The organism is Acidovorax sp. GW821-FHT11A03 (genome assembly GCF_058809075.1).
The window spans coordinates 503,862-559,525 of record NZ_JBXASG010000005.1; the positions used below are offsets into that span (position 1 = coordinate 503,862).

Sequence of the window (55,664 nt, forward strand, 5' to 3'; positions counted from 1 at the left end):
TCACCGCCGGCTGGCTCGATCTGTTGACCAGCGGGCTGTTCTTGATCGCGCTGGCCAGCCGCGTGCTGCTCACGTCCACGAACATCCACTGCCGCGGCGCCAGCGCGTAGCCCACGCGCAGGCCGGCCTGCAGGTTCACGGCGGAGCTGCCTTCATAGGCCGGGCGGCCTGCGCGGGCCTCCGCGCCTTCCACGCCGTAGTAGTAGTCCACATACTTGTGGTCCTGCCGCTGCACCGACACACGGGGGGTGATGTCCCACGCACCGAGCTGGAAGCGGCGCTCGGCCTTCAGCGTGAACTGGCGCCCCTTGCTGTGGCCGGAGGCATCGGCCAGCAGCTCGGCCGAAAGCTGCAGCGGCCCCGTGTCCCAGCTGGCGGCCGCGCCCAGCCAGAGGCTGCCCTTGCGCTCCTGCATGCCGGTCAGAAAGGGCGAGTCCTTGGCCTCGTAGCCCTCGAAACCGAAGCGCGACCGCAGCCGCAGGCCCACGGGGCCGGCCGGCGGCAGCTTGACATCCACGCCTGGGCCGGCAATGTGGACCCATCGGTTTTCGTAGGTGAGCAGGGGCAGCGGCTGCGCCTTGTCGTCGAAGTCGCGGTAGGGCTTGCGGTCGGCGCTGACGGCCAGGCCCGCGCCCCAGGTGGAGGTGGGGGCATCCTGCTGCGCCCAGGCGGCGGCGGGCGCCAGCGCCGCCAGGGTGGCCGCGATGACCGCCGCGCGGCCCGGCAGGGTGTGGTGGGTGGGGGAGGGCAGGCGAGGGCAGTGCGTCATGGGTTCGGGTTCCAGAAAGAAGAAAAAAAGAAAAGGGGCGGGCCAGGCCGGGCGTGCCTGCGGGCCGCACGCCGCAGGCAGGGGGCCGGTGCACTGTAGGAATGCTTTCTTAGCGCCGGGTTAGCCCTGCGCCGCCCTGGGTGGGCGCCGCGCTCATGGCGGGCTAAGAATTCCGCGCTACGCTGTGCACCGCCCTGAAGGCCCCAAGGAGAACCCTGTTGCGCGCACTGCTGGTGGAAGACGACGACATGATCGGGCGCAGCCTGTCGCATGCGCTCAAGGGGGCGGGCTGGTCCGTGGACTGGGTGCGCAACGGCGAACTGGCCCACAGCGCCCTCGCCGATGGCGACTACAGCTGCGTGCTGCTGGACCTGGGCCTGCCGGGGCTCGACGGCACCGAGGTGCTGCGCCGCGCCCGTGCGCGCGGCGACCTCACGCCGGTGGTGGTGCTTACCGCGCGCGACGGTGTCGAGGACCGCGTGCACGGCCTGGACATCGGTGCCGACGACTACCTGCTCAAACCCTTCGAGGTGGCCGAGCTGCTGGCCCGCATGCGCGCCGTGGTACGCCGGCGCAGCGGCGTGGCCCAGTCGCTGGTGGGCAATGGTGCCCTGCAGCTGGACCTGGCCACGCGCGAGGTGCTGCAGGGCGGCGCCCGCGAGGCCCTCACCGCCCGCGAGTTCGCGCTGCTGCATGCGCTGCTGGAGCGCCCCGGCGCCATCCTGTCGCGCGAGCAGCTGGAAAACCGCATCTACGGCTGGGGCGAGGAGGTCAGCAGCAACGCGGTGGACGTGCTCATCCACGGCATGCGCCGCAAGCTCGGGCCCGACGCCATCCGCAACGTGCGCGGCCTGGGCTGGCGGGTGGCGGCGCCATGACGGGGCCGGTGCGCGAGCACGCGGCCCGCTGGTACCGCCCCCGGTCCCTGCGCGGGCAGATCCTGCTGTGGCTCGCGCCCTGGATCCTGGTGGGCGCCGTGGTGGCGGGCTGCGCGTTCTGGGCGAGCTACAGCGCGCTCATCCACACCTTCATGCAGTACCAGATGGAGGTGTTGGCGCGTTCCCATGCAGCCGGCGGGCAGGGGCCGGCGGGCACCAGCGATGGCGGCGACGGCCGGGACGCTGGCCACGGGGTCGAGCCCCTGCCGCTGCTCAGCGACACCAACATCCTGGACTGGGGCGCCTTTGCCGTGCAGGTGTGGTCGGCCGACGGGCGGCTGCTGGCCACGTCCCGGCCCGACACCGGTGTGCCACTGCAGGCCGCGCCAGGGCACGGTCTGCTGCGCACCCACGATGCCTGGGCGCCTGGGTGGCGCGTCTACACCGCGCCAGCGGCCGGGCCGCACCAGCGCCGCGTGCAGGTGCTGCAAAGCGAGAAATTCCTGCAGGAAGAAGTGGCGGTGCGCACGCTGTACGTCATCGTGCCCATGGCGCTGCTGGTACCGGCGCTGCTGTTCACGCTGTGGCTGGTGGTGGGGCGCGCATCGCGCTCGCTGCGCCTGGTGGCCGATGAAGTGGCCCAGCGCGACGACCGCAGCCTGGGCGCCATCCGCATGGACCGCGTGCCCGAGGAGATCGTGCCCCTGGTGGGTTCCTTCAATGCACTGCTGGCGCGCCTGGGCGAGGCCTTTGCCGCGCAGCGCCGCTTTGTGCAGGACGCCGCCCACGAGCTGCGCACGCCCATGGCCGCGATGGCGCTGCAGCTGGAGAACCTGCGCCCCTTCGTGCCTGCGGGCGATGCGCAGCAGCAGTTCGCGCAACTGGACGCGGGCATGCGCCGGGCGCGGCACCTGGTCGGCCAGTTGCTGCGCCTGTCGCGGCAGGAGGCGCCGGTGTCTGCACAGGCACCCACTGCGCCCGTGGACATCACGGCCCTGCTGCGCGACTGCGTGGGCCAGCTGATGCCCCTGGCGGACCAGCGCCGCATCGAGGTCGGTTTTGCCGGAGACGGGCAGGTGGCGGTCCACGCCGCTGCCAGCGAACTGCGCAGCGTGTTCGACAACCTGCTGGACAACGCTCTGCGCTACACGCCCGAGGGCGGTGCGGTCGAGGTGCGGCTGCACCGTCTGGACAGTGGCGCGGTGGTGGACATCGTCGACAACGGCCCCGGCATTCCGCCAGATCTGCTGGAGCGGGTCTTCGACCGCTTCTTCCGCGTGCCCGGCAACGACGCCGACGGCAGTGGGCTGGGCCTGGCCATCACCCGCGCGGCAGCGCTGCGCCAGGGCTTGCGGGTGGAGCTGCGGGCGCGGGACGACGGCGCCGCGGGCCTGCTGGCGCGGGTGCACCTGCCCCCACCCCAGCCCGCGCCCGCGCCGCTGCTAACACCCGCCTAAGGCGCTGCTAACACGGGGCTCAGACGCAATTTCTAGAGTGGATGGACTTCCATTTCACAGAAAGTTGCCATGTCTCCACGTACTCTCGCCCCCGCCCTGGCTTGGGGTTTGCTCGCGCTGTCGGCCCTGGCCGTCGGCATTGTCTCGTTGCGCTATGCGCTGCCCGGCATGCCCTTCCCGATGGACCTGCCCAGCCTGCAGTCGGCGCCCCGGGCTTTCGTGGTGCATGCGGTCAGCGCATCGCTGGCACTGATGCTGGGCCCGCTGCAATTGATGGCGGCATGGCGCACCCGGTTTCCGGCCCTGCACCGCTGGGTGGGGCTCGGGTATGTGGCGGCGATTGCGGTGGGCTGGCTCTCGTCGTTGCCCCTGGCACTGGATGCGATGACGGGTCCCGTGGCCGTCCTGGGTTTCCTGGCGCTGGGCGTGGCCTGGATCGTGGCGACCGGCATGGGCCTGCTGCGCGCGCTGCAGCGCCGTTTTGCCGAGCACCGGCGCTGGATGGTGCGCAGCTATGCGCTCACGGCGGCAGCCATCACGCTGCGCGTCTACCTGGGGGGCAGCATGGCCCTGGGGGTGGATGAGCAGGTGTCCTACCCCTTCATCGCCTGGCTGTGCTGGGTGCCCAACCTGTTGGGCGCCGAGTGGTACCTGCGGCGACAGGCGCTGCGCGCGGGCCGGCTGCAGCGGTCGCCGCCGCTGGCATCGCTGTGAGCGAACGAGCGGCGGGGCCCGGGAAGGCAACGGCCGGCGCGGCCGTTGCAGTGCTTCAGCGCACCCGCATGCCGGGCGTGGCGCCGGGCCAGGGGTTGAGCACGTAGATGCCGGGGTTGGCCTTCTCGTCGCCATGGCTGGCGGCCAGCACCATGCCTTCGGAGACGCCGAACTTCATCTTGCGCGGCGCGAGGTTGGCCACCATCACCGTGTGCTTGCCGATCAGGTCGGCGGGCTGGTAGGCGCTGGCGATGCCTGAAAAGACATTGCGCGTGCGGCCTTCGCCCACGTCCAGCGTGAGGCGCAGCAGCTTGGTGGAGCCTTCGACCGGCTCGCAATTCACGATCAGCGCGATGCGCAGGTCGATCTTGGTGAAGTCGTCGATGGTGATGGTGGGGGCCAGTTCCTCGCCGCCGGGGGATGCTATTGTTTCAGTAGCTGCTGGCGCTTGTTCTGCCTGCGCTGGAGCCTCAAACAATGCTTCCAGCTGCTCGGGGGTCACGCGCTGCATCAGGTGCTGGTAGGGGGTGATCGCCTGCACGTCGCCCGCCACGTCCCACTGCCGCATGTCCACACCCACAAAGCCTTGCACGGCCTGGGCCAGGCCCGGCAGCACGGGCGCCAGGTAGCGCGTGAGCGCGGCGAAGGTGTTGATGAGCACCGAGCAGACCTGGTGCAGCGCCTCGTTGTTGGCCGCGTCCTTGGCCAGGTCCCAGGGCTTGTTCTGGTCCACATAGGCGTTGACCTTGTCGGCCAGCTGCATGATCTCGCGCGTGGCCTTGCTGTACTCGCGGGTTTCGTACATCTGCGCGATGGCGCCGCTGGCACCGCGCACCTCGGCCAGCAGGGCCACGCCCGTGGCGCCGAAGTCGCTGGTGAGCTTGCCGTCGAAGCGCTTGGTCAGGAATCCCGCAGCGCGGCTGGCAATGTTCACGTACTTGCCGATCAGATCGCTGTTCACGCGCAGCATGAAGTCCTCGGCGTTGAAGTCGATGTCTTCGTTGCGCGCGCTGAGCTTGGCCGCCAGGTAGTAGCGCAGCCATTCGGCGTTCATGTTCAGGCTCAGGTACTTGAGCGGGTCCAGGCCGGTGCCACGGCTCTTGCTCATCTTCTCGCCGTTGTTCACGGTGAGAAAGCCATGCACGAACACGTTGTCGGGCGTCTTGCGGCCGCTGAAGTGCAGCATGGCGGGCCAGAACAGCGTGTGGAAGGTGACGATGTCCTTGCCGATGAAGTGGTACTGCTCGGTGTCGGCAGCGGCCATGTATTCGTCGAACGAGCGGGTGTCGCCGTGTTTTGCCTTGGGGCCGCCCTTGTCGAACCAGTTCTTGAGCGAGGCCAGGTAGCCCACGGGGGCGTCGAGCCACACGTAGAAGTATTTGCCCGGCGCGTCGGGGATCTCGATGCCGAAGTAGGGCGCGTCGCGGCTGATGTCCCAGTCGCCCAGGCCTTCGCTGGTCGTGCCGTCCGGATTGGTGCGCACGGTGAACCATTCCTTGATCTTGTTGGCCACCTCAGGCTGCAGCTTGCCGTCCTGCGTCCACTTCTCCAGGAACTCCACGCAGCGCGGGTCCGAGAGCTTGAAAAAGAAATGCTCGGAGTTCTTCAGCTCGGGCTTGGCGCCGGACAAGGCCGAGAACGGGTTGATCAGGTCGGTGGGCGCGTACACCGTGCCGCACACCTCGCAGTTGTCGCCATACTGGTCCTTGGCATGGCACTTGGGGCATTCGCCCTTGATGTAGCGGTCGGGCAGGAACATGTTCTTCTCGGGGTCGAAGAACTGCTCGATGGTGCGCACCTCGATCAGCGAGCCGTCGGCGCGGTCGCGCAGGTCGCGGTAGATCTGGCGGGCCAGCTCGTGGTTCTCTGGCGCGTCGGTGCTGTGCCAGTTGTCGAAGCTGATGTGAAAGCCGTCCAGGTACTGCTTGCGGCCCGCGGCGATGTTGGCCACGAACTGCTGCGGCGTGACGCCCGCCTTCTCGGCGGCGATCATGATGGGCGCGCCATGCGTGTCGTCGGCGCCCACGAAGTTCACCGCGTGGCCCTGCATGCGCTGGAACCGCACCCAGATGTCGGCCTGGATGTATTCCATGATGTGGCCGATGTGGAAGTTGCCGTTGGCGTAGGGCAGGGCGGTGGTGACGAAGAGTTTGCGTGCGGATGACGTCATGAAAAGCGGCTTTCTCAGGCGGAACCCGCGATTTTAGGCGTTTGGCGCCCTGCCTCGCGGCCGCGGGCGCTCCAGCCCCGCGCGCGGGTCGCGCAGGTGCCAGCGAACGGGCCCCGGGCAGGGTGCGCGGGGGCTCGCCGGGCCCACAATGCCTGGCACCGACCACAACGGAGGAACGCCGATGGCAAAGAAGCTGGTGAGGAGACTGGGATGGAGCGCCGCTGGCGCCGTGCTGGTGCTGGCGGCCTACCTGGCATGGTGGCCCGTGCCCATCCGGCCCGTGGCCTGGAGCGCCCCGCCCGCGCCCGGCTACCAGGGCGTGCATGCGCCCAACACGCGGCTGGCCCAGCTGCAGGTGATCGACCTCCACGGCGAGGTCGGCCCCGAGCACATCGCCGTGGGCAGGGACGGCAAGCTCTACACCACGGTGCTCAGCGGCAACATCCTGCGCATGAACCCCGATGGATCGGGCCAGGAGGTCTTTGCCAATACCGGCGGGCGGGTGCTGGGCTTTGACTTCGACGCGGCGGGCCACCTCATCGCGGCCGATGCGGTCAAGGGCCTGCTGTCCATCGCGCCCGATGGCAAGGTCACCGTGCTGGCCGACAAGGTGGGCAGCGATCCCATCCGCTATGCCGACGGCGTGGTGGTGGCCCAAAGCGGCAAGATGTACCTGAGCGACGCCTCCACGCGTTTTGCCCCCCAGGACTGGGGCGGCACCTTCGAGGCCAGCGTGCTCGACATCCTGGAGCAGGCCAGCACGGGCCGGGTGCTGGAGTACGACCCCGCGACTCGCGCCACGCGCGTGGTGGCCCGGGGCCTGAGCTTCGCCAACGGCGTGGCGCTCAGCCAGGACGAAAAGAGCCTGTTCGTCAACGAAACCGGCAAGTACAGGGTATGGAAGATCGCGGTGGACGCGAACGACCTGGACATCAGCCGGCCCGGAGCCCAGGCCAGCGTGCTGCTCGACAACCTGCCCGGCTACCCCGACAACCTGATGCGCGGGATGGACGGCCGCATCTGGCTGGGCTTTGCCAAGCCGCGCGGCGCGGCCATCGACAACATGGCCGGCAAGCCCTGGCTGCGCAGCCTGACACTGCGCCTGCCGCGTGCGCTGTGGCCCATCCCCCAGCCGTACGGCCACGTGATCGCGTTCACCGACGACGGCAAGGTGGTGGCCGACCTGCAGGACCCGGCGGGCGCCTACCCGGAAACCACGGCCATCACCGAGACGGCGGACCGGCTGTATGTGCAGAGCCTGCACGCGCACGGCCTGGGCTGGCTGCGTAAGGACGTGCTCAAGGCGCGGTAGCGGACGCCGGGGCGGACCGGCGGCCGTTCAGGCGTGCTCGCGGGTCCGAATGTCCGCGCCGCTGTCGGTCCAGCCGAAAAAGCGGCACACCTCGGCGCGCATGGCCAGCGTGTCGGCCCGGCCCAGGGCCATCAGCTCTTGCGTGTAGCCGGATTCGAACAGCAGGTAGCTGGCCAGCGCCGCGCCGCGCACATCCGCCATGTTGGACGTGACGCCCAGCGCCGCCAGCATGGCGCGCACGGGGGCCGGCAGATCGCCCACGTGGCGCGCGGCCACCGCGTCGAGCCGCTGCGAAGGCGCGATCACCAGCAGTTCGATGGGCCGCAGCGCGCTGTGCGCGCGCACGTCGGGGGGGATCAGCGACAGCGTCTGGTTGACCCGCTGCACCCGCTCCACGTCGACCGCCAGCGCGTCCAGAAAGATGTTGGACAGCGCATGCCCCGCGATCTGCGCGAGCGTGGGGTAGCTGGGCGTGGGGTTGGCCGCGGCGTCGCCCCGGGGCTCGTGCATGCGGCCCGCGCCGATCACCAGGATGCGCTCGGCCCCCAGGTGGATGGCGGGCGCGATCGGGGCCGACTGGCGCATGGAGCCATCGCCGAAGTACTCGGTATGGTCGTCGATCGTGATGCCCTTGGCCGGGAAGATGAACGGAATGGCCGAGGACGCGAGCAGGTGCTCGTGCGTGATGCGGTCGCGCGCGGCCTTGCGCTGCGAGCGCACCCAGGGCTGCACCGGCGCGTTGGATTCGAAGAACGTGACGTGCTCGCCCGAGCTGTAGCTCGATGCCGTGACCGCCAGCGCGGTGAGGTGCCCCTTGCGGATGAGCCGGGGCAGGCGCACCAGGGGCACCATTTTCACCAGCAGTTTCTCCAGGGGCGAGTTGTCCAGCAGCGACCGGGGCCGCATGCGGCGCCACCGCGCCAGCGCCCAGCCCATGGACAGCAGCGTGAGCCAGCGCGCCCCGCTGCGCATGACGGACAGCGAATCGGCGCCATACACCTGGCTGGCATGGAACTGGCGCCACACGCGTGCGATGCGGCGCACCGCGCGGTCGAAGTTGTCGGCCCCGCAGGCCAGCGCCGCCGCGTTGATGGCGCCCGCGGAGGTGCCCGTGATGATGGGGAACGGATTGGGCCCGCCGCCCGCGCCACAGGCATTGCGGATGTCGGCGATCGCCTCCAGCACGCCCACCTGGTAGGCGGCGCGGGCACCGCCGCCGGTCAGCAGCAGGCCGGTGGGACGGGCGGGCGGGGCCGCGGGAGCGGGGGCGCAGGCGTCGGTGGGGGGGCTGATCGATGGCATCGTCGAAGGGGTGGGTGATGTGCCAAGTGTGGAGTCCGCCACCGGTCGCTCCATCTGGGAAAACCCGCATGGCGGGCCGGCGGGGCGTGGATCAGCGCCGGCTGCTCAGCAGCAGTGCCGCCACTGCATCGCCCTGCAGCACGGCGATCCCATGGTCGCGGGCATACAGGCGCGCGTTGTCGCTGACCTGCCCCAGGGCCGCCACATAGATGCCCGCCGGAGCGTCGCTGGCCACCATGGCCGCGTGCAGTTCGCGCAGGGGCTCCACGCCATGGGTGGCGGCCTTCCAGCGCTTGGCGCTCACCAGCGTGGTCTTGCCGCTCAGGGTCAGGCGCATGTCGGCCCCGGCGTTGTTGCCGTCGATCCGCTCCACGGTGTAGCCCGCCCGGGTCCAGGCGGATGCCAGGGTGTCGGCAAAGCTGCGCCAGGGCATGCTGCCCACGGCCTCCAGCATGTCGGCCACCTGGGCCGGGTTGGGGGCGCGCAGCTGCTTCCAGGCCGCAATGCAGCCCACCACGAAGATGGGGAAACCCGCGAGCGCTCCCACCACGAAGTACTCCTTGGGCAAGAGGGCGCCCGCCGCCAGGACAATGAGGCCGACCACCACGAAGCTGACCCACCAGGGCGAGCGCAGCAGCATGGCAAACAGGGACTTTTCGGCCATCTTGAATTTCACGGGGGTCCTTTTCTTTCGGTTTTGGGCGCAGGCGGCGGCAACGCGGCGCATTGTCCTTCAGACGCGGAGGGCACGGCGCTTGGATAGACTACCCGCCTCTTCTGGAGATTATTGAATGGCAGTCACCGAACAGGGCCTCTTGGCCGCACTTTCCAGCGTGCTGGACCCCCACACCGGCAAGGATTTCGTCAGCACCCGGGCCCTGCGCAACGTGCAGATCACCGGCGGCGACGTGGCCTTCGACGTGGAACTGGGCTACCCCGCCAAGAGCCTGGTGCCCGAGCTGCGCCGCAGCCTCGTGGCGGCCGCCAAGGGGATTGCCGGGGTGGAGAACGTGTCGGTCAACATCACCACCAAGGTCATCGCGCACGCCGTGCAGCGCGGCGTGCAGCTGTTGCCCCAGGTCAAGAACATCATCGCCGTGGCCTCGGGCAAGGGCGGCGTGGGCAAGAGCACCACGGCCGCCAACCTGGCCCTGGCGCTGGCTGCCGAGGGCGCCAGCGTGGGCGTGCTCGACGCCGACATCTACGGCCCCAGCCAACCCATGATGCTGGGCATCAACCGCCGCCCCGAAAGCGACGACGGCAAGACCATGGAGCCGCTGGAGAACTACGGCGTGCAGGTCATGTCCATCGGCTTCCTGGTGGACCAGGACGAAGCCATGATCTGGCGCGGCCCCATGGCCACCCAGGCGCTGGAGCAGCTGCTGCGCCAGACCAACTGGAAGGACCTGGACTACCTCATCATCGACATGCCGCCCGGTACCGGCGACATCCAGCTCACGCTGAGCCAGCGCGTGCCCATGACCGGCGCCGTGATCGTCACCACGCCGCAGGACATCGCGCTGCTGGACGCCAAGAAGGGCATCAAGATGTTCGAGAAGGTGGGTGTGCCCATCCTGGGCATCGTCGAGAACATGGCCGCCCACGTGTGCAGCAACTGCGGCCATGTGGAGCACATCTTTGGTGCCGATGGCGGCAAGAAGATGGCAGCCGACTACCACATGGACTACCTGGGCGCGCTGCCGCTCGACATGAGCATCCGCCTGCAGGCCGACAGCGGCAAGCCCACCGTGGTGGCCGACCCCGACGGGGACGTGGCCAAGATCTACAAGAAGGTGGCGCGCGACGTGGCGGTGAAAATCGCCCAGCAGGCCAAGGACTTCTCCAACAAGTTCCCCACCATCTCGATCAGCAAGAACACCTGATCTCCGTGGGCTGCCGCACTGCGCCATGAACCTGCTCGCGTCCCTGCGCTACCTCGTGGCGCTGCACGAGCACCGGCACTTCGGCCGGGCGGCGCAGGCCTGCCACATCACGCAACCCGCGCTGTCGAACGCGCTGCGGGCGCTGGAAAAAGAGTTTGGGGTGGTGGTGGTGCGCCGGGGCCGCAGCTTCGAGGGCTTCACGCCCGAGGGGGAGCGTGTGCTGGCCTCGGCCCAGCGCATGCTGCATGAACACCAGGTGCTGCAGCAGGACCTGTTGAGCGATGCCGCCCATCCGCGCGGCACCTTGCGCCTGGGCGCCGTGCCCACGGCCATGCCAATCCTGGCGCGGTTTGCGGCGCAGCTGCAGGCGCGGCACCCCGGCATCGCGCCCGTCGCGCTGTCCATGAGTTCGCAGGCGCTGGAGGCGGGGCTGGAGAGTATTTCCCTGGACCTCGCGCTGGGCTACACCGAGCGCATGCCCGCGCGCGGCGGCCAACTGCGGGCCTGGCCGCAGTACGTGGAGCACTACTTCCTGCTGCGGCGGGCCAGCAGCCCGAAAGGGCACGGCCTGCAGATGGGCGGGCCCGTTGGCTGGGCCGAGGCGGCGCGCCAGCCGCTGTGCCTGCTCACGCCCGAGATGCACAACCGCAGCCTGGTGGATGGCGCCTTCCGCAGCGCGGGGGCCACGGTGCGGCCCGCCATGGAAACCGATTCGGTCCTCACGCTGGCCTTGAGCGTGGTGGCCGGCAACCTGTGCAGCGTGCTGCCGGGCGCGCTGGTGGATGTGGTGCGGGGCCATGACGGGCTGGAGGCGCTGCCCCTCCTGGCGCCCGTGCTCACCACGCCCATCGGCTTCATGTCGCACCGCCAGGTGCAGCCCACCCGCGCGCTCGATGCCGCGCTGGCCTTGGCGCAGGATGCCGACTGGCTGCGCCACGCCGCCGCGCACAGCGGATTGCTGGCGGCGTAGCCGCAGGACTCTAGGGCCTTGCCGGCTGAGCCCGTGCGGCGCTCGGGACGGCCTGCACCGTGGCTGCCCCGGCCGCCACACGGGATGCCAGGTGATGAAAGCAGGCGCTTCGCCAGCTTCAGCAGCGTGAAACTCATGACGGCGAAGCAGGGGCGCCGCAAGCCGGACCAGCGGAACTAGCGGACCGGTGGCGGGGTGGTGAGGTACCCTTCGCGGCGCATCAGGTCGGCCACCGCCTTTGCGGCCTGCGCCAGCGCCGTCTCTGCGGGCTGCTTGCCTGAAATCACCTCGTGGATGCTCTTGCCCAGTATGTCGGTATTGATGGTGTCCCACTCCGGAATGATGGGCCGCCAGTTGGGGTTGGCATCCCCGATGCTGCGCAGGAGCATCTGGAACTCGGGGTATTTCCTCCCCAGGTCGGGGTCGGCCAGGGTGGACAGCCGGTGGGGCACGCCGCCCAGGTGGCAAACCGACTTGTCCTGCTGCTTGGCGGTGAGCCATTGCATCAGCAGGAATGCGCTGTCCGGGTTCTTCGACTGGGCGGGGATGGCCAGTCCCAGGCCTCCGGTCTGGGACGCATAGCGCGCGCCGCGGGGATGGCGCACATAACTAACCTTGCCATTGATCTTCGAGATCTTCTCGTCGCGGACCGCACCGAAGATGAGGGTCGAGTCCAGGTACATGGAGGCCTGCCCTTGCAGGAACGCATTGAGCATCTCCGTCTGGCCCGCCGCCAGCGCGTTGGGAGGGCCGGTGTCGATGATCTTCTTGAGCAGGTTGGCGGCGCGGACTCCGGCCGAATCATGCAGGCGGGGCTGCCAGTTGTTCTCGAACACGCCGCCATTGAGCGGGTTCAGGTGCAACAGCCAGGCATGCACGCACTGGTGGCCTTCCTTGCCGCGCGAGGCCAGCGACCCCATGGCGGTCTTTTCCCGCAGGAGCGGCAGCAGCTGTTCCAGCTGGAAGTACGACTCGGGCGGCTTCAGGTTGAACTTCTCGAAGATGTCGTGCCGGTAGGCCAGCACCGAGGTCTCGGCTCCATAGGGCAGCCCATAGAGCTTGGCGGCCCCGCCGGCCAGGTAGCCTTTCCATCCCCCGACCAGGCCAATGTTCTCCCGGAATCCCGCGATGATGTCGGGCAGGTCGAAGTCCTCGGGGGTGAGCTGCCGGTTGTTCAGGTAGGGCTCGATATCCCGGATGAGGCGCTTCTTGACGTACTCGCCTTTCCACATCACCACATACGACACGAGGTCGAAGTCGCACTGCGGCTTGGCCATCTCCTCCAGCTGCCTCTTTTTCATCTCCGCGATGGGGAGCTGTTCAAACTCGACCTGAATGCCGGTTTCGCTGGTGAACGTGGGGAACAGTTTCGTGGCGGCGTCGTAGTGGTGGTGCCTGGGGATGCTGATCCTGAGCTTCTGGCCCCGGTAGGGGGCATACCTGTTCCGGGCGCGCGATGCCCCCGGGAAGAAGGCGGGGATGGTGGCGGCGCACAGCGATTGGACGAGCAGTCTGCGTTGCATGGGTTTTTTCCTGTCTCGGGGGGAGCGTCGATCAATCCAGGTCCACGGCGTAGATTCCGGACGAGACGAAGGTCTCTCCCACACGCTGGACAAACGCCTTCTTGACCATGATCTTCTGGGTGACCGGATTCAGGATGTGGTACGGCGCGGACCATCCAGAGCCCCTTTGCGTGGCCAGGTCGCGCGAGTTCCTGACGATCGCCACGCCATTCGCGTCGCGCATGTCGATGAGGACCTTTCCGACGTTGGCGGGATTGGCTCCGTGCGCGAGATTGCGGCCGTTGAAGTCGTAGACCGTGATGTACAGGTCCCGGTCCTTGAACGAGGTGCCGTGCGTGAATTCGCGGTAGGCCTTCTCGGCGCCGATGTCGCGGATCAGGTCCACGGCCCTTCGCACCTGCTCTTCGGCTTCGGACGGGCTCCCGTTGAGCGTGAACACGTTCACCGACCCGACGAGGCGCGCGGCCTGCGCCCGCAGTTGCTGCGAGGCGGAGGCTGTCTGCTCCACCAGGGCCGCGTTCTGTTGCGTGGCCTGGTCAATCAGCTCCACGGACTCGATGACCTTGCCCACGCTCTCGCGCTGCATCTGGCTGGAATGGGCGATCTCCGCCATGATTTGTGTCACCCGCTGGATGGCCTCGGTCATGCCGCCCAGCTGCTGGGCGGCCGTCTGCACCAGGGTCGCGCCGGTTTCGATGCGGGCGTTGCCGCGGGTCAGCAGCGCCTTGATGTCCTTGGCCGCGCTGGCGCTGCGCTGCGCCAGCGCGCGCACCTCGCTGGCGACCACGGCAAAGCCCCGGCCCTGCTCGCCGGCGCGTGCCGCCTCGACGGCCGCGTTCAGGGCGAGGATGTTGGTCTGGAACGCGATCCCGTCAATGAGCGCGATGATGTCGAAGGCCCGCGCGGAGTCCGACGCAATTTCCTGCATGGTCTGCTGCACGGACGCGAAGGCACGGTTGCCGTGATCTCCCGCCAGGGCGGTCTGCTGCGCGATGGCGTTGCCCGCATCCGCCTTCTGCCCCACCAGCAGGGCGCTGCTGGCGAACGCCTCCACCGCGTCCGTGGTGTCCTTCAGCGACAGCGCCTGGCGTTCCGTCCGTGCGGACAGATCGGTGTTCGCCTGGGATATCTCGTCGCTGGCCAGGGCCACCTCCTGCGCGCCCGCCCTGACCTTGGTGACGACCCTGGTCAGGGATTCCTGCATTTCGCGCATGGCCGCCATCAAGGGCGAGAACTCGTCGCGCTGCGCGTCGTGAATCAGGCTCGTCAGGTTGCCGATGCGCACATCGTCCGTGAATTTGCGGGCGACGGCGACGCGCGTGCGCAGCGCGCGGCCAATCCACCATGCCAGGGCCAGGCAGCCCCCCGCCACCACGGCGCTGGTCAGGGCCAGTATCCGCAGCGCGGCGGCCGCGCTTTCCACGACGGGATCGGCGTCTGGCAGCGCCGCGCCGAAATGCGAGATCGCCAGCAGGCAGCGCGCGACCTGCCAGGCCCCGAGGAAGAAGCACGCCACCAGCAGGAGCGCGAAGAGGAGCAGCTTCTGCGAAATGCGCAATGTCTGGACGAATCTCATGGGGTGGGGCGGTAAGCGGGGGAATGCAGGCCAGGGTGCGTCCCTAGCCCTTGACGGCGCCTGCCGTGAGCCCGGTGATGATCTGGCGTGCCGCCACGAAGGTGAAGATCAGCGGGGGAATGGCGATGAGGCTGCCCATGGCCATGACCCGCCCCCAGTCCACCCCCATGTCGGTGACGAAAAGCGAGGCCGCCACGGGCAGGGTGCGCGAGTGGCGATCGGTGAGCACCAGCGCCAGGATGAACTCGTTCCAGGCGATGCGGAAGGTGAAGATCGAGGCCGCGGCGAGCCCGGGCGCCATGAGCGGAAGCAGCACCTTGGTGAACACGCGCAGGGGGCCGCAGCCGTCGATGGCGGCTGCCTCTTCCAGCTCCACGGGGACCTGCAGCACGAAGCCATAGAGCAGCCAGATCGTGAATGGCAGGTTGACCGCCACGTACAGCAGGATCAGGCCCCACAGGCTGTTGACCAGGTGCCATTCGTTCCAGATCAGGAAGACCGGTATGGCCATGACCGCCAGCGGCACGGTGCGCAGCAGCAAGGTGGTGTAGGCCAGCGCGCGCCGGCCGGGGAAGCGGAACCGCGCGAGGCCGTAGGCCGCCATGCAGCCCAGCACCAGGGTGGCGGCCGTGGAAATGAGCCCGACAAAAAGGCTGTTGTACAGGTACCGGTCGAACTTGTCTTCCTGCAGGACGGCCCGGTAGTTCTCCAGGGTGGGGGTGAAGATGAAATTCAGCGGCTCGGCGAAGATGTCCACCTGCTGGCGCAGGCTGGTGGCGAAGATGACCGCGATGGGGGCGATGCACAGCACGGCCAGGCCGACCAGCATGGCGTAGTGCGCGGTGGCGAGCAGGGGAGAGCGTTTCATGGGCATCTCGCGTTCCCGGTTACTTCTCGTTGTCCAGAGGGTTCGAGATGCGCAGGGCGATCCATGACAGCACGGCCACCACCACGAGCAGCAGCACGGAGATGGCGGCGGCCACGCCCAGCTGCTGGCCCACGAAGGCCGTCTTGTAGATGTGCAGCGCGAGGATTTCGGTGGAGTCGCCCGGGCCGCCGAATGTCAGCACGTAGATCACTTCGAGAACCCGGAAGGCATCCACCAGCCGCATCATCAGCGTGATGGCGATCACGTGCGCGATCATGGGCAGCTTGACGAGGGTGGTCATCTGCCACCAGTTCGCCCCGTCGATCCGCGAGGCCTCGATGACCGCGCTGTCCACGTTCGCCAGGGCGGCCACCATCATGATGAAGACGAAGGGCGTCCACTGCCAGACGTCCGCGATCACGATGGCGGCGAACGCGAGCGTGGGATCCGCCAGCCAGGTCAGGGGCGCGATCCTGAGCAGGCCGAGCACGGCGTTGATGAGCCCGAACTGCGCGTCGAACATGTAGCGCCAGGCCAGGCCCACGGCAATGGGCGCGATCATCATGGGAAGGATGAACAAGGTGCGAAAGACCGCCGTGCCCCGCACCGGCCGCTCCAGCGCCAGTGCCAGCGCGATGCCCAGCAGCATCTCGGCGGTGACGCAGACGCCGGCGAACAGCAGGGTTGTCCAGAGCGACGACCACACCCGGGGATTGCTGAACGCCGCGGCGAATGCATCCAGCCCCACCCAGCGGGCCGCGCTCCAGGGGGTGCCCATGCTCCAGTCGTAGAGCCCCAGCTGGAAGGCCGAGATGACCGGGTAGAGGCACGCTGCCGCCATGATCGCGGCGGCAGGCCCCACGTAGAGGAGCGGAACCCAGGAAGGGGTGCGCATGGCGGGCGCGCCTCAGACTTTGTACCCGGCTTCACGCATGATCTGCATGACCGGGGCCACCAGGTCATTGAGCGCTGCCTCGGCCGTCTTCTTGCCGGTCAGGGCCTCGGAGATGCCGACCCCGAGCGCCTGCACGTTGATCTTGTCCCACACCGCGATGATGGGCCGCCAGTCGGGGTTGGAGTACTTGAGCGCCTCCTTGAAGGTGATGAACTCCGGGTACTGCCGCACGAGGTCGGTGTCGGCCAGCGTGGAGTTGCGGGTGGGCGCGCCGCCCGCCCGGGTGACGGCCTTGTCCTGGGCCTTGGAGGTGAGCCACTGCATGAGCAGGAAGCCCGCATCGGCGTTCTTCGCGTTCTTGGCGATGGCCAGGCCCAGCCCGCCGGACTGGGAGGCGCGGCGCGTTCCCATGGGGTGCAGGGCCCAGCTGACCTTGCCGGCGATGCGGGACTTGGCCGGGTCGTTCACCAGCCCGGCGAGGGAGGTGGAGTCCAGGTACATGGCGGCCTGGCCCTGCAGGAAGGCCGTGTTGCTTTCCCCCTGGCCATACCCCGCGATGCCCGCGGGGCCCGTGGCCACCACTTCCTGCAGGAACTTGAGCGCCTGCACGCCCGCCTTGTCATTGAAGCGCACGCGCCATTGATCGTCGAAGACGCTGCCGCCCAGCGGGTTCAGGTGCAGCAGCCAGGCGTGCACGGCCTGATGGCCCGCCTGGCCCCGGGACGCCAGCGCGCCGATACCCTCCTTGTCCTTGATCACGCGCAGCAACTGCGCGAACTCCGCATAGTTCTCGGGCACCTTGAAGCCGTGCTTGGCAAAGATGTCCTTGCGGTAGGCCAGCACCGAGGTTTCCGCGCCATAGGGCAGTCCGTAGAGCTTGGCGCCCGGCCCCGCCAGGTAACCCTTGGGGCCCCCCACGAGCCCCAGGTTTTCGAGATAGACCGGAATGATGTCCTTGATGTCGTAGGCGGGGTCCGCCAGGGCGGGGTTCTGCAGGAACGGGTCGAGCGACCGGATGAGATTCTTGGCGACGTACTCGCCCTTCCACATCACGACGTAGCAGCCCAGGTCGTAGTCGCCCTGCGGCTTGGCCATCTCCAGCAGCTGCTTTTCCTTCATGCGCCCCATGGCCAGGCGGTCGGTTTCCACCTTGATCCCGGTTTCCCTGGTGAAATCCGGCAGGATCTTCATCATCGCGTCGTAGTGGGGATGGGCCGGCACGCTGAAGGTGACCGTCTGGCCCGCGTACCTGGAATAGCGGCTCTGCGCACGGATTCCGCTCAAGGGCAGGCTGGCACCGAACACCGTGGCACTGGTTTTCGTTACGAAATCGCGTCTTTTCATGGTCTTGTCTCCTGGGTGGGGGTGTCGCGGTGTGTCAGGGGCGCAGGGAGCGCCCCGAGGCGGTGTCGAAAACGTGCATGTCCTGCGGGTCGAAGCTCAGGTCGACCCGCTGGCGCAGCCGGTCCTGCGCGTTGCCCGGCAGCATGGCGGCCACGCGCTGGCCGGAGGGAGTGTTCATGTGTCCCACCACCTGGCTTTCGGTGCCGAGGTACTCCACGACGTCCACCTGCAGGCTGAGCAGGCTCACGCCCGCGTTGGAAGGGTGCAGCGCCTGGGGGCGCAGGCCCAGCGTGAGCGACTGGTCCGCCCGTGGGGCCTGTGCCACCAGCCAGTCCGGCGCGATCCACGCGAAGCCTTCTCCGCGAAGCAGCTTGAGGCCATGTTCCTGGCTGTAGCGGGCCCGGAAGAAATTCATGGTCGGCGTGCCGATGAACCCCGCCACGAACAGGCTGGCCGGGCGTGTGAAGACGTCGGAGGGGGTGCCGATCTGCTGGATCTCCCCCTTGTCGAAGATCACGATGCGCGAGGCGAGCGTCATCGCCTCGACCTGGTCGTGGGTCACATACACCGTGGTCTTTCCCAGGCGCTCGTGCAGGATGGCCAGTTCCGCCCGCATGTGGCCGCGCAGCTTGGCATCCAGGTTGGACAGCGGTTCGTCGAACAGGAAAACCTTGGGTTCCCGCACGATGGCGCGCCCGATGGCCACGCGCTGGCGCTGGCCGCCAGACAGCTCCCTGGGCGTGCGTTCCAGCAGGTGTTCGATGCTCAGGATGCGGGCCGCGGACCTGACCTTCTCGAAGATCTCGGCGTAGGGCCGGCCGGACAGGCGCAGCGCAAAGGACATGTTCTCCGCCACGTTCATGTGGGGGTACAGCGCATAGTTCTGGAACACCATGGCGATGTCGCGGTCCATGGGCGCGGCATGGGTCACATCCCTGTCGCCGATCAGGATCTGCCCCTGCGTCACCTCCTCCAGCCCCGCGATCATCCGCAGCGTCGTGCTTTTCCCGCAGCCCGATTCGCCCAGCAGCACGACGAATTCGCCCTCGTGGATCGCCAGGTCCATCTGCTGGACGACGGTCACCTCGCCGAAACGCTTGACCACGTTGCGTAGCTCCAGTCCTGCCATGGGTGCTCCCGTCATCTATCGTTGTGGAGTGCGGCCGGGCGTGTGGCGCTGCCCGAATTTCCGCTGCCACTGGGCCGCCGTGTAGCGCCTGATGCCCCAGCCCACGGGCCGCTTGCGGCTGGCGGCCGTGCCGCTGCCGGGGCCCCAGATGGCCTGGTAGGTGTCGATGCACCGCCCCTGGCGCTGCAGGACCACGAATGCGCTCGCCAGCAGCAGCCACCACAGCGCGAGCGCCAGCCCCATCCAGCGGGGCGCGTCGGCCACCACCAGGCCCAGGACGATCGTGGCGATCGACAGAAGAATGGCGGCATAGCCTCCGGCCTTGTGCACGGATTCAAAGGCCACGCGCCCCGGGGTCATGTCGTAGTGGTCTCCGCGCAGCCGCACGTCGGTGGGGCCGCCCTTGCTGCCCCTGGCCCACGCCGATGCCAGCTGCATGAGCCCCAGCCCCAGCACCCCCCACCCCAGAATGGCGTGCCATGCCGCGGCCTGGCTCACGCCGCGGGCGTTGCCCCAGGCCAGCCCGATGCCTGCCAGCATCAGCGCCATGCCGCCGTACTGCAGCACGCGGTGCGCGTGCCACCAGGTCTTGTTGTCGCGCACCGCCGGCCAGTCCTGGCCGGGCATGATCTTGAAGAAGCGCGCAACCAGCACACCCAGCGGCAGCAGGATGGCCCAGGCCAGAACCATGAGGCGGGCGTGCCAGAAAGCCCACGGCGCGATCTCGTGGTGCGCCGCTCCGCTGATGGGCGTCAGCAGCCACTGCATGAGGCCGTTCATGCACCGCCCCGTGCAGGAAAGCGGGACAGCACGCGCGAGACATCCGGCTCGCGCTGGGTCGCGATCCAGCGTTCGAACTGCAGCGTCTCCATGTTGAGGCAGCCCAGCAGGTCGTTGTCCTGGCTCACGAAGGCCAGCGGCCGCGACGGGTGGAAGCTCAGGGCGATGGCCCGCGCCTCCATCGGCACGTGGGCCAGCTCCCGCAGCGTGGCGGGGTCCACCACGGACAGGCTGCGTTCGCCGTAGTTGGTGACCACCAGCCGGCCGTCCCGGTACAGGTACAGGCGCGTGGGATCGTCGCGCGAGGGCGCCCGGTCCTTGACCTGCATCGTCGCGGTGTCGATCGCGCAAAGCGTGTTGCTCAAGCGGCAGCTCACGTACAGCGTCTTCTCGTCCCCGCTCAGCGCATAGCCTTCGGGTTTCTCCCCGGGAGCGCAGGCCACGGGAGCCACCGTGGCATCGTGGGGCCGGATCCTGGTCACGGTGTGCGACAGCAGGTTCATCGCATAGGCCGTCTGTCCGTCGCGGGTGAGCGCGAACAGGTGGCTCTTGATGCCCCCGGTGCTCACGGCCCTGCGCGGGGCCGTGTCCGTGGCGGGATGGTCCAGGACCACGAGTTGCGCTCGGTCTTCGCTGAGCGCGTACAGGCGATCCTGTGCGTCCATCTGCATGCCGTGCAGCCGGTTGAAGGGGGCGATGTCGATGCAGCGCACCAGCTTCCTGCGGGCGATGTCCACCTGAAGGATCTGTGTGCCCCCAGCGCCCGGATGGCCCGAGGTTTCCACGCCATAGTGGCCGATGTAGGCATAGGCCTGGTGCGAGTCGATCACGAACTCGTGCGGGAAGTCGGGCAGCGCAATGCTGGCCAGCCGTTCACCGCTGCCGATGTCGTAGTAGCTCAGGCAGTGGCTGCACTTTTCCACCAGAAGCAGGACGTCGTCGGTCATGGCCGGGGGGCTCCGCGTGTGTTGAGAACGATGCTGTACAGCGAGGTGCTGGCGGCGATGAAGAGGGTGTCCCTGCGCGTTCCCCCGAAGGTCACGTTGCCCACCTTCTCGGGCACGGGAATCTTGCCCAGCAGCGTTCCGTCGGGGTGCAGCACCTGCACGCTGTCTTCGCTGCTGGTGTAGATCCGGCCGCGGTGGTCCACGCGGAAACCGTCCGGCACGCCCGGCGAGACCCGGGCGAACACGCGGGGGTCCTCCAGCGCATGTTCCCGCACGTCGAAGACCACGATGTGGTGGTGGCCCGTACCGTCCGGGCGCAGCGCGGCCGAGGTGTCGCTCACGTACAGCAGGCTTTCGTCGGGAGAAAAAGCGAGGCCGTTGGGCTCCTGCAGGAACCCGGACGCCTTGTGCAGCTGTCCGTCCGACGGGTCGTAGCAGAACACGTAGTTGCCGTCCAGCTCGGGGGGTGCCTTGTGGCCTTCCCGGTCGCCGAGGATGCCGTAGGGCGGGTCGGTGAACCAGATGCAGCCGTTGCTCTGCACCACCACGTCGTTGGGGGAGTTGAGCCGCTTGCCATGGAAGTGGCCGACCACCACCTCATCGGGCGTGTCCGCATGCAGGAGCCCCCCGACCTGGGGCGTGCGCACGATGGCGCGTTGCCCGTGGGAGCAATGCAGCAGGTTGCCCGCGCCATCGAGCGCGTGGCCGTTGGTGAAATCGACCTGGTCGCGCCAGACGCTCATGCCGTCGGCAGGGGACCAGCGCAGCATGCGATTGTTGGGAATGTCGCTCCACAGCACCGAATCGTCCTGGGGCAGCCAGACCGGCCCCTCGCTCCAGGCGGCCCCCGTGCACAGCCGCCGCAGCGCCGCGCCCTCGAAGACAGGGGCCAGGCGCGCATCCAGGATGTAGGGTGGTGGGGCGAGGAATTCGGTCACGGTCATCCCTGGGCGTGGTGTGCCTTGGCCGTGGCGGACGGCACGTGGCAGTGGGTGCCCGCCGTGGGCGGGTTGGCTGTCGCCATCCCGGCCTGGCTGTGGCATTGGAAGCGCGCGGCGTGCGGGAGGCGGGGCCCGGCAAAGTCCGCGGGCAGGGCGGCGAAGGGCCTGCCCTGGGTGCCTTCATCCCCCTTGGCGCGGACCGCGCCGGCCACGGGGCGAAAGGCTGCCTCGCGGCGGATGCGCGGCGCGGCGGCGGTGGGGTGGGCGGGGCGGCGGTCATCGCTGGCCCACGCGGCAGCCCGGGGCCTGCGGGTGGTGAGGTGATCGCGGGGGCGCATGGCGGGCAGGGCTTTCAATGCGCCCAGCGCAGCACCAGCGGATCGAGCGGGCGTGCGATGGCCAGCAGCTGGCGGCGCACCTCCGGGTGCATGGGCGGCCAGGGCGCGCGCGGTGCGTCGCAGGCGATCACGCGGCCTTCCTTCATCAGCGTCTTGGCCGCCAGGAAGCCCGCCTGGCGGTTCTCGTGGTTGATCAGCGGCAGCCAGCGCTGGTATTCGGCGAAGGCCTGGTCCCTGTCGCCCTGGCGGTGAGCTTCGATGATGGGGCGTATGCCGTCCGCGAACCCGCCGCCCGTCATCGATCCGGTGGCCCCGGCTTCCAGGTCCGCCAGCAGGGTGATGGCCTCCTCCCCGTCCCAGGGGCCTTCGATGGCCTCGCCGCCCAGCGCGATGAGCTCGCGCAGCTTGCTCGCCGCCCCCGCGGTTTCCATCTTGAAGTAGCAGACCTGCTCGATCTCCTGCGCCATCCGGGCCAGGAAGGCCGCAGACAGCGGCGTGCCCGCGGCCGGTGCGTCCTGGACCATGACGGGGATGCCGACGGCGTCGGACACGCCCTGGAAGAAGCTCCGGATGCGTGCCTCGCTGAAGCGGAAGGTGGCGCCGTGGTAGGGCGGCATCACCATCACCATGGCAGCGCCCATGTCCTGTGCGCGGCGGCTGTGCGCGGCGCAGACGGCGGTGCTGGTGTGGGTGGTGGTGACGATGACGGGCACGCGGCCCGCCACATGCTCCAGTGCCGTGCGGGTGAGGGTTTCGCGTTCTTCGTCCGACAGCAGGAACTGCTCGGAGAAGTTGGCCAGGATGCACAGGCCGTCCACGCCCGAGTCGATCATGAAGTCCAGGCAGCGCTTCTGGCTGGCCAGGTCGAGCGTGCCGTCCTCGTGGAAGGTGGTGGGCACCACGGGGAAGATGCCACGGTAGCGGGGGGTGGAGCGTCCAGGCATGCCGCGGCCCTTATCCGACGATGTGGAACTGGTCGAGGTACTCGGTCTTGAGCGCGAGGCCCAGGCCCGGTGCGTCGTCCCTGAGCTGCAGGAAACCGTTCTCCGCCACGGGCTCGCCATCGAAGAGGTACCAGAACAGTTCGTTGCCGACCTCCACGTCGAAGATGGGGAAGTACTCGGCCATGGGCGAGGCCAGCGTGCTCATGGTCAGGTGGTAGTTGTGCATCTGCCCCGCATGCGGCACCACCGGCACGCTGTGGGCCTCGCACAGGGCGTTGATCTTGTGGGCGGCGGTGATGCCGCCCACGCGGTTGGTGTCGTACTGCACGACGCTCACGGCCTTCTTGTCCAGCAGCTGCCTGAAGCCGTAGAGGCTGAACTCATGCTCTCCGCCCGAAATGGGGATGCTGCCCATGGCATTGAGTTCGGCATAGCCGTCGATGTCGTCGGCGATCACGGGCTCTTCCAGCCAGCGGGGCTCGAACTTCTCGAGCTTGGGCAGCATGCGCCTGGCGTATTCGAGGCTCCAGCCCATGTAGCACTCGAGCATCAGGTCGTTGTCGTAGCCGATGACCTCGCGCACGGCCTCGACGGACCTGAGGTTTTCCTGCACGCCCTGCTGCAGATGGGCGGGCCCGTAGCCGAAGCGCATCTTGAATGCGGTGAAGCCCTGGTCCAGGAACTTCTGCGCTTCGGCCTGCATGGCGTCCAGGTCGGTGCGGTAGAGCTTGGAGTAGTAGCAGGGGATCTTTTCCTTGGTGCGCCCGCCCAGCAGCTTGAACACCGGCTTGTTCACGCTCTTGCCCAGGATGTCCCAGATGGCCAGGTCCACAGCCGAGATGGCGGCCATGGTCACGCCCTTGCGGCCCCAGGCATGGGTGGCGCGGTACATGCGCTGCCACAGGTACTCGTAGTCCCAGGGGTCCTGTCCGATGACCAGCGGCGCGAGGTACTCGTCGATGATGGCCTTGGCGATGCGCGGCGCCAGCGCCACGTTGCCCAGCCCCACGATGCCGTCATCGGTCTCCATCTCCACCACGGTCCAAGAGTGGAAGCGGAAGGTGCTCATGGTCTCGGTCCTGGAGTAGACGAGGTCCATGGCGTTGGCGCAGAAGTTGTCCTGGGGCGCGATGGTCTTGCCCTTCCATTCGTAGACGCGCGCGCGGACCGATTTGATTTTCATGGCGATTTCTTTTTTCTGTCATTCACCGGCCAGCGGGTCGCCCTGGCGGGCGCGCAGCTGGTTCGAGCCCATGCGTGCGGCGATCCGGAATGCGTTGTGCGTGGCATTGACATCGGCCACGCCCCTGCCCGCGATGTCGAAGGCCGTGCCATGGGCGGGCGTGGTGATGGGGATGGGAAGCCCGCCCTGGACGGTGACCCCCCGGCTGAATCCCAGCAGCTTGATCGCGATCTGGCCCTGGTCGTGGTACATGGTCACCACCGCCTGGTAGTGGCCGTCGCGCGCTTTCAGGAACACCGTGTCCGCGGGGAAGGGGCCTTCCACCGGCACTCCGGCTTCCTGGAGCGTCCTGACGGCCGGCGCGATGATGTCGATCTCCTCGCGCCCGCACATGCCGCCGTCCCCCGCGTGCGGATTGAAAGCCGCCACGGCCACCCTGGGATCGGGGAACCCGCTGTCCCGCAGCGACTGGTGGATGAGCCTGGCGGCGGCCACGATGCGTTCCTGGCTCAGTGCCCGCGCGGCATCCTTGAGGGGAATGTGCGAGGACACCCGCGATGTCCACAGGCGGCCCAGGGTGTTGAACTCGCAGAAGTAGCCCTGCACTCCCAGGTACGCGGCGAAATGGTGCAGTTCGTCCTCGTGGCGGAGCCCGCCCAGCTTCATGGCGTGTTTGTTCAGGGGGGCGAAGCAGATGGCGTCCACATGGGCGGCCTGGGCCGCATCCATGCAGAGGTTCAGCACCTGAAGGACGGAGGCCCCGCATTCCGCCGCCACGTGGCCGCAGCGGACCTTGCCGGCATCGATGGACGCCACCGGCACAAAGGCAGGCCGGTCCTGTTGGGGGCGGTGGCGCACTTCGGCCAGCGTCGCGACGGGGTGTGTCGGCACGGCGACGCCAGCGGTCTGCTGGCCGGCATTCCACACCCAGATGTCGCCCACCACGACCACGTTGGCCTCCTCGTGGACATCAGGCCGGCTGAGCAACTTCGCGATGAGCTCAGGACCGATGCCCGCGGGGTCGCCCAGGGTCAGGGCCACGACCGGTTTTGCGGCGTTTGTCATGGATGGGATTCGGTTTTGGGTGGTGTCGCCTGCTGCATGTGGGCCGATTATTGGGAGGCGGATAGTTAACGTAAATTCAAAAATTGAACATAACTAATAATCACTGGTTATGATTTGACGCTGGGTTTTCCCGTAAGCCTGAGGCGGTTCCTCCATGCACAAAACAAGTCCTTTTGTCGTCTCGCAACTGCTCAACCGGCTGCGCATGCGGCAGGTCGCCCTCATGCTGGCTTTTGCCGAACATGGCACCTTGCGGGGGGCGGCGGTCGAGCTGGGAATGAGCCAGCCCGCCGCCACGAAGATGATTCAGGAGCTGGAGTCGGCGCTGGGGCAGCGCCTGTTCGAACGCGAGGGGCGGGGGCAGCGGATGACACCGGCCGGCGAGCGCGTGCTGGGGTACTTCCAGGGCATGCGCGGCTCGATGGAGTCCATGGCCCGCGAACTCGATGAACTGAAACTGGGAAGCGCGGGGCGCCTGGCGGTGGGCTGCATCATGGCGCCGCTGCCCACCTTGCTGAACCTGGCCATCATCGCGTTCAACAAGACCTATCCGCTGACCACCATCCAGGTGACGCTGGACACCAGCGACAGGCTGGTCGAACTGCTCAAGGACGGCCTGATCGACATCGCCATCGGGCGCGTGCGGCCGGAGCACAAGGCCCTGTTCGGCTTTCAGCCGCTGGCCAACGAGTCGCTGGCCGTGGTGGTGGGAGTGGGGCATCCGCTGTCCAAGAAAAGGCAGGTTGCCTTCTCCAGCTTGCTGGACTACCCCTGGATACTGCAGCCCTCCGGCAGCCCCATGCGCGAGGTGCTGGACCAGGAGTTCCGCTCGCTCCACGCGCCGCCGCCCCGTGGCCTGATCGAGACGGCCTCCATCCTGACCACCATGCAGCTGATCGCGGACACCACCATGGTGGCCGTGATTCCGCTGTCGATCGCCACGATCTATGCGCGGCACCATCTGCTCAAGATCCTGCCCTGCCACATCAAGCACAAGATGGGCGAGTTCGGCGCCATCACGCGCAGGGACCGCCCCCTGCCCCAGGCCGCGCGCTACTTCCTGTCGGCGCTGCATCGCAGCCGCCCGCCGCCGCCGCAGGCGTAGCGGCCGCGCACGGGACGGCCCGGGCTCATTTGTTTTTGTGATCGTCCCATGTGCGTAAGCAATTTGACGCCCCCGCGGGCCTCGTCGACACTGCGCTCGCCAGCCTGCGGTATGCAGGCGGCTTCATAACCACCGCTGCGCGCCCCCACGATCCCGATCCATGAATCCTGCACCCGAAGCCCCCACCGTGGCCGCCGTGTCCGTCAACGACATGCGCGAGCGCATCCGCCGCAAGAGCCGCCTGAAAGGCCGCCAGCCCGAGGATGCCGCGCTGGCCGAGGTGGCGCAGCTGCTGGGGCCGCGCCCGGCCGATGGTTTTCGGCGCGATCTCCTCATCGAATACCTGCACCGGCTGAACGACCACTTTGGCGTGCTGCACGACCGCCACCTGGTGGCGCTGGCCAAGCAGCTCAACCGCCCCATGGCCGAGGTGTATGAAGTGGCCAGCTTCTACCACCACTTCGACATCGTGCGCGGCGAGGATGCCCAGGCCCCGCGCCTGGTGCTGCGGGTGTGCGACAGCCTGAGCTGCAGCCTGGCCGGCGCACATGAACTGCTGGCCGAGCTGCCCGGGCGCCTGCGCGCGATGAACCTTGGTGCAGGGCAGGGCAATGTGCAGGTGGTGGCCGTGCCCTGCGTGGGCCGCTGCGAGCAGGCGCCCGTGGCCGTGGTGCACCAGTGCCCGGTGCCACACGCCACGGTGGATGCCGTGCTGGACACCATCATTTCGAAGCCAAATCGGGCCCTGGCGCTTCATCCACAAGCGCTGGCAGCTATCAATTTTGATATTGCCGCGCTGGCCGAACACAGCGTGCCTGCGCAGCCAGACCCGGTCAGTCCCGCCCACACAGACCTCGCCACCTACCGCGCGCACGGCGGCTACCAGACGGCCGCCGCGCTGGTCAACGGCGAAATGGATGCAGAGGCGGTGCTCTCGGCCATGGAGAACTCGGGCCTGCGCGGCCTGGGCGGCGCAGGCTTTCCGGCGGGACGCAAATGGCGCATCGTGCGCGACCAGCCCGCGCCACGGCTGATGGCCGTCAACATCGACGAGGGCGAGCCCGGCACCTTCAAGGACCGCACCTACCTCGAACGCGACCCGCACCGTTTTCTGGAAGGCGTGCTCATCGCCGCCCAGGTGGTGGGCACCGAGGCGGTCTACATCTACCTGCGTGACGAATACCACGGCTGCCGCGCGCTGCTGCAAGCGGCGCTGGACGACCTGCACGCCCAGCCGCCGTGCCCGCTGCCCCACATCGAGCTGCGGCGCGGTGCGGGCGCCTACATCTGCGGCGAAGAGTCCGCCATGATCGAGAGCATCGAAGGCAAACGCGGCGAGCCCCGCATGCGTCCGCCCTACATCGCGCAGGTGGGCCTGTTCGGCCGGCCCACGCTGGAGCACAACTTCGAGACGCTGTACTGGGTGCGCGACATCGTCGAGCGCGGGCCCGAGTGGTTTGCCAGCTTCGGCCGCCACGGGCGCAAGGGGCTGCGCAGTTTCAGCGTCAGCGGGCGCGTCCGGCAGCCGGGCGTCAAGCTCGCGCCTGCGGGCATCACGGTGCAGGAACTCATCGACGAATACTGCGGCGGCATGGCCGATGGCCACCAGCTCTACGCCTACCTGCCCGGCGGCGCGTCGGGCGGCATCCTGCCCGCCAGCCTGAACCACATTCCGCTCGACTTCGACACGCTGCAGCCCTACGGCTGCTTCATCGGCTCGGCCGCCGTCATTGTGCTCAGCCAGCACGACCGGGCGCGCGATGCGGCGCTGAACGTGATGCGGTTCTTCGAGCACGAAAGCTGCGGCCAGTGCACGCCCTGCCGGGTAGGCACGGCCAAGGCTGCGGCGTTGATGCGCGCCCCGCAGTGGGACGAAGAGCTGCTGGGCGACCTGGCCCAGGTGATGGGCGATGCGTCCATCTGCGGGCTGGGCCAGGCTGCGCCCAACCCCATCCGCTGCATCCACAAATATTTTGCGCACGAGGTGGGCGAGGCACCCTGGCCGGGCGACTTGCCCAGGCCGCGCAGCAGCCCGCTCGCCGAGCAACTGCCCCCGGGAGTGCGGCCATGAGCGCCGTATTGACATCCACTGCGGTGCAGCCCGGCGTGGCCTTCGAGCTGGATGGCCAGCCGGTCACCGCCCACGCCGGCGAAACCATCCTCCAAGCCGCGCAGCGCCATGGCGTGGAGATCCCGCACCTGTGCTACACCGACGGCCTGCGCCCCGACGGCAACTGCCGCGCCTGCGTGGTCGAGATCGCGGGCGAGCGCACCTTGGCCCCCAGCTGCTGCCGCGCACCCACGCCCGGCATAAAGGTGCAGGCCACCAGCCCGCGCGCCCGCAAGAGCCAGCAGATGGTGGTGGAGATGCTGCTGTCCGACATGCCCGATGTCGGATACCGGTGGAACGACGAAAAGACGTGCACTCCTGATTTGATAGCTGTTAGCGCACGTCCATCCAGCGATAGCGGCAATTTTGATTCAAAAAATGATGCCCCAGTGGGCCAGCATGGCGAGCTGAGCGCCTGGGCCGGCCGCCTGGGCGTCTCGGTGCGCCCGGCCCTCCACGCCCTGCGCCGCGAGCAGCCCGCGCCCGACCTGAGCCACCCCGCCATGGCCGTGAACCTGGACGCCTGCATCCAGTGCAACCGCTGCGTGCGCGCCTGCCGCGAAGAACAGGTCAACGACGTGATCGGCTACGCGCTGCGCGGCGCGCAGAGCAAGATCGTGTTCGACCTCGACGACCCCATGGCCGAGAGCACCTGCGTGGCCTGCGGCGAATGCGTGCAGGCCTGCCCCACGGGCGCGCTCAGCCCCAAGACGCACATCGGCCCGCAGGCGGTGGACCGCAAGGTCGATTCGGTCTGCCCGTTCTGCGGCGTGGGCTGCCTCATCACCTACAACGTGCGCGATGAAAAAATCATCAGCGTCGAGGGCCGCGACGGCCCGGCCAACCATGGCCGCCTGTGCGTGAAAGGGCGCTTTGGCTTCGACTACGCCCACCACCCCGACCGCCTGACGGTGCCGCTGATCCGCAAGAGCGGTGTGCTCAAGGAGGTGCGGCCCTACGGCGCCGACTGGCGCGATACCTTCCGCGAAGCGACCTGGGACGAGGCGCTCGGCCTGGCCGCCGGCACGCTCAGGTCGCTGCGCGACACGCACGGCCCCAAGGCGCTGGCGGGCTTCGGCTCGGCCAAGGGCAGCAACGAAGAGGCCTACCTGTTCCAGAAGCTGGTGCGCACCGGCTTTGGCAGCAACAACGTGGACCACTGCACGCGGCTGTGCCATGCCTCCAGCGTGGCCGCGCTGCTCGAAGGCGTGGGCTCTGGCGCGGTGAGCAACCCGGTGCACGACGTGGAGCATGCAGAACTGATCTTCGTGATCGGCTCCAACCCCACGGCCAACCACCCCGTGGCGGCCACCTGGATGAAGAACGCTGCACAGCGCGGCGCGAAGATCGTGCTGGCCGACCCGCGCATCACCGACATCGGCCGCCATGCCTGGCGCACGCTGCAGTTCAAGGCCGACACCGACGTGGCCATGCTCAACGCGCTGATCCACACGGTGATCGACGAAGGACTGGTGGATGAGGCCTTCATCCGTGACCGCGCCAACAACTTCGAGGCCTTGAAGGCCAACGTGATGGGCTGCAGCCCCGAGGCCATGGCCCCGGTGTGCGGAATCCCGGCCGAGACGCTGCGCGAGGTAGCGCGGGCGTTCGCAAAAAGCAAAGCCTCGATGATTTTGTGGGGCATGGGTGTGAGCCAGCACGTGCATGGCACCGACAACGCGCGTTGCCTGATCGCGCTGTGCGCCGTCACCGGCCAGATCGGCAAGCCCGGCTCCGGCCTGCACCCGCTGCGCGGCCAGAACAACGTGCAGGGCGCGAGCGACGCGGGGCTGATCCCCATGATGTTCCCCAATTACCAGCGGGTGGACAACGCGGACGCGCATGCCTGGTTCGAGGACTTCTGGGGCACCCGGCTCGATGAGGCGCCGGGCTACACCGTGGTCGAGATCATGCACAAGGCCCTGGCCGACGACAGCGACCCGCACAAGGTGCGGGGCATGTACATCATGGGCGAGAACCCCGCCATGAGCGACCCCGACCTGAACCACGCGCGCCACGCGCTGGCCAGCCTGTCGCACCTGGTGGTGCAGGACATCTTTTTGACCGAAACCGCCTGGCTGGCCGACGTGGTGCTGCCCGCCAGCGCCTGGCCCGAGAAGACCGGCACCGCCAGCAACACCGACCGCATGGTGCAGATGGGCCGCCGCGCCCTGAACCCGCCCGGCGACGCGCAGCCGGACCTGTGGATCATCCAGCAGATCGCCGCGCGCATGGGGCTTGGCTGGAACTACGAAGGCGAAGAATCCGGCGTGGCCGCTGTCTACGACGAAATGCGCCAGGCCATGCACGCCAGCATCGAGGGCATCACCTGGGACCGCCTCGCGCGCGACTCCAGCGTGACCTACCCCTGCCTCACGGAGGGCGACCCGGGCCAGCCCATCGTCTTCACCGAGAAATTCCCCACGCCCACGGGCCGCCTGCAGCTGGTGCCCGCCAGCGTGATCCCGGCGGCCGAAAAGCCCGATGCCGACTACCCCCTGGTGCTCATCACCGGCCGCCAGCTGGAGCACTGGCACACCGGCAGCATGACCCGGCGCAGCACCGTGCTGGACGCCATCGAGCCCATGGCCACCGCGTCGCTGCATGGCGACGAACTGGCGCGGCTGGGCGTGGCGCCGGGGGCGCTGGTGGGCATCCGCTCGCGGCGCGGCATGGTGCAGGTGCGCGTGCGGCGCGACGACGGCACGCCGCGCGGCACCGTGTTCATGCCGTTTGCGTACGTGGAGGCGGCGGCCAACCTGCTCACCAACGCGGCGCTGGACCCGTTCGGCAAGATCCCCGAGTTCAAGTACTGCGCGGTGGCCGTCGAGCGGCTGGAGGTGGCGCAGGCCACTGCGCCGCACTGAGAACCCGCAAAGCCGCCTGGTTTTGCCTGAGCGTCGGCTGAGGGCGGAGTACAGTCAACGCCCATGACCGAACGCCCCCACACCGACGTTGCCGTGATCATGCGCTGCGAGCGCATCGACAACCGCTGGCAGCCCTGGCGCTGGTCGCTGGCCGAGGTGGTGATCAACGAGCCCACCTTCGGCACCGCGCCGCGCCGCCTGCTCAGCGACGAGCGCGAGCAGCGCTGGCTGTTCCCCGGCTTCGTGGTGGAGCTGTTCCGCGACGATGCCGAGGGCTACCACCTCAACCTCACCTCGCCGGCCCCGTGCTGGTTCGTGCTGTGGCGCCGCGATGAGGACACCGGCACGGGCGAGATCCCGCTGGCGCGCCCCGTGGCCGTGAGCCTGAGCTACCACGACGCCGGCCGCTGGCTGGACGCGCAGGAAACCGTGGAGCAGGTGCCCGCCCCGCCCGAGGTGCTGGAGGTGCTGCGGGCCTTCGTGGTCGAGCACTACCAGCCCGAGCCCAAGCGCAGGAAGCGCCCCGACAGCTTCCGCCCGCTGCAGGACCGTTTTGGAAATCCTGCGGCCGTTTCCACCGAGAAACAGCGCGGCGGCGGCGGGCGTGGTGGTGTTGGTGACGTCGTGGAGCAGGGAAGGGCAGACCGTGGCTGACGGATTCCTCGGGCGCTGGTCGCGCCGCAAGCAGGAGGTGCGCGAGGGCAAGCCGGTGGCAGACCCACCGCCCGCCGCCGCACTGCCCCCCGTGCCGGCGCAGGGCTTGCCCGCCACGGCGGCGGCGACGGGGCAGGCCGCCCATCCCCCAGCGGCGGACAACCCGCCGCCCGTCGACCCGGCGCCACCGCCGCCCACGCTGGCCGACGCCCAAGCCCTCACGCCCACGTCCGACTTCAAGCCCTTCGTGCAGCGCGCGGTCTCGCCCGAGGTGCGCAACCTGGCGATGAAGAAGCTGTTCGCCGACCCGCACTTCAACGTGATGGACGGCCTCGACATCTACATCGGCGACTACACGCAGCCCGATCCCTTGCCCGAGGGCATGCTGCGCAAAATGGCCAGCGCCCATGCCATGGGCTTCTTCGACCATGAAAAGCCCTCCCCGGACGCGGAGGGCGCTGCGGCAAAGCCCCCGGGTCCCGCTCGGCATCGGGATGATGCGGAGGCGCAAGAGGCTGTGGGCGTGGCACAGTCGAGGGTATGCACCGCTGTTCCTAGCGAGTCCTCCAGCGAGCCCGGCGCGCCCGCGCCGTCCCCCACCGGGACGGCCGACGCGCCAGCCAGCCAACCCGACCATGACCACGACGCTCATCTGCGACTGCAACCAGACGATGCCCCTCGACGCGAAGGCGTTGGGCGCGGCACTGCATGACGACCAGGGCCTGACCCTTCACTCCACGCTGTGCCGGCGCGAAGCCGGCGCTTTCCAGCAGGCCATCAAGACCGGCCAGGACCTGGTGGTGGCCTGCACGCAGGAGCAGCGCCTGTTCGCCGAACTGGGCCAGCAGACCGAGGGCGCCATCTCCCCCCTCCGCTTCGTCAACATCCGCGAGACCGGCGGCTGGAGCCGCGATGCGAGCCAGGCCACCCCCAAGATCGCGGCGCTGCTGGCCGCCGCGCAGTTGCCCGAGCCCGCACCCGTGCCCACGGTCACGTTCAGGAGCGCCGGGCGCCTTCTGATCATCGGGCCGCTGGATGCGGCCGAGCGTGCGGCGGCCATGGTGTCCGACGTGCTGGAGGTGACGGTGTTCACCCAGGGCCCGGGCGCTGCGGGCGGCGCGCAGGCGCGGCGCTTTCCCGTGCTGGGCGGGCGCATCACCGGCCTTGCGGGATGGCTGGGCGCGTTCGATGTGCAATGGACGGCCGACAACCCCATCGACCTGGACCTGTGCACCCGCTGCAATGCCTGCGTGGCCGCGTGCCCCGAAAACGCCATCGGGCTGGACTACCAGATCGACCTGTCGGCCTGCCAGTCGCACCGTACTTGCGTGAAGGTCTGCCAGGTGGCGGGCGCCATCGACTTCACCCGCGAAGCCGCGCCGCACACCGAGCGCTTCGACATCGTGCTCGACCTGCGCGCCGCCACGGCCACGCCCACCTTCGTGCAGCACGCGCTGCCGCAGGGGTACTTCCGCTGGGACGGCCGCGACATCGCCACGCTGCTGCGCCTGCGCGAACTGGTGGGCGAGTTCGAGAAACCCAAGTTCTTTGCCTACAAGCAAAAGCTGTGCGCCCACAGCCGCAATGAAACCGTGGGCTGCAATGCCTGCGTGGACATCTGCTCGGCCGAGGCCATTGCCAGCGACAAGAGCCGCCAACAAATCAAGGTGAACCCGCATTTGTGCGTGGGCTGCGGTGCCTGCACCACGGTGTGCCCCACGGGCGCGTTGACCTATGCCTACCCCGGCGCCACGGACCAGGGCACGAAGCTCAAGACGCTGCTGTCCACCTATGCCGCAGCCGGCGGCAAGGACGCCGTGGTGCTGCTGCACAGCCAGGAGCGCGGGCAGGCGCTGGTGGAGGAATTGGGCCGCGCGGCGCAACTCAAGGTGGCGCACGGCGTGCCGGCGCGGGTGATTCCGGTGGCGGTGTGGCACACGGCCAGCCTGGGCGTGGACCTGTGGCTGAGCGCCGTGGCTTACGGCGCATCGCAGGTCGCGGTGCTGGTGACCGATGAAGAGGCCCCGCAGTACCTCGAAGGCCTGCAGGCGCAGATGGATGTGGCGCAGGCCATCTTGCGGGGGCTGGGCTACACGGGCAGCCACCTGCAGTTGGTGAAGGCCGTGCATCCCACGGCGCTCGATGCCGCGCTGCAGGCGCTGGGGCAGACCCGCCAGGCCACGCCCGCCGTGGCCGCGCGCTTCGCCGTGGTGCAGGAAAAGCGCAGCACGCTGGAGATGGCGCTGGACCATCTCATCGAATACGCGCCAGCCCCGGCCACGGTGCGGCCCGATGCCATTGCGCTGCCGGCCGCGGGCTCCCCGCTGGGCAGCATCACCGTGGACAAGGACCGCTGCACGCTGTGCCTGAGCTGCGTGAGCGCGTGCCCCGCCAGCGCCCTGCAGGACAACCCGCAACTGCCCCAGTTGCGCTTCATCGAGAAGAACTGCGTGCAGTGCGGCCTGTGCGCCACCACCTGTCCCGAGGACGCGATCACCCTGCAGCCGCGCCTGCTGCTCACGCCCGAGCGCGCGCAGCTGCGCGTGCTCAACGAAGCCAAGCCCTGGGCCTGTGTGCGCTGCAGCAAGCCGTTCGGCACGGTCAAGGCCATCGAGGCCATGCTGGGCAAGCTCTCGGGCCACCCCATGTTCCAGGGCGAGGCGCTGGAGCGCCTGAAGATGTGCAGCGACTGCCGCGTGATCGACCTGTATTCCTCCCAAAGCGAAGCGAAAGTGACGGACCTGTGAGCGCCCAACCTTCAATGACCACCCCCGGCAGCTCGGCGCTGGACGAAGAAACCGCGCGCGCCGAGCTGTATGGCCTGCTGTCGCAGCTGTACTACGCGGCGCCCGGCCCCGAACTGCTGTCCGCCCTGCGCGTGGCCGTGACCGAGGCGCCCACCGCGGGCGGCTTTCTGCAGGAGCCCTGGCAGCAACTGGTGGGTGCGGCGCGCGCGCTGGATGATGCGGCCGTGGCGCTGGAGTTCGACCGCCTGTTCGGCGGCGTGGGCAAGCCCGAGGTCTACCTGTACGCATCGCACTACCTGAGCGGCTTCCTGAACGAAAAGCCCCTGGCCCGCCTGCGCACCGACCTGGCCCGCCTGGGTTTGGCGCGTGATGAGGCGGCCATGCCCGAGACCGAAGACCACATCGCCTACCTGTGCGAGGTGATGCGCTACCTGATTGCCGGTGACGACGTGGCCGTGTGCAACCTGGCGTCCCAGCGCGACTTTTTTGCAACGCACCTGCAGCCCTGGACCGGGGCGCTGTGCGATGCGCTGGCGGCCCACCCCCAGGCCCGCCTGTATGCGGCGCTGGCCGCATTCACGCGGGCTTTCGTGGCCGTGGAGGCGCAGGGCTTCGACATGCTCGATTGAGCGGGGCGCGCTCGCGGCGTCTGGCCGGGCCGCTATAAAAGGTGAGTAACTTGGTGGGAGGTATTTGCCTCAATTGCAGTGTTGCACTCAGTGACATAGACTGTATGAACAGCCTTTCATAGCTGCCAGCCATTCTGGAGACAAGCATGCAGAACAGCCAACCCCCATCCTCGCGCCGCAGCTTCTTTGCCGGCGCCGCCACCGTCGGCGCCGCAGCGGCCGCCGTGGTGGCCCTTCCACAGGTGGCGCCGTCTTCCGATGCGGCAGTGTCCGCGCCCCCCCGCGTGGCGCCGGAGAAGGGCGGCGGGTACCACCTGTCCGCCCATGTGAAGCAGTACTACAAGACCACCCAACTCTGACGCGGGGCGCCCCATGTTGCTCACCAAGAAATCGCCGCACGCCGCGCCCGGCGCAGCCCCGGCATCTCCCTTTGTCCACAGCCTGCGCCGCGGTTTGTCGCAGGCCCTGCCCACCATGGACCGGCGCTCGTTCCTGCGCCGCTCGGGCCTGGGCGTCGGCGTCGGCATTGCCGCGTCGCAGCTGACCCTGGTCAAGAAGTCCAGTGCCGCCGAAGGCGCCAAGGTGGGCCTGGGCGACAGCAAGATCGAAGTGCGCCGCACCGTGTGCACCCACTGCTCGGTGGGCTGCGCGGTCGATGCCGTGGTCGAGAACGGCGTGTGGGTGCGCCAGGAGCCCGTGTTCGACTCGCCCATCAACCTGGGCGCGCACTGCGCCAAGGGTGCCGCGCTGCGCGAGCATGGCCATGGCGAGTACCGCCTGCGCTACCCCATGAAGCTCGTGAACGGCAAGTACGAGCGCATCAGCTGGGACACGGCCCTGAACGAGATCACCGCCAAGATGCAGGAGCTGCGCAAGGCCAGCGGCCCTGACAGCGTGTACTTCGTGGGCTCGTCCAAGCACAATAACGAGCAGGCCTACCTGCTGCGCAAGTTCGTGAGCTTCTGGGGCACCAACAACTGCGACCACCAGGCGCGCATCTGCCACTCCACCACGGTGGCCGGCGTGGCCAACACATGGGGCTACGGCGCCATGACCAATTCGTACAACGACATGCAGAACAGCAAGGTCGCCCTGTACATCGGATCCAACGCGGCCGAGGCCCACCCGGTGAGCATGCTGCACATGCTGCACGCCAAGGAAACCGGCTGCAAGATGATCGTGGTGGACCCGCGTTTCACCCGCACGGCCGCCAAGGCCGACGAATACGTGCGCATCCGTTCGGGCACCGACATCCCCTTCCTGTTCGGCCTGCTGTACCACATCTTCAAGAACGGCTGGGAAGACAAGAAGTACATCAACGACCGCGTCTACGGCATGGACAAGGTGCGCGAGGACGTGCTGGCCAAGTGGACGCCCGACAAGGTGCAGGATGCCTGCGGCGTCGGCGAGGCGCAGATGCTCAAGGTCGCCACCATGCTGCACGAGAACAACCCGGGCACCATCGTCTGGTGCATGGGCCAGACGCAGCACTCCATCGGCAATGCGATGGTGCGCGCATCGTGCATCCTGCAGCTGGCACTGGGCAATGTGGGCAAGACCGGCGGTGGCACCAACATCTTCCGGGGCCATGACAACGTGCAGGGCGCGACCGACGTGGGCCCCAACCCCGATTCGCTGCCCGGCTACTACGGCCTGGCCGAAGGCTCCTGGAAGCACTTCGCAGCGGTGTGGGGCGTGGATTTCGAATGGATCAAGAAGCAGTACGCCTCGCCCGCGATGATGACCAAGAGCGGCATCACGGTGTCGCGCTGGATCGATGGCGTGCTGGAGAACAACGAGCTCATCGACCAGGACTCCAACCTGCGCGGCGTGTTCTTCTGGGGCCACGCGCCCAACTCGCAGACGCGGGGCCTCGAGATGAAGCGGGCCATGGACAAGCTGGACCTGCTGGTGGTGGTGGACCCGTACCCCTCGGCCACGGCGGCCATGGCCGCGATGCCCGGCAAGGCCGAGGACCTCAACCCCAACCGCGCCGTGTACCTTCTGCCCGCGGCCACGCAGTTCGAGACCAGCGGCTCCTGCACGGCCTCGAACCGTTCGCTGCAGTGGCGCGAGAAAGTGATCGATCCGCTGTGGGAGAGCCGTTCCGACCACATGATCATGCACCAGTTCGCCGAGAAGCTGGGCTTTGCCACCGAGCTCTCCAAGAACTACAAGATGCAGAAGGTCAAGGGCATGGACGAGCCCGTGCCCGAGGACATCCTGCGCGAGATCAACAAGAGCGTGTGGACCATTGGCTACACCGGCCAGAGCCCCGAGCGCCTGAAGGCGCACATGAAGAACATGCACGTGTTCGACGTGAAAACCTTGAAGGCCAAGGGAGGCAAGGACAAGGACACCGGCTACGACTTCACGGGCGACTATTTCGGCCTGCCCTGGCCCTGCTACGGCACGCCCGAGCTCAAGCACCCCGGCTCGGCCAACCTGTACGACACCTCCAAGCACGTGATGGATGGCGGCGGCAACTTCCGCGCCAACTTCGGTGTGGAAAAGGACGGCCAGAACCTGCTGGCCGAGGACGGCTCGCACTCGCTGGGCAGCGAGATCACCACGGGCTACCCCGAGTTCGACCATGTGCTGCTCAAGAAGCTGGGCTGGTGGGACGACCTCACCGACGCCGAGAAAACCAAGGCCGAGGGCAAGAACTGGAAGACCGACCCGACGGGCGCGATCATCCGCGTGGCGATGAAGCATGGCTGCCATCCCTTTGGCAATGCCAAGGCGCGCGCGGTGGTGTGGAACTTCCCCGATGCCATTCCGCAGCACCGCGAGCCGCTGTACGGCACCCGCCCGGACCTTGTCGCCAAGTACCCCACCCATGACGACAAGAAGGCTTTCTGGCGCATGCCCACGCTCTACAAGAGCCTTCAGGACAAGAACGTGGCCGACAAGGTGCACGAGAAATTCCCGCTCATCCTGAGCTCGGGCCGACTCGTGGAATACGAAGGCGGCGGCGAGGAAACCCGCTCCAATCCCTGGCTGGCGGAGCTGCAGCAGGAATCGTTCGTCGAGATCAACCCCAAGACGGCGGCGGATCGCGGCATCCGCAACGGCGAGCGCGTGTGGCTCAGTTCCCCCACGGGTGCGCGGCTCAATGTGCAGGCGCTCGTCACCGAGCGCGTGGCGCCCGACACGGTATGGATGCCGTTTCACTTCTCGGGCCGCTGGCAGGGCGCCGACATGCTGGCGTACTACCCCAAGGGCGCGGCGCCCGTGGTGCGCGGCGAGGCCGTGAACACGGCCACCACCTATGGCTACGACAGCGTGACCATGATGCAGGAAACCAAGACCACGATCTGCAACGTGGAACGCGCCTGAAGACATGGCCCCCACGCTTGTCACTTTGTGTACTGCGCTGCCCCCGAGGGGGCCGCGTTTTGCCTTGGGGCGGCCCGGCGGCAAAACCTGAATCGCTGATTGGAGACAGCAATGGCACGAATGAAATTCATCTGTGACGCAGAGCGCTGCATCGAATGCAACGGCTGCGTGACCGCCTGCAAGAACGAGCACGAGGTGCCGTGGGGCGTGAACCGCCGCCGCGTGGTCACGCTCAACGATGGAGTGCCCGGCGAGAAGTCCATCTCGGTGGCCTGCATGCACTGCAGCGACGCACCCTGCATGGCCGTGTGCCCCGTCAACTGCTTCTACCGCACCGAAGAAGGCGTGGTGCTGCACGACAAGGATGTGTGCATCGGCTGCGGCTACTGCAGCTACGCCTGCCCGTTCGGCGCGCCGCAGTTCCCGTCGCAGGGCACCTTCGGCGTGCGCGGCAAGATGGACAAGTGCACCTTCTGCGCCGGGGGGCCCGAGGACCACGGCAGCCAGGCCGAATTCGACAAGTACGGCCGCAACCGCCTGGCCGAGGGCAAGCTGCCGGCGTGCGCGGAGATGTGCTCCACCAAGGCCCTGCTGGCCGGCGACGGCGATGTGGTGGCCGACATCTTCCGCAACCGCGTGGTGCAGCGCGGCAAGGGCGCCGAAGTGTGGGGCTGGGGCACGGCCTACGGTTCGCAGCAGGCCGGCCAGCCTGCGGGGGGCAAGTCATGAAGCGGCGTCCCCTTCTTGTTGTTCTTGCAGCGGCAGGGGCTGTCGCGGCCCTCGCCGGTTGCGGCGAAAAACCCCAGACGGGCGCGGGCATCCGCACCGATGCGCCGCCATATGCCGGCACGGGCAGCAACTTCACCCAGCCTGGCTGGAAGGCTGGGGACAAGGCCGGCTGGGAAGCGCAGCTCAAGGCGCGCCAGCAGTACGGCCAGAACGAATACACCCGCACCAAGTGAAGCGAGGTTCACCATGAAACACATCGTGTGTGCCTTGGTCGTGGCGGCGGGTGTGGCCTGGGGGCCCGCGGGTGCCCAGGCGCCAGCGGCGCCCGATGCGGGCACGGCCGCAGCGCCGGCCACGGCCGCAGCGGTGGCGCCGCAAGCACCCGGCGGCATCCAGGGCCAGAACATTTTCGAGGTCAAGCCGGATGCCAGCGCGGACCCCAAGTACGCCGGGCAGACCAACGGCGAGCGTGCCAAGGTGCAGCCTGGCAACAATGCGCCCATGTGGCGCCAGGTGGGGCAGGGCGTGACGGGCTACAGCAGCCTGCCCAAAACGCAGGCGCCCGAGGCCGGCAACCTGATCCAGCCCTTTGTGCAGTATCCCGGCTCGCGTTTCACCAATGCGGGTGAGGCCTGGCGGCAGGTGCGCAACCACTGGATCATTCCCTATGGCGCGGCGCTGTTCGCCATCGTGCTGCTGGCGCTGGGCATCTTCTACTTCGTCAAGGGCCCGCTGGGGCATGACCATTCCGAGGGCGCCGGCACCCGCCGCATCGAGCGTTTCACGCCGTTCGAACGGGCGGCGCACTGGTCCAATGCGTTCGCCTTCTGTACGCTGGCCCTCTCCGGCATCGTGATGGCCTTTGGCAAGTTCTTCCTCCTGCCGGTCCTGGGCGCCTCGCTGTTCGGATGGATCACCTATGCGCTCAAGAACGTGCACAACTTCATGGGCCCGTTGTTCGCCGTGTCGCTGCTCGTGATCATCCTCACCTTCGTCAAGGACAACATTGCCAACCGCGCGGACTTCGTGTGGCTGTCCAAGGGCGGCGGCATGCTGGGCGGTGACCACCAGGTTCCCTCCCACCGCTTCAACGCGGGCGAGAAGGGCCTGTTCTGGTGGGGCATCACCATCCCTGGCATCCTTGTGGTGGCCACGGGCCTGGTGCTCGACAAGCTCATCCCCGGCTTTGGCGACGTGCGCGGCGACATGCAGATCGCCCACATGGTCCATGCCTCCCTGGCCATCTGGATGATGGCGCTGATCTGCGGACACATCTACATGGGCACGGTGGGCATGCGCGGCGCCTACAAGGCCATGAAGACGGGCTACGTGAGCGAGGCCTGGGCCCGGGAGCACCATGAGCTCTGGTATGACGACGTCCAGGCGGGCAAGATTCCCCGCCAGCGCAGTGCCAGCACCCCGGGGGGCGATGCTGCCGCAGCGCCATCGGCAGGCCAACCCGCACAGGTATGAGGTACCGCACCATGACGCATCTTTTCCGTTCCTCGCTCCTGGCCGTGTGCGCGGCCAGTTCCTGCATGCTGGCGGTGGCCAAGCTTCCCGCGCCATCGCCCGAGGCCGCGGCCAAGGCCGCCGAAGCCGCCGCCAAGACGGCCTGGGCGGGCAAGGTGGACAACTACAAGCTGTGCCTGGCCCAGGACCGCGTGGCGGCCCACTATCGCAAGACCAGCCCAGCCGCCAAGCCCGCCACGGCCACCAGTGCCGCCGCATGCACCGACCCCGGACCGTTCGCGTACACGCCGCCGGAGGCCAAGCCCCTGGAGGCCTCTGGCGCCCATTCGCCGCCTGGCACGGCGAGCAGCCCGCCCAGCACGTCGACGCCCGCGGCGGCGGCATCGGCCCCCAAGTCCTGAACGCGGGCCCGGCGGCTGGCGCTCAGCCTCTTCCCAGGGGGCTCCGCGCCCCTGCCCCGGGCAGGACACCATGAGGCATTGCGGCCCCTGGCTGCGGCGCGCACGGAGCCTGCGTATAGTCCGGCCATGACTTCCCGCACCGCCACGGACCCCGCCACCCCGCCGTTGCCGCGCCTCACGCAGGCCCAGGCACCGCTCACCCATGGGGTCGAGGTGGTCAATGAACTGGGTGAACGGGAGCAGGTGTTCATTCCCGCCGAGCGGCCGCTCACCGTGTATGTGGACAAGCGCGAGCTGGTCACGCTGATGACGCTGGGCGCCCAGCCCGAGCTCCTGGTGCTGGGCTACCTGCGCAACCAGCGGTTGGTGGAGTCCGTCTTCGACATCGAATCCGTCACCGTCGACTGGGAGGTCCACGCCGCCGCCGTGCGCACGCGCCACGGCATCGCGCGCATCGAGGAGCGGACGGCCAGCAAGGTGGTGACCACCGGCTGCGGGCAGGGCAGCGTGTTTGGCGGGCTGATGGATGAGGTGGACCGGATCGCGCTGCCCGAGGCGTGCCTCACCCAGGCCCAGCTGTATGGCATCGTGAACGCCATCCGCATCAAGGAGACCACGTACAAGTCCGCGGGCTCGGTGCATGGCTGCGCGCTGTTCCAGGGGGAGGAACTGCTCACTTTCGTGGAAGACGTGGGGCGCCACAATGCCATCGATACCATCGCGGGCTGGATGTGGATGAACCCCGAGGCGCCGGCCCGCACCGGTGGCGGGCCCTCCGCGGGGGGGCATGTGCCGATGTCGGGCTCGGACAAGGTGTTCTACACCACAGGCCGCCTCACGAGCGAGATGGTCATCAAGTCGGCCCAGATGGGCGTGCCCATCGTGGTGTCGCGCAGCGGCATGACGCAGATGGGCCATGCCGTGGCCCAGCAGCTGGGCCTGTGCGCCATCGGGCGCGCCACCAACCGCCGCTTCGTCTGCTACAGCGGGGTGCACCGGCTGGTGCTGCAGCCTGAACTGGCGCGGGTGCCTGCCATGGCGCCGGCGGCGTCCGCCAGCCTGGCCTGAGAGGCACTTTCGGGGGTATCCCGCGGCGGTCCGCACCGGTTCCCCTGCGCATGTTCCCCGGCCCCCGGGCCGTCATCCCGCGGTGGCATGATGCGCGCATGCAAGACCTGAACGCCAAGGGCGCCTGGGCCGATACCCAACCGAGCCAGTGGGGCCCCGAACCCGCCAAGATCGAAATCCCGCTGGATGAGGGGCTGCCCCCCGGTGCGCCCGCCACTGCGCCGGCGGCGGCCTCGGCCGGGGCGCCTGCCCCTCTTCGCCTGCCCCTGGGAGCCTGGGTCCGCGAGGGCCTGCGGGCCACGCTGTTCCTGCCGCCCCGCACGGGGGCCGCGGTTCCCACCCCGTGGCAATTGATCGTTCTGGTGCTGCTCGGCGGCGCGCTGCTGGTGGGGGCGGCGCGGTTCCAGGTGGCAGGGCCCGCCCAGTTCAGCCTGCGGGGCTGGCTCGCGCCGATGTGGAGCGGCCTGGCGCTTCTGTGGCTGGCCTGGTGGGCCATGGCACCCGCGCAGCGCCTTGCGGCCGGCGCGCCGGCCCCGGAGGGCGCGCCAACGGGCGGGCTCGCCGCCTGGTATGTGTTGTCGGCGTGGGCTCCGCTGGTGCCCCTGCTCGTGCTGTATGCCCTGCTGGGTGCCACCGTCCACCGGCCCGCGCTGTGGGTCGGAAACACGGCCGGAATCGTTTTCTGGACTGCCTACGGCGTGCTGACGGCGTGGGTTCTGGCGGCGCTGGTCGTGGTGAGCGCGCGCTTCATCCGCTCGCGCCTGCGCACGGCGGTGTTCGCGGTGTCGATGGCGGCGGTCATCGGGGTGGGCATGTGGCAGTTCCAGGACCAGCCCTGGGAGCTGGACGGTGCGGCCCTGGCGGCGGCGCAGGCCGCCGAGGAGGGCCCCGAACCCGCGCAGCTGACCCTGTCGCAGCCGGTGTTCGAGGCGCAGCAGGCGCTGTGGGAGCGCCAGGTGCAAGCGCTGGCGGCCCAGCGGGACGGGGTGGTGGATGTCTACGGCCTCGTGTTCGCTCCCTATGCCGAAGAGAACGTGTTCCGGCGCGAAAGCACCATGGTCAGCACGCTGCTGCAGGAACGGTTCGACGCGCACGGCCGCGTGATCCACCTGCTCAACCATGCCGAGACCGCCGACACCCACGTCTGGGCGACGCCGCAGAACCTGCAGCGCGCCATTTCGGCCCTGGGTGCGCGCATGGACCTCGACCATGACCTGCTGGTGATCTACATGACCTCGCACGGCGCGCGCAACCACGAGCTGGCGGCATCGCACGGACCGCTGCAGGTGCAGCCCGTCACGCCGGAAATGCTGCGCGCCGCGCTGGACGAAGCCGGCATCCGCCACCGCGTGATCGCGGTGTCGGCCTGCTACTCCGGCGGCTGGATCGGTCCCCTGGCCACCGATGGCACGCTCATCATGACGGCCGCCGACGCCACCCACACATCGTATGGCTGCGGCACGCGGTCCGAGCTCACGTTCTTCGGCCGCGCGGTGTTCAACGAGCAACTGCGCCAGACCCATTCATTCACCGAGGCCTTTGCCAAGGCCGTGCCGCTGATCGCGCAGCGCGAGGTGGAGGCCGGCAAGACCGACGGATTCTCCAACCCCCAGATCCACGTGGGCACACAGATCCAGCCCGTGCTGGAGGCGCTGCAAGCGCGCCTGGATGCGGGGGTGCCCGGTGGCGCGGCGCCGGCGGCCGGCGACGCAAAGCCCTGAACAGCGCCAGAGCGCTCCGTTTGCGCTAAGGTTCCGTGCCATGAACCTGTCTTTTCTGCGCCTTGGCTGGCGCACCCTGGCCCGCGACCTGCGCGCGGGCGAACTGCGCCTGCTCATCGTGGCGGTCACGCTGGCGGTGGCGGCGCTCACGTCCGTGGGGTTTTTCGCCGACCGCCTTCAGGGCGGCCTGCAGCGCGATGCGCTGCAGCTGCTGGGCGGCGATGCCGTGGTGGCCAGCGACAACCCCACGCCAGCGGCGTTCGTCGAGCGGGCCGCGGCCCTGGGCTTGCAGGCGGTCACCACGGTGGGCTTTCCCACCATGGGCCGGGCCAGCGATGCGCAGGGTGGTGCCAGCAAGCTGGTGGCCCTCAAGAGCGTGCCGCCGGGCTACCCGTTGCGCGGCAGCCTCAAGGTGGCTGACGCGCCGGGGGCGCTCGACCAGCCCACCCGCGACATCCCTGCCCGGGGCGAGGCGTGGGTGGATGCTCCCCTGCTCGAATCGCTGAACCTGGCCATGGGCGACATGCTGTTGCTGGGCGATGCGCAGCTGCGCATCGCGCGCATCATCGTGATCGAGCCCGACCGGGGCGCGGGCTTCATGAGCTTTGCCCCGCGCGTGATGGTGAACGATGCCGACCTGCCCGCCACCGGCCTGGTGCAGCCGGCCAGCCGCCTCACCTACCGCTTCGCCGTCATCGGGCCGGGCCCCGCGGTCAAGGCCTTCAGCGAATGGGCCGTGGCGGAGGCCAAGAAGCCCGAGGTGCACGGGGTGCGGGTGGAATCCCTCGAAAGCGGCCGCCCCGAGATGCGCCAGACGCTGGACCGGGCGCAAAAGTTCCTGAGCCTCGTGGCGCTGCTCGCGGCGCTGCTGTCGGCCGTGGCCGTGGCGCTGGCCGCGCGCGGTTTCGCGGCAGAGCACCTGGATGCCTCGGCCATGCTGCGGGTGCTGGGGCAGAGCCAGCGCACCATCGCGGGCGCCTACACGGCCGAATTCGCTCTCGTGGGCCTGTTCGCCAGTTCGCTGGGCGTGGCGCTGGGCTATCTGGTGCACTACGCCTTCGTGCTGCTGCTCGCGGGGCTGGTCGAGTCAGCCCTGCCGCCGCCCAGCCTGTGGCCCGTGGCATTTGGCCTGGGCATGGGGCTCACGCTGCTGTTCGCCTTCGGCCTGCCGCCCGTGCTGCAGCTGGCCCAGGTGCCGCCCCTGCGCGTGATCCGGCGCGACGTGGGCGGGCTCAAGCCCGCGTCGCTGGCGGTGCTGGGCATCGGCATCGCCGGTTTCGCGGCCTTGCTGCTGACGGTCAGCAGCGACATCAAGCTGGGGCTGATTGCCGTGGGCGGCTTTGCCGGCGCGGTGGCCCTGTTTGCGGGGCTGTCCTGGGTGGCGGTGAAGCTGCTGCGCAAGAGCGTGAACGAGGCCACCGCCCCGCGCTGGCTGGTGCTGGCCACGCGGCAGATCTCCGCGCGCCCCGCCTACGCCGTGGTACAGGTGAGCAGCCTGGCCGTGGGCCTGCTGGCGCTGGTGCTGCTGGTGCTGCTGCGCACCGACCTGGTGGACAGCTGGCGCAAGGCCACGCCCCCCGATGCGCCCAACCGCTTCGTCATCAACGTGATGCCCGACCAGTCCGATGCGTTCCAGCAGGCCCTCAAGGACGGCGGCGTGGCCCGGTACGACTGGTATCCCATGATCCGTGGCCGCCTGCTGGCCGTGAACGGCAAACCCGTGGGCCCCGACAGCTATACCGACGACCGCGCCAAGCGCCTCGTCGACCGGGAGTTCAACCTTTCCAACGCCACCGAACCACCCCCCCACAACCAGATCGTGGCCGGCCAGTGGCGCCAGGGCGAGGAAGGTGCCATCAGCGTCGAGGAGGGCATTGCCGAGACCCTGGGCCTGCAGCTGGGCGACCGGCTGCTGTTCGACATGGGCGGCGTGCAGAACGAAGCGCGCATTACCAGCCTGCGCAAGGTGGACTGGGGGTCGATGCGGGCCAACTTCTTCGTGATGTACCCCGTGGCCAGCGTCAAGGACGTGCCGGTCACCTACCTGGCGGCGTACCGCGCCCCCGAGACCAACGGCTTCGACAACGCCCTGGTGCGCCAGTTTCCCAACATCACCAACGTGGACATGGGCGCCACCATCACCCAGGTGCAGCGCGTGCTGGACCAGGTGATCCGCGCGGTGGAATTCCTGTTTGCCTTCACGCTGGCCGCCGGCCTGGTGGTGCTGTTCGCGGCCGTCACCGCCACGCGCGAGGAGCGCGCCCGCGAGTACGCCATCATGCGCGCCGTGGGCGCGCGCGCCAGCCTGCTGCGGCAGGTGCAGCGCGCCGAGCTGGTGGGCGTGGGCCTGCTCGCGGGCTTCCTGGCCAGCGCCGTGGCCGTGGGCGTGGGCTGGGCGCTGGCGCGCTTCGTGTTCGACTTCACCTGGACGGCCGCGCCCTGGGTGCCCCTGGCGGGCGCCGTGGCGGGTGCGGTGCTGGCGCTGGCCGCGGGCTGGTGGGGCCTGCGCGAGGTGCTGGTGCGCCCCGTGGTGGACACGCTGCGCCGTTCGGCGGAATAGGCTGCGTGTCGATTGCTACTCATTTGATAGCTTCCAGCGCTTTATAGGAAAGCGCTGGGGCCAGTTTTTTATATGAATTCCGACGTTCCCAAAGACACCGGCACCGGCGCAGAAGCCGCCACCGCAACCACCCCCTTCGACTGGATCGGCGGCGAAGAGCGCGTGCGCGCCCTCACCGAGCGCTTCTACGACCTGATGGACCTGGAGCCGGGCTACGCCGAGCTGCGCGCAGCCCATGGCAGCGACCTGGCCAGCGCGCGGCAAAAGCTGTTCTGGTTCCTGTGCGGCTGGCTGGGCGGCCCCGACCACTACCAGAGCCGTTTCGGCCACCCGCGACTGCGCATGCGGCACATGCCGTTTTCCATCGGCATCCAGGAGCGCGACCAGTGGGTGGCCTGCATGGACCAGGCCATGGGCGAGACAGGCGTGCCCGATGCTCTGCGCGCCCGCTTGAAGGAAAGCTTCATGGGGACGGCCGACTGGATGAGGAATCGGGGCACCCCCTGAGCGGCTACGCCGCCTCCCCCTCAAGGGGGACGCACCCGGTGGACTGGCAAAGCCAGATCCACGGGTGCACTGGCGGGGCTGCTGTCTTTGCAGGCTGTGGGGTGGGGTGGCAACCCTTGAGCGGCTGGGCCGTGTCCCTCGCAGCCTGTGGATGGGCCCGGTGTGCGCTCATAGCATCGATTGCTCTGTTTTTGATAGCTGCTAGCGTTTGGGGGTAAAGCGTTGCAGGCTGTTTTGATGCTTAAATCCCTACCCGCTGAAATGTATGAAGCCTTTGGGCCAGGCGCGCCACTAAGATGCGCCCAGCATCCATTCATTCAATTCACAACAAGGAGGGTGGGACATGTCAGCTACTGCTTGGATCGTTCTGGGCCTGGTCGCCGTGCTGGCGGTGTGGGCCGTCACGGTGTACAACCGGCTGGTGCAGCTGCGCAACCGCATCGCCAATGCGTTCGGCCAGATCGACGTGCAGCTCAAGCGCCGCCATGACCTGGTGCCCAACCTGGTCGAAGTCGCCAAGGGCTACCTCAGCCACGAGGCCGCCACGCTCGAAGCCGTCATCAAGGCGCGCGGCCAGGCCCAGGGCGCTGCCGCCGCCGTGCGGGCAGAGCCTGGCAGCGCGAACGCCATGGGCGCGCTGGCCGCCGCCGAGGGCGTGCTGGGCAGCAGCCTGGGCCGCCTGATGGTGGTGGCCGAGGCCTATCCCGAACTCAAGGCCGACGCCACCATGCAGTCGCTGTCCGAAGAGCTGACCAGCACCGAGAACCGCCTGGGCTTCGCGCGCCAGGCGTACAACGACCAGGCACTGGAATTCAACGACGCGGCGGCGCAGTTTCCTGACCTGGTCGTGGCGCGTCTGCTGGGCTTTCCCACCGTGCCCATGCTCGAATCCACGCGCAGCGAAGAAGAGCGTGCCGCTCCTAAGGTCAGGTTCGGAACCAACGATGCCACATAGTGCGCCCCTATCTTTGGGCGAAAAGTTGGGGTACTGGATCTGCATCGCGATACTTGCCGCCCTTGCCGCGATGAGCTCACTGGTGGTCGCGCACGACGTCATTGAAGGCGCGGTGCAGCAGTTCTCCAAATACGGGAACGGGCGCGTCTACCACCTGAGTGAAGATCCCGGCGGATTTTTTGGTGCGATCGCTGGGCACGTTCTGTTTAGCGGAATGTTCTGGTGGTTTGCGTTTTGGGTGTGGAATTGGAGGATTCGCGGTAAATAGGTATCTGGTACCGCTAATCGATGCCCTCGCCATGAAATTCTGGGATCACCAAGACAACGCGCGCAGCGAGACGCGGCGCCTGCTGCTGGGCTTTGCCCTTGCCGTGGCCGTGCTGGTCGTCGCAGTGCATGCGGCCCTGGCGCTGGCCTGGCTGCTGATGGCCGCCGTGCTGCCCGGGCAGCTGCCGTTTCCGCAGGGTTTTCTGGCGGCTAACGTGGGCGTTTCGCTCCTGCTGGTGCTGGGCGGCTGGTGGGTCGAGACCTCCAACCTGCGCGCGGGCGGTGTCAAGCTGGCCCGGCGCGTGGGCGCGCGCGAGCTGCGGCCCTCGCTCTCGCATGCCGAGCAGCGCCTGTCCAACATCGTCGACGAGCTGTGCATTGCCGCCCACATGCCGCGCCCCGAAATCATGGTGATGCCGCGCACCGATGCGATCAACGCGTTTGCCGCCGGCTGGGACGAGAGCGACGCCGTGATCGCCGTGACGCAGGGCGCGCTCGACTACCTGAACCGCGAGGAGATGCAGGGCATGGTCGCCCACGAGCTCTCGCACCTGCACGAAGGCGACACGCGCATGAAGATGCAGCTGGCGGGCATGGTGTTCGGACTGGAGCTGGTCTACAACTTCGGCGACACGCTGCGCGAGCGGCGGGGGCTGGCGTGGTGGTTCGGCTCGGCCATCATGCTGGCGGGCTTCGCGGGCTGGATCACCGGCCGCATGCTCAAGGCGGCCGTGTCGCGCCAGCGCGAGTACCTGGCCGACGCGCGCGCCGTGCAATGGACGCGCAGCAAGGACGGCCTGGGCGGCGTGCTGCGCAAGGTCATGGCCCAGCGCCGGGATACCCCGCGCGGCTATGAACAGCACAGCCACAGCGGCCTGAACCATCCTTCGGTGCAGCACATGCTGCTGGTGGACGTGGAAGGCGGCGGCAGGATGGAGCACTGGCTCGATTCCCACCCCACGCTGCAAGAGCGCGTGCAGCGCGTCTACGGCCGGCGCATGTCGCCGCTGAAGGTGGCACCGGTCACCGCAGCCCCCGAGCCGGCAGGGCGCCCGCAGGGCGTGGGCCAGCCGGCCGGCGTGACGATCGCCTCGCTGGTGGACCCGTTCGCGCGGCATATGTGAAGCATCTGTGCCGCCTTCCCCCGGAGGGCGGCGCGCCCGCTGGCCTGGCAACGCCAGGGGCTGCCTGCCGGGTGGCATAGTGGAGGCATTTCACCCGGCGAGGTTTTTTTCATGTCCCGTGACGCCCGTTTTCAGGAACAAGCCCAGGCCCTCGGCTACAGCTTTGACGGCGAGATCAAGATCGGGGGCAACTACGTGCCCCTGGTGCGCGACGGCCACCACGTCTACCTGAGCGGGCAGATCCCCCGCGTGGGCGATACCGTGGTGGCCACGGGGGCGGCCGGCGCCGGCGCCACCCTGGCCCAGGCGCAGGCGGGGGCCAAGGTGTGCGCCCTGCGCGCCCTGGCCTTGCTGCAGCGTGCGCTGGGCTCTCTGGACGCCGTGCAGTCGGTGCTGCGCATCACCGTGTATGTGCAGTCGGCGCCCGGGTTCACGCAGCAAAGCGAGGTGGCCGACGGCGCCTCTGAAATCCTGTTCGCCGTGCTGGGCGAGGCGGGCGCCCACACCCGCACCTCGGTGGGGGTGCTGCAACTGCCCAAGAATGCGACGGTGGAGGTGGACCTGATCGCCTCCGTGGCCACGCCGGCGCCGCCGCGCGCCTGACCCGGCCGCGTGCTCCACCCAGGCACCCCGTCGAAGGAGAACCCAGGCCATGACCGAATCCGTCGTGCACCACCGGGGCAGCTGCCTGTGCGGCGGCGTGCGCTACGAAACCACGGCGCCGCTGCGCAGCGCATCGCACTGCCACTGCTCGATGTGCCGCAAGGCCCATGGCGCGGCGTTCGCCAGCTACGGCTCGGTGCACCGCGAGCACCACCGCTTCGTGCAGGGGCAGGCGCTGCTGCGCGCCTACCGCTCGTCGCCGCGGGTCACGCGGCAGTTCTGCTTGGCCTGCGGCTCGCCGTTGCTCTGGCACAGCGAAGGCGTGCATGCGGACAGCGTGGCCGTGCCCCTGGGCACGCTCGACACCCCTTTTGACGCGCCGCCGCAAAGGCACATCCACGTGGCCTCCAAGGCCGCGTGGGTGGTGATCTGCGACGGCTACCCGCAGATCGCCGGAGAATAGGCGCGAGACCCGGCACGAGGCAGTCCATGGAAAACACACCACCCCCCGCCCATCCCCGTTTCAATGTCTTTGGCCGCATCGTTGAAGTGCGGCGTGAGGGCCCGCTGTGGCAGGTCTACCGCGTGGGCGGCGACGGCAAGCGCACCCCCGCGGGCTTCGTGGTCCCCGACTTCGTGGAAGAGCACGAACTGGCCCAGTTTCTCGAAGACCTGTTCCATGAGAGCGCTTCACCGCACAACGGCGACGTGCGCCGCATCGCCTGACGCGAACCCTGCGGCTCCTTCCCTTGTGCCGGGTGCTGCGGCGCAGGAGGTCGTAAGGCTTTGTCGGCAAACGACTACATACAGCGCGCGCCCAACGGCGCACGCTGGGGCTGCACAGAAGACCACTGGGCAGGGCCTCCTCGCCGCAGGCACCGGCAGCCCCGCCACAGCGGCGCATTGCGGCGCGTGGTGCAAGAGCGCGGTGCAAGAGCGTGGGCGGTCCGGCCTGTGCGCGCTGGCGTCCTCGCACGACCAGGGGCCACGGACCAGGCAGGGTTGCGCACGAACGCGCGGGCTGACAGGCAAGTTATGTGAGGGTTCCCATGGGCAGCACCATCACCGTTGCGCACACGGTCTCGGCAGATGATTTCGAACAGGTCGAACTCCTGGCGCGCCACCTGCAGGGAAGCGACTACAACTTCAGCGGCCGCGCCATCTGGGTGCTGCGAGGCCCCCATACCACCGTGACCGACACCCACGACGAGTTGCGCGCAGCGCTGCTGCTGCTGATGGTGGAAGGCCTGCTGAGCCGACGGCGCCCCCCGCGCTGACTGACACCCCCGTGGGACGCGCGGCGGCCGCGTGCCGTCATACCGTTGTCAAACCACCGCCAGACACTCGGTCCTTTGTTTCATCCTGGGCCTTGTTCATGTCTGAACGCATTCGCAGCCAATCCGATTCCTTTCCGTTTTCTTGCTATTCGCGCCGCACCGCCACGCTGAGCGTGCTGGCCCTGGCCGCGTCCCTCTCCGCCTGTGGCGGCGGCGATGGCGGCGGCAGCAACAACAACGCGGGCGCCACCGCCACGCTGGCCGTGCTGGAGACCACCGACCTGCACTTCAATGTGCGCAGCTACGACTACTTCAAGCTGGCCGAAGATAAGAGCTACGGCTTCGAGCGCACCGCCACGCTGGTGCGTGCGGCGCGCAAGGAGTTTGCCAACACGCTGCTGGTGGACAACGGCGACACCATCCAGGGCACGGCGCTGGCCGACTACGAAGCCACCATCAGCCCCATCCCCTGCACGCAGCAGCTGTCCATGTACAAGGCCATGGGCGCTTTAGGCTTTGACGCCGGCACGCTGGGCAACCACGAGTTCAACTACGGCCTGCCGTTCCTGAACCAGGTGCTGGGCGGCGGCCTGGAGGTGGACGGCGTGGACGCCACCAGGAAGTGCGCGGGCGCGGGCTTTCCGATGGTGCTGGCCAACGTGACCAGCAACAAGACCCAGAAGCCGCTGGTGCAGCCCTACACCGTGCTCGAGCGCACGCTGGTGGCCAAGGGCGCGGACGGCAAGGAGGTGAAGCTGCCCATCAAGGTGGGCGTGATCGGCTTCACCACGCCGGGCATCATGAACTGGGACAAGCGCTACCTCGAAGGCAAGGTCACCACGCAAGGCGCGGTCGAGGCTGCGACGAAGTACGTGCCCGAGCTGCGCGCCAAGGGCGCCGACATCGTGATCGCGCTGCTGCACGGCGGCATGGACAGCGCGGCGTATTCGCCCACCATGGAGAACCCGGGCCTGTACCTCTCCAAGGTGGCCGGCATCGACGCGATGGTGATGGGCCACCAGCACGGCGTGTTCCCCGACACCGCGGCCACGCCCGGCTTCACCATGGCCGGTGTCGACCACAAGGCCGGCACCGTCAACGGCGTGCCCGCCGTGATGGCCAGCTCGTGGGGCAAGGCCCTGGGTGTGGTGCAGCTCGCGCTGCAGTGGGACGGCGCCAAGTGGGTCGTCAACAAGACGGCCAGCAAGTCCGAGTTGCGCAACATCCAGAACAAGAACGCCGCGGGCGCCACAGTGACCGTGGATGCGGACGCCAGCGTGGCGCCGCTCGTCGAGACCCAGCACCAGGCCGCCATCCAGTACGTGAAGACACCCATCGGCCAGACCGACTTCCGCATGAGCACGCTGTTCGCCGACGTGGGCGACCCCGGCGCGATCCAGATCGTGAACCAGGCGCAGCAGGCCTATGTGGCCGCTTACATCAAGGCCAGCCTGCCGCAGTATGCACAGCTGCCCGTGCTGTCGGTGAGCGCGCCGTTCAAGAGCGGCTTCCAGGGCGGTGCCGACTACACCGACGTGGCCGTGGGCCCGCTGGCCATCAACAACGCGGCCGACCTGTACCTGTACCCCAACACGGTGTACGCGGTGAAGGTCAACGGCGGCGACATCAAGAACTGGCTGGAGGCGGCTGCCAAGCGCTTCAACCAGATCGACCCCGCCAAGACCGGCGAGCAGCAGCTCATCAGCACCTTCCCGGGCTACAACTTCGACATGTTCACCACGGCCGATGTGCAGTACGAGATCGACGTGACGAAGCCCGTGGGCAGCCGCATCAGGAACCTGACCTACCTGGGCAAGGCCATCGACGTGGCGCAGGAGTTCGTGATCGCCACCAACAACTACCGCGCCACCAGCGGCAAGAGCTTCATCGACAAGCTCGATGGCTCGGGCACCATCTGGGCCTCGCCCGACGCCAACCGGGACGTGGTGATCGACTACATCCGCAAGAACCCGGCGGTGACGCGCAGTGCCAACGGCGCGGCCAAGAGCTGGCGCTTTGCCAAGGCCAGCGTGGCGGGGCCGGTGGTGTTCAGCTCGGGCGGCAATGCGCTCGCCGTGGCGCAGGCGGCAGGCCTGACCAATGTGTCGCTGCTGGCAGCGGATGACGGTTCGGGCAAGGGCACGTCGAAGTACGCGGTCGATTTGTCCAAGTAAAGCCGGTGCGCGGCACGCTCGGCGTGCCCGCCGCCAACGGCCCTGAAAAGATACCTGGACCGGCTGCTTGGGCATGCCGGGGCCCGGTGTCTTTTTTTGTGGGTTGCTTCAGCACCCTGGCGCAGGGCAGCCGCCGGCCGCTCAATCGTCCAGCTGTTCGCGCAGCACGGCCCCGGTCACGGCGTCCACCCGCAGCTCCACCGCAAGGTTGGCTGTGTTGGTCGCCTCGGCTTCCCAGTAGCCATCGTCGTATTCGACACCGCGCACGCGGGTGTAGCCGGCCTGCTGCAGGGCTGTCACGACCTGGTCGGCGCTGAGCACGGGCTGGCCGTTCACGGTGCCGCCGCTGCGGCCCACCTGGCTCAGCACCTCCAGCGTCACGGGGTGCAGCACGAACTCGACCTTCTCGCGGTTGGTCACGGACTGGCGGGCCTTGGCCTGCCAGAAGCCGTCGTCCAGCTCCACGCCGTACACGAAGCTGTAGCCGGCGGCGCGCACCTGCTGCGCCACCCGTTCCACGCTGGGCAGGGCGGTGCCGATGTCGCCCTTGCGCACGGCGGTGAAGCTGCCGTTGGCATCGTTGACCAGCACGGTGGCGCGCACCCCGTCGTTGGAGACGGCCTCGGCGGTCCAGTAGCCGTATTGCTTTTGCAGGTCGTGCGGCGCCACGTAGTGGTTCTTGGCCATCACGTTGACGGCCTCCTGGGCGCCCATGGCCCAGGCCATGGAGGGCAGGGCGGAGGCCGCGGCGGCGGTTGCGAAGGCCAGGGTCAGAACGGTCTTTTTCATGGTGCTTCCTTTCGGTGTGGCAGTGGTTGTGAAGAACTGGGAGGCAGTGTGCGCAACCGTTCCTAAACCCACCGTGAAGCGTCCGTTCATGGTCCGTTTAATGGCCTCCGCAATAATCGCGCGATGAGAGATATGGCCCCCACGTTCCCCACTTCGTGTGGTCACTGCCCCCCGAGGGAGCGCTCTTCATCTTGGGGCGGCCCGGCGATGAAGAATGGAATTTTGCGGACCTGGACGCAGGCTGCGGCCTGCGCCGCGGTGGCGCTGGCCTGCGCGCAGGCCCCCGCCGCCGAGCAGGATGTGGCGCGGCGTGGCGTGCAGAGCGGGCAGCTCAAGCCGCTCAACAGCATCATTGCGGACATGAGCCGCCAGTACGGCGGGCGCGTCATCGACGTGGAGACCAAGCACGGCCGCAAGGGCGAGCTGCGCTACGAGATCAAGATCATCGACGCCCGCGGCACCAAGCACGAGGTGCTGGTGGATGCGGCCACGGGCAGTGTCGTGGCGCAGGAGCGCGACTGGCCCACGCAGCCTGTGGGCCTGGCGCAGATGGCGCGCTACATCCAGCAGCTGGAGCAGCGCTACGGCTCGCGCGTGGTGAATGCCGAGTTCGAGCGCGACGCGCAGGGCAAGGCGGTGTACGAGGTCAAGCTCTCGGACCGGCCCGCCGGCGAGATGAAGCTGCTGGTGGACGTGAACACGGGCGAGGTGCTGACCCCGCCACAAACGGCGGGCACGCCCGCGACGCCCAAGTCCATGGCCGTGATGCTCGAATCCTTGCGACCTCGCTTTTCGGGCCTGGTGCTGGAGGTGGAGCTGGAGACGGACCACCGCCGCCGCCCCTACTACAGCGTGGAGCTGCAGCAACCCAACGGCTTCAAGCTGGAACTCGAAGTGGACGCCGTGAGCCTGGAAGTCACGCGGCAGAAGGTGGACGACTGATGCGCATCCTGGTGGTGGAAGACGATGTGGCGCTGGCGCAGCAACTGCGCGTGGCGCTGGAGGCGGCGGGATTCGCGGTGGATGTGGAGCACGACGGCGAGGCCGCGTCCTTTGCCGGCAGTGCCGAGGCCTACAGCGCCGCCGTGCTGGACCTGGGCCTGCCGCTCAAGGACGGCCTGAGCGTGCTGCGCGACTGGCGCGACGCGGGCCGCGGCTGGCCGGTGCTGGTGCTCACCGCGCGCAACCGCTGGAGCGACAAGGTGGCGGGCTTCAATGCCGGGGCCGACGACTATTTGACCAAGCCCTTCCTGATGGAGGAGGTGGTGCTGCGCCTGCGCGCCATGCTGCGCCGCACGGCCGGGTCGGCCGCCGCCGTGCTGACGGCCGGCCCGCTGGAGTACGACGTGGTGCAGGGCCGCTTTTCGCTGCAGGGCCAGAGCCTGCAGCTCACGGCGCAGGAGCACAAGATCCTCGCGTATTTCATGCACCACCCGGGCAAGCTGCTCACGCGCGCCGACATCAGCGAGCATGTGTATGCGCGTGACCTCGACCCGGACTCCAACACGCTGGACGTGCTGATCGGTCGCATCCGCCGCAAGTTGAACGGCGCGCCGCAGCTGGTGACCGAGCGCGGC

General features: G+C 68.5%; 51 protein-coding genes and 1 pseudogene (2 of these 52 cut by a window edge). 33 read left to right on the forward strand and 19 right to left on the reverse strand.

What is annotated here, in order from left to right:
* Nucleotides 1-769, reverse strand: the 5' portion of a protein-coding gene (locus AC1RVY_RS15560) for a MipA/OmpV family protein (protein ID WP_492807042.1). 26 nt of this gene lie to the left of the window's left edge; 769 of the gene's 795 nt are visible here — the first part of the coding sequence; the start codon lies at nt 767-769; its stop codon lies off the left edge, out of view.
* 218 nt (nt 770-987) lie between these two features.
* On the opposite strand from AC1RVY_RS15560, the gene AC1RVY_RS15565 reads away from it, so the two are divergent.
* The 3 genes from AC1RVY_RS15565 (at nt 988) to AC1RVY_RS15575 (ending at nt 3,818) form a co-directional block, all read left to right on the forward strand.
* Nucleotides 988-1,647 (forward strand): response regulator, encoded by a 660-nt coding sequence (locus AC1RVY_RS15565; protein ID WP_218339545.1) that lies wholly within the window; start codon nt 988-990, stop codon nt 1,645-1,647.
* Entirely contained in the window at nt 1,644-3,104 is a 1,461-nt protein-coding gene (locus AC1RVY_RS15570) for a sensor histidine kinase (RefSeq protein ID WP_492807044.1), read from the forward strand. Before AC1RVY_RS15565 ends, AC1RVY_RS15570 begins: the two co-directional genes overlap by 4 nt.
* Nucleotides 3,105-3,173: 69 nt before the next feature.
* Nucleotides 3,174-3,818 carry a DUF2306 domain-containing protein gene (locus AC1RVY_RS15575; protein WP_492807046.1) on the forward strand — a complete coding sequence of 215 codons (645 nt, stop codon included), beginning with the start codon at nt 3,174-3,176 and terminating at the stop codon, nt 3,816-3,818.
* A gap of 55 nt (nt 3,819-3,873) precedes the next feature.
* Here AC1RVY_RS15575 and metG read toward each other — a convergent pair whose 3' ends face one another.
* Nucleotides 3,874-5,988 carry a methionine--tRNA ligase gene (metG, locus tag AC1RVY_RS15580; RefSeq protein ID WP_492807048.1) on the reverse strand — a complete coding sequence of 705 codons (2,115 nt, stop codon included), beginning with the start codon at nt 5,986-5,988 and terminating at the stop codon, nt 3,874-3,876.
* 181 nt (nt 5,989-6,169) lie between these two features.
* Here metG and AC1RVY_RS15585 point away from each other — a divergent pair, with 181 nt between their 5' ends.
* Nucleotides 6,170-7,300 (forward strand): SMP-30/gluconolactonase/LRE family protein, encoded by a 1,131-nt coding sequence (locus AC1RVY_RS15585; RefSeq protein WP_492807050.1) that lies wholly within the window; start codon nt 6,170-6,172, stop codon nt 7,298-7,300.
* Nucleotides 7,301-7,327: 27 nt separating this feature from the next.
* Here AC1RVY_RS15585 and AC1RVY_RS15590 read toward each other — a convergent pair whose 3' ends face one another.
* On the reverse strand, nt 7,328-8,602 hold the full coding sequence (locus AC1RVY_RS15590; RefSeq protein ID WP_492807052.1) for a patatin-like phospholipase family protein: 1,275 nt from the start codon (nt 8,600-8,602) through the stop codon (nt 7,328-7,330).
* Between the two features lie 91 nt (nt 8,603-8,693).
* On the reverse strand, nt 8,694-9,278 hold the full coding sequence (locus tag AC1RVY_RS15595; protein ID WP_492807054.1) for a restriction endonuclease: 585 nt from the start codon (nt 9,276-9,278) through the stop codon (nt 8,694-8,696).
* A 115-nt stretch (nt 9,279-9,393) separates the two neighbouring features.
* Here AC1RVY_RS15595 and apbC point away from each other — a divergent pair, with 115 nt between their 5' ends.
* Both apbC and AC1RVY_RS15605 read left to right on the forward strand, forming a co-directional pair.
* Nucleotides 9,394-10,485 (forward strand): iron-sulfur cluster carrier protein ApbC, encoded by a 1,092-nt coding sequence (gene apbC / locus AC1RVY_RS15600; protein WP_218339541.1) that lies wholly within the window; start codon nt 9,394-9,396, stop codon nt 10,483-10,485.
* Between the two features lie 25 nt (nt 10,486-10,510).
* Nucleotides 10,511-11,455: a LysR substrate-binding domain-containing protein gene (locus tag AC1RVY_RS15605; protein WP_492807056.1), complete on the forward strand. Its 945-nt coding sequence runs from the start codon at nt 10,511-10,513 to the stop codon at nt 11,453-11,455.
* A 176-nt stretch (nt 11,456-11,631) separates the two neighbouring features.
* On the opposite strand, the gene AC1RVY_RS15610 is transcribed toward AC1RVY_RS15605, so the two are convergent.
* The 14 genes and pseudogenes from AC1RVY_RS15610 to AC1RVY_RS15675 form a co-directional block, all read right to left on the reverse strand.
* Entirely contained in the window at nt 11,632-12,978 is a 1,347-nt protein-coding gene (locus tag AC1RVY_RS15610) for an ABC transporter substrate-binding protein (RefSeq protein WP_218339539.1), read from the reverse strand.
* A gap of 31 nt (nt 12,979-13,009) precedes the next feature.
* A complete protein-coding gene (locus tag AC1RVY_RS15615) occupies nt 13,010-13,591 on the reverse strand; it encodes a cache domain-containing protein (RefSeq protein ID WP_492244513.1) in 582 nt (193 codons plus the stop codon).
* Nucleotides 13,568-14,554, reverse strand: a pseudogene (locus tag AC1RVY_RS15620) (methyl-accepting chemotaxis protein); the annotation flags it as partial. The gene AC1RVY_RS15615 and the pseudogene AC1RVY_RS15620, both read right to left, overlap by 24 nt.
* Nucleotides 14,555-14,597: 43 nt before the next feature.
* Nucleotides 14,598-15,422, reverse strand: coding sequence for a carbohydrate ABC transporter permease (locus tag AC1RVY_RS15625; protein WP_218295878.1), 825 nt, complete (start codon nt 15,420-15,422; stop codon nt 14,598-14,600).
* A gap of 19 nt (nt 15,423-15,441) precedes the next feature.
* A complete protein-coding gene (locus tag AC1RVY_RS15630; protein WP_218339537.1) occupies nt 15,442-16,317 on the reverse strand; it encodes a carbohydrate ABC transporter permease in 876 nt (291 codons plus the stop codon).
* 12 nt (nt 16,318-16,329) lie between these two features.
* Entirely contained in the window at nt 16,330-17,661 is a 1,332-nt protein-coding gene (locus tag AC1RVY_RS15635; protein WP_492807059.1) for an ABC transporter substrate-binding protein, read from the reverse strand.
* A 34-nt stretch (nt 17,662-17,695) separates the two neighbouring features.
* On the reverse strand, nt 17,696-18,790 hold the full coding sequence (locus AC1RVY_RS15640; protein ID WP_492807061.1) for an ABC transporter ATP-binding protein: 1,095 nt from the start codon (nt 18,788-18,790) through the stop codon (nt 17,696-17,698).
* A 15-nt stretch (nt 18,791-18,805) separates the two neighbouring features.
* Nucleotides 18,806-19,570: a cytochrome b561 domain-containing protein gene (locus tag AC1RVY_RS15645; protein ID WP_218295874.1), complete on the reverse strand. Its 765-nt coding sequence runs from the start codon at nt 19,568-19,570 to the stop codon at nt 18,806-18,808.
* Nucleotides 19,567-20,517 (reverse strand): YncE family protein, encoded by a 951-nt coding sequence (locus AC1RVY_RS15650; RefSeq protein WP_492253755.1) that lies wholly within the window; start codon nt 20,515-20,517, stop codon nt 19,567-19,569. Before AC1RVY_RS15650 ends, AC1RVY_RS15645 begins: the two co-directional genes overlap by 4 nt.
* On the reverse strand, nt 20,514-21,461 hold the full coding sequence (locus AC1RVY_RS15655) for an SMP-30/gluconolactonase/LRE family protein (protein WP_492807062.1): 948 nt from the start codon (nt 21,459-21,461) through the stop codon (nt 20,514-20,516). The genes AC1RVY_RS15650 and AC1RVY_RS15655 overlap by 4 nt, the downstream gene beginning before the upstream one ends.
* Entirely contained in the window at nt 21,458-21,796 is a 339-nt protein-coding gene (locus tag AC1RVY_RS15660) for a hypothetical protein (protein ID WP_492807064.1), read from the reverse strand. The genes AC1RVY_RS15655 and AC1RVY_RS15660 overlap by 4 nt, the downstream gene beginning before the upstream one ends.
* A gap of 14 nt (nt 21,797-21,810) precedes the next feature.
* The gene (locus AC1RVY_RS15665) at nt 21,811-22,740 is read right to left on the reverse strand and encodes a dihydrodipicolinate synthase family protein (protein WP_492807065.1); all 930 of its coding nucleotides are present in this window, start codon (nt 22,738-22,740) and stop codon (nt 21,811-21,813) included.
* Between the two features lie 10 nt (nt 22,741-22,750).
* Complete coding sequence (locus AC1RVY_RS15670) at nt 22,751-23,923, reverse strand: L-rhamnonate dehydratase (RefSeq protein ID WP_218295869.1); 1,173 nt, start codon at nt 23,921-23,923, stop codon at nt 22,751-22,753.
* An 18-nt stretch (nt 23,924-23,941) separates the two neighbouring features.
* The gene (locus AC1RVY_RS15675) at nt 23,942-24,988 is read right to left on the reverse strand and encodes a 4-hydroxythreonine-4-phosphate dehydrogenase PdxA (RefSeq protein ID WP_492807067.1); all 1,047 of its coding nucleotides are present in this window, start codon (nt 24,986-24,988) and stop codon (nt 23,942-23,944) included.
* A gap of 154 nt (nt 24,989-25,142) precedes the next feature.
* On the opposite strand from AC1RVY_RS15675, the gene AC1RVY_RS15680 reads away from it, so the two are divergent.
* From AC1RVY_RS15680 to AC1RVY_RS15800, 25 genes are all read left to right on the forward strand, one after another.
* Nucleotides 25,143-26,093: a LysR family transcriptional regulator gene (locus AC1RVY_RS15680; protein ID WP_492807069.1), complete on the forward strand. Its 951-nt coding sequence runs from the start codon at nt 25,143-25,145 to the stop codon at nt 26,091-26,093.
* 160 nt (nt 26,094-26,253) lie between these two features.
* A complete protein-coding gene (locus tag AC1RVY_RS15685) occupies nt 26,254-28,164 on the forward strand; it encodes an NADH-ubiquinone oxidoreductase-F iron-sulfur binding region domain-containing protein (RefSeq protein WP_492807071.1) in 1,911 nt (636 codons plus the stop codon).
* Nucleotides 28,161-31,070 carry a formate dehydrogenase subunit alpha gene (fdhF, locus tag AC1RVY_RS15690; protein WP_492807073.1) on the forward strand — a complete coding sequence of 970 codons (2,910 nt, stop codon included), beginning with the start codon at nt 28,161-28,163 and terminating at the stop codon, nt 31,068-31,070. The genes AC1RVY_RS15685 and fdhF overlap by 4 nt, the downstream gene beginning before the upstream one ends.
* A 63-nt stretch (nt 31,071-31,133) precedes the next feature.
* Nucleotides 31,134-31,724, forward strand: coding sequence for a DUF3305 domain-containing protein (locus AC1RVY_RS15695; protein WP_492807074.1), 591 nt, complete (start codon nt 31,134-31,136; stop codon nt 31,722-31,724).
* Nucleotides 31,717-32,436 carry a DUF3306 domain-containing protein gene (locus AC1RVY_RS15700; protein ID WP_492807076.1) on the forward strand — a complete coding sequence of 240 codons (720 nt, stop codon included), beginning with the start codon at nt 31,717-31,719 and terminating at the stop codon, nt 32,434-32,436. Before AC1RVY_RS15695 ends, AC1RVY_RS15700 begins: the two co-directional genes overlap by 8 nt.
* Nucleotides 32,396-34,471: a 4Fe-4S binding protein gene (locus tag AC1RVY_RS15705; RefSeq protein ID WP_492807123.1), complete on the forward strand. Its 2,076-nt coding sequence runs from the start codon at nt 32,396-32,398 to the stop codon at nt 34,469-34,471. Before AC1RVY_RS15700 ends, AC1RVY_RS15705 begins: the two co-directional genes overlap by 41 nt.
* Before the next feature lie 14 nt (nt 34,472-34,485).
* Nucleotides 34,486-35,100 carry a TorD/DmsD family molecular chaperone gene (locus tag AC1RVY_RS15710; protein WP_492807078.1) on the forward strand — a complete coding sequence of 205 codons (615 nt, stop codon included), beginning with the start codon at nt 34,486-34,488 and terminating at the stop codon, nt 35,098-35,100.
* A gap of 146 nt (nt 35,101-35,246) precedes the next feature.
* Nucleotides 35,247-35,459 (forward strand): formate dehydrogenase, encoded by a 213-nt coding sequence (locus AC1RVY_RS15715; protein WP_492807080.1) that lies wholly within the window; start codon nt 35,247-35,249, stop codon nt 35,457-35,459.
* A gap of 13 nt (nt 35,460-35,472) precedes the next feature.
* Complete coding sequence (locus AC1RVY_RS15720; protein WP_492253748.1) at nt 35,473-38,439, forward strand: formate dehydrogenase subunit alpha; 2,967 nt, start codon at nt 35,473-35,475, stop codon at nt 38,437-38,439.
* 111 nt (nt 38,440-38,550) lie between these two features.
* Nucleotides 38,551-39,168 carry a formate dehydrogenase FDH3 subunit beta gene (gene fdh3B / locus AC1RVY_RS15725; RefSeq protein ID WP_218295860.1) on the forward strand — a complete coding sequence of 206 codons (618 nt, stop codon included), beginning with the start codon at nt 38,551-38,553 and terminating at the stop codon, nt 39,166-39,168.
* Nucleotides 39,165-39,401, forward strand: a complete 237-nt coding sequence (locus AC1RVY_RS15730; RefSeq protein ID WP_492807082.1) for a hypothetical protein — start codon at nt 39,165-39,167, stop codon at nt 39,399-39,401. Before fdh3B ends, AC1RVY_RS15730 begins: the two co-directional genes overlap by 4 nt.
* A 13-nt stretch (nt 39,402-39,414) precedes the next feature.
* Nucleotides 39,415-40,641, forward strand: a complete 1,227-nt coding sequence (locus AC1RVY_RS15735; protein WP_492807084.1) for a formate dehydrogenase subunit gamma — start codon at nt 39,415-39,417, stop codon at nt 40,639-40,641.
* Nucleotides 40,642-40,652: 11 nt separating this feature from the next.
* Nucleotides 40,653-41,042, forward strand: coding sequence for a hypothetical protein (locus tag AC1RVY_RS15740; RefSeq protein ID WP_492807086.1), 390 nt, complete (start codon nt 40,653-40,655; stop codon nt 41,040-41,042).
* Between the two features lie 126 nt (nt 41,043-41,168).
* Nucleotides 41,169-42,110: a formate dehydrogenase accessory sulfurtransferase FdhD gene (locus tag AC1RVY_RS15745; RefSeq protein WP_492807088.1), complete on the forward strand. Its 942-nt coding sequence runs from the start codon at nt 41,169-41,171 to the stop codon at nt 42,108-42,110.
* Between the two features lie 98 nt (nt 42,111-42,208).
* Entirely contained in the window at nt 42,209-43,831 is a 1,623-nt protein-coding gene (locus AC1RVY_RS15750) for a C13 family peptidase (RefSeq protein ID WP_492807090.1), read from the forward strand.
* 40 nt (nt 43,832-43,871) lie between these two features.
* A complete protein-coding gene (locus AC1RVY_RS15755) occupies nt 43,872-46,391 on the forward strand; it encodes an ABC transporter permease (RefSeq protein WP_492807092.1) in 2,520 nt (839 codons plus the stop codon).
* A gap of 72 nt (nt 46,392-46,463) precedes the next feature.
* Nucleotides 46,464-46,898, forward strand: coding sequence for a group II truncated hemoglobin (locus AC1RVY_RS15760; RefSeq protein WP_492807094.1), 435 nt, complete (start codon nt 46,464-46,466; stop codon nt 46,896-46,898).
* A gap of 343 nt (nt 46,899-47,241) precedes the next feature.
* Complete coding sequence (locus AC1RVY_RS15765) at nt 47,242-47,853, forward strand: LemA family protein (protein ID WP_492807096.1); 612 nt, start codon at nt 47,242-47,244, stop codon at nt 47,851-47,853.
* Nucleotides 47,854-47,923: 70 nt separating this feature from the next.
* Nucleotides 47,924-48,121 carry a hypothetical protein gene (locus AC1RVY_RS15770; protein WP_218339520.1) on the forward strand — a complete coding sequence of 66 codons (198 nt, stop codon included), beginning with the start codon at nt 47,924-47,926 and terminating at the stop codon, nt 48,119-48,121.
* Between the two features lie 31 nt (nt 48,122-48,152).
* Nucleotides 48,153-49,244 (forward strand): M48 family metalloprotease, encoded by a 1,092-nt coding sequence (locus AC1RVY_RS15775; protein ID WP_492807097.1) that lies wholly within the window; start codon nt 48,153-48,155, stop codon nt 49,242-49,244.
* Between the two features lie 111 nt (nt 49,245-49,355).
* On the forward strand, nt 49,356-49,847 hold the full coding sequence (locus tag AC1RVY_RS15780; protein ID WP_218295850.1) for a RidA family protein: 492 nt from the start codon (nt 49,356-49,358) through the stop codon (nt 49,845-49,847).
* Between the two features lie 49 nt (nt 49,848-49,896).
* Nucleotides 49,897-50,310 (forward strand): GFA family protein, encoded by a 414-nt coding sequence (locus tag AC1RVY_RS15785; RefSeq protein ID WP_492244492.1) that lies wholly within the window; start codon nt 49,897-49,899, stop codon nt 50,308-50,310.
* A 26-nt stretch (nt 50,311-50,336) separates the two neighbouring features.
* The gene (locus AC1RVY_RS15790; RefSeq protein WP_218295848.1) at nt 50,337-50,573 is read left to right on the forward strand and encodes a DUF7661 family protein; all 237 of its coding nucleotides are present in this window, start codon (nt 50,337-50,339) and stop codon (nt 50,571-50,573) included.
* Nucleotides 50,574-50,896: 323 nt separating this feature from the next.
* Nucleotides 50,897-51,124 (forward strand): hypothetical protein, encoded by a 228-nt coding sequence (locus AC1RVY_RS15795; protein WP_218295847.1) that lies wholly within the window; start codon nt 50,897-50,899, stop codon nt 51,122-51,124.
* A 98-nt stretch (nt 51,125-51,222) separates the two neighbouring features.
* Complete coding sequence (locus AC1RVY_RS15800; protein WP_492807098.1) at nt 51,223-53,298, forward strand: bifunctional 2',3'-cyclic-nucleotide 2'-phosphodiesterase/3'-nucleotidase; 2,076 nt, start codon at nt 51,223-51,225, stop codon at nt 53,296-53,298.
* Nucleotides 53,299-53,439: 141 nt separating this feature from the next.
* On the opposite strand, the gene AC1RVY_RS15805 is transcribed toward AC1RVY_RS15800, so the two are convergent.
* On the reverse strand, nt 53,440-54,087 hold the full coding sequence (locus AC1RVY_RS15805) for a PepSY domain-containing protein (RefSeq protein WP_492807100.1): 648 nt from the start codon (nt 54,085-54,087) through the stop codon (nt 53,440-53,442).
* Nucleotides 54,088-54,294: 207 nt separating this feature from the next.
* On the opposite strand from AC1RVY_RS15805, the gene AC1RVY_RS15810 reads away from it, so the two are divergent.
* Nucleotides 54,295-55,029 carry a PepSY domain-containing protein gene (locus AC1RVY_RS15810; RefSeq protein ID WP_492807102.1) on the forward strand — a complete coding sequence of 245 codons (735 nt, stop codon included), beginning with the start codon at nt 54,295-54,297 and terminating at the stop codon, nt 55,027-55,029.
* Nucleotides 55,029-55,664, forward strand: partial view of a response regulator transcription factor gene (locus tag AC1RVY_RS15815; RefSeq protein ID WP_492807103.1) — the 5' portion only. It continues 39 nt past the right edge of the window; the window shows 636 of its 675 coding nt (coding positions 1-636); the start codon lies at nt 55,029-55,031; the stop codon falls past the right edge of the window. The genes AC1RVY_RS15810 and AC1RVY_RS15815 overlap by 1 nt, the downstream gene beginning before the upstream one ends.

Excerpts from the sequence above, each read along its gene's own strand:
- AC1RVY_RS15650 (WP_492253755.1), bottom strand. The coding sequence starts at position 20,517 with ATGACCGACGACGTCCTGCTTCTGGTGGAAAAGTGCAGCCACTGCCTG.
- AC1RVY_RS15760 (WP_492807094.1), top strand. The coding sequence starts at position 46,464 with ATGAATTCCGACGTTCCCAAAGACACCGGCACCGGCGCAGAAGCCGCC.
- AC1RVY_RS15610 (WP_218339539.1), bottom strand. The coding sequence starts at position 12,978 with ATGCAACGCAGACTGCTCGTCCAATCGCTGTGCGCCGCCACCATCCCC.
- AC1RVY_RS15755 (WP_492807092.1), top strand. The coding sequence starts at position 43,872 with ATGAACCTGTCTTTTCTGCGCCTTGGCTGGCGCACCCTGGCCCGCGAC.
- AC1RVY_RS15685 (WP_492807071.1), top strand. The coding sequence starts at position 26,254 with ATGAATCCTGCACCCGAAGCCCCCACCGTGGCCGCCGTGTCCGTCAAC.
- AC1RVY_RS15765 (WP_492807096.1), top strand. The coding sequence starts at position 47,242 with ATGTCAGCTACTGCTTGGATCGTTCTGGGCCTGGTCGCCGTGCTGGCG.
- AC1RVY_RS15605 (WP_492807056.1), top strand. The coding sequence starts at position 10,511 with ATGAACCTGCTCGCGTCCCTGCGCTACCTCGTGGCGCTGCACGAGCAC.
- fdhF (WP_492807073.1), top strand. The coding sequence starts at position 28,161 with ATGAGCGCCGTATTGACATCCACTGCGGTGCAGCCCGGCGTGGCCTTC.
- AC1RVY_RS15735 (WP_492807084.1), top strand. The coding sequence starts at position 39,415 with ATGAAACACATCGTGTGTGCCTTGGTCGTGGCGGCGGGTGTGGCCTGG.
- AC1RVY_RS15805 (WP_492807100.1), bottom strand. The coding sequence starts at position 54,087 with ATGAAAAAGACCGTTCTGACCCTGGCCTTCGCAACCGCCGCCGCGGCC.
- AC1RVY_RS15775 (WP_492807097.1), top strand. The coding sequence starts at position 48,153 with ATGAAATTCTGGGATCACCAAGACAACGCGCGCAGCGAGACGCGGCGC.
- AC1RVY_RS15750 (WP_492807090.1), top strand. The coding sequence starts at position 42,209 with ATGCAAGACCTGAACGCCAAGGGCGCCTGGGCCGATACCCAACCGAGC.
- AC1RVY_RS15795 (WP_218295847.1), top strand. The coding sequence starts at position 50,897 with ATGGGCAGCACCATCACCGTTGCGCACACGGTCTCGGCAGATGATTTC.
- AC1RVY_RS15625 (WP_218295878.1), bottom strand. The coding sequence starts at position 15,422 with ATGAAACGCTCTCCCCTGCTCGCCACCGCGCACTACGCCATGCTGGTC.
- apbC (WP_218339541.1), top strand. The coding sequence starts at position 9,394 with ATGGCAGTCACCGAACAGGGCCTCTTGGCCGCACTTTCCAGCGTGCTG.
- AC1RVY_RS15695 (WP_492807074.1), top strand. The coding sequence starts at position 31,134 with ATGACCGAACGCCCCCACACCGACGTTGCCGTGATCATGCGCTGCGAG.
- AC1RVY_RS15720 (WP_492253748.1), top strand. The coding sequence starts at position 35,473 with ATGTTGCTCACCAAGAAATCGCCGCACGCCGCGCCCGGCGCAGCCCCG.
- AC1RVY_RS15770 (WP_218339520.1), top strand. The coding sequence starts at position 47,924 with ATGAGCTCACTGGTGGTCGCGCACGACGTCATTGAAGGCGCGGTGCAG.
- AC1RVY_RS15675 (WP_492807067.1), bottom strand. The coding sequence starts at position 24,988 with ATGACAAACGCCGCAAAACCGGTCGTGGCCCTGACCCTGGGCGACCCC.
- AC1RVY_RS15740 (WP_492807086.1), top strand. The coding sequence starts at position 40,653 with ATGACGCATCTTTTCCGTTCCTCGCTCCTGGCCGTGTGCGCGGCCAGT.
- AC1RVY_RS15640 (WP_492807061.1), bottom strand. The coding sequence starts at position 18,790 with ATGGCAGGACTGGAGCTACGCAACGTGGTCAAGCGTTTCGGCGAGGTG.
- AC1RVY_RS15655 (WP_492807062.1), bottom strand. The coding sequence starts at position 21,461 with ATGACCGTGACCGAATTCCTCGCCCCACCACCCTACATCCTGGATGCG.
- AC1RVY_RS15570 (WP_492807044.1), top strand. The coding sequence starts at position 1,644 with ATGACGGGGCCGGTGCGCGAGCACGCGGCCCGCTGGTACCGCCCCCGG.
- AC1RVY_RS15715 (WP_492807080.1), top strand. The coding sequence starts at position 35,247 with ATGCAGAACAGCCAACCCCCATCCTCGCGCCGCAGCTTCTTTGCCGGC.
- AC1RVY_RS15790 (WP_218295848.1), top strand. The coding sequence starts at position 50,337 with ATGGAAAACACACCACCCCCCGCCCATCCCCGTTTCAATGTCTTTGGC.
- AC1RVY_RS15670 (WP_218295869.1), bottom strand. The coding sequence starts at position 23,923 with ATGAAAATCAAATCGGTCCGCGCGCGCGTCTACGAATGGAAGGGCAAG.
- AC1RVY_RS15665 (WP_492807065.1), bottom strand. The coding sequence starts at position 22,740 with ATGCCTGGACGCTCCACCCCCCGCTACCGTGGCATCTTCCCCGTGGTG.
- AC1RVY_RS15680 (WP_492807069.1), top strand. The coding sequence starts at position 25,143 with ATGCACAAAACAAGTCCTTTTGTCGTCTCGCAACTGCTCAACCGGCTG.
- AC1RVY_RS15585 (WP_492807050.1), top strand. The coding sequence starts at position 6,170 with ATGGCAAAGAAGCTGGTGAGGAGACTGGGATGGAGCGCCGCTGGCGCC.
- AC1RVY_RS15810 (WP_492807102.1), top strand. The coding sequence starts at position 54,295 with ATGAAGAATGGAATTTTGCGGACCTGGACGCAGGCTGCGGCCTGCGCC.
- AC1RVY_RS15730 (WP_492807082.1), top strand. The coding sequence starts at position 39,165 with ATGAAGCGGCGTCCCCTTCTTGTTGTTCTTGCAGCGGCAGGGGCTGTC.
- AC1RVY_RS15800 (WP_492807098.1), top strand. The coding sequence starts at position 51,223 with ATGTCTGAACGCATTCGCAGCCAATCCGATTCCTTTCCGTTTTCTTGC.
- AC1RVY_RS15780 (WP_218295850.1), top strand. The coding sequence starts at position 49,356 with ATGTCCCGTGACGCCCGTTTTCAGGAACAAGCCCAGGCCCTCGGCTAC.
- metG (WP_492807048.1), bottom strand. The coding sequence starts at position 5,988 with ATGACGTCATCCGCACGCAAACTCTTCGTCACCACCGCCCTGCCCTAC.
- fdh3B (WP_218295860.1), top strand. The coding sequence starts at position 38,551 with ATGGCACGAATGAAATTCATCTGTGACGCAGAGCGCTGCATCGAATGC.
- AC1RVY_RS15615 (WP_492244513.1), bottom strand. The coding sequence starts at position 13,591 with ATGGCGGAGATCGCCCATTCCAGCCAGATGCAGCGCGAGAGCGTGGGC.
- AC1RVY_RS15710 (WP_492807078.1), top strand. The coding sequence starts at position 34,486 with ATGACCACCCCCGGCAGCTCGGCGCTGGACGAAGAAACCGCGCGCGCC.
- AC1RVY_RS15630 (WP_218339537.1), bottom strand. The coding sequence starts at position 16,317 with ATGCGCACCCCTTCCTGGGTTCCGCTCCTCTACGTGGGGCCTGCCGCC.
- AC1RVY_RS15590 (WP_492807052.1), bottom strand. The coding sequence starts at position 8,602 with ATGCCATCGATCAGCCCCCCCACCGACGCCTGCGCCCCCGCTCCCGCG.
- AC1RVY_RS15645 (WP_218295874.1), bottom strand. The coding sequence starts at position 19,570 with ATGAACGGCCTCATGCAGTGGCTGCTGACGCCCATCAGCGGAGCGGCG.
- AC1RVY_RS15745 (WP_492807088.1), top strand. The coding sequence starts at position 41,169 with ATGACTTCCCGCACCGCCACGGACCCCGCCACCCCGCCGTTGCCGCGC.
- AC1RVY_RS15660 (WP_492807064.1), bottom strand. The coding sequence starts at position 21,796 with ATGCGCCCCCGCGATCACCTCACCACCCGCAGGCCCCGGGCTGCCGCG.
- AC1RVY_RS15635 (WP_492807059.1), bottom strand. The coding sequence starts at position 17,661 with ATGAAAAGACGCGATTTCGTAACGAAAACCAGTGCCACGGTGTTCGGT.
- AC1RVY_RS15705 (WP_492807123.1), top strand. The coding sequence starts at position 32,396 with ATGCCCCTCGACGCGAAGGCGTTGGGCGCGGCACTGCATGACGACCAG.
- AC1RVY_RS15785 (WP_492244492.1), top strand. The coding sequence starts at position 49,897 with ATGACCGAATCCGTCGTGCACCACCGGGGCAGCTGCCTGTGCGGCGGC.
- AC1RVY_RS15575 (WP_492807046.1), top strand. The coding sequence starts at position 3,174 with ATGTCTCCACGTACTCTCGCCCCCGCCCTGGCTTGGGGTTTGCTCGCG.